Origin of the sequence: Paenibacillus thiaminolyticus (assembly GCF_007066085.1) — a bacterium.
GTDB classification, from domain to species: Bacteria; Bacillota; Bacilli; order Paenibacillales; family Paenibacillaceae; genus Paenibacillus_B; species Paenibacillus_B thiaminolyticus.
The window spans coordinates 5833529-5891199 of record NZ_CP041405.1; the positions used below are offsets into that span (position 1 = coordinate 5833529).

Sequence of the window (57671 nt, forward strand, 5' to 3'; positions counted from 1 at the left end):
ACGGAAGAGGAGCTGAAGCGGGCTGCGGCAATGGCTTATGCGGACGGCTTTATTGAAGAACTGGCCGACGGCTACGCTACGGAAGTGGGCGAGCGCGGCATGAAGCTGTCAGGCGGCCAGCGCCAACGGATTGCTATCGCGCGGGCGCTGCTTCGGAATCCGCGCATCCTGATGCTGGATGAGGCGACGTCGAGCTTGGACAGCAAGTCCGAGATTGTCGTTCAGAAGGCGCTGAACAATCTGATGAAGGGACGGACGACGCTGGTCATTGCCCATCGGCTGTCAACAGTAGTAGATGCCGATCAGATTCTGTTCATCGAGAAAGGGAAGTTGACGGGATGCGGAACGCATGAACAACTGCTGGAGAGCCATTCCATGTATCGGGAGTTCGCAGCCCAGCAACTCAAAATTCAGGAGCAGTACGGAGCTTGAAGGCTTAAAGGCTTAAAGCGGTAACGCGTCCAACAACGAGAAAGGCGGTATCATGCGAGATGGCAACCATTCTTGTCGTAGATGACGATCCTTATATTCGGGAATTTGTCACTGTATTATTGCAGAAGGAAGGCTTCCGGACAACGGAAGCCTCTGATGGCGTAGAGGCGCTCCGTCTTATGGAGACGGACAGAGCCGATCTTGTCGTACTTGATATTATGATGCCGAATATGGATGGATGGGAACTATGCCGCGAGCTTAAAGCGCTGCATGATATTCCGCTGTTGATGCTGACTGCCAAGGGAGACACGTCGCAGAAGGTGAAAGGCTTCAATCTGGGAACCGATGATTACTTAGTGAAGCCGTTCGAGCCTATGGAATTGGTCGTGCGGGTCAGGGCGTTGCTGAGAAGATATCAGATTGCCACATCCCAGATAGTTCAGATCGGCCGTGTGGTGGTGAACCGCCAGACATTCGAGGTGACTTCGGGGAGCGGGAAGATTGCCTTGCCGCTGAAGGAATTCGAGCTGCTTTTCAAGCTGGGTGGAGTTCCTGGCAGGACATGCTCCAGGGAGCAATTAATCGAGGATATATGGGGCTATGATTATGAGGGGAACGAACGGACGCTGGACGTACACATTAACCGCTTGCGCGAGCGATTCTCCGCAAGCGAGCACGGATTCCGGATCAAGACCATTCGCGGGCTCGGTTATCGGCTAGAGGTGCTCGTATGAAGCTGCTCGAACGAGTCAACAAGTTCAAGACAACGAAGATATGGAGAACGATCAAGTTCATAGGCAGCATTGGCGTAATTCTATTGTTCATGTACGCGTCATGGTCGATTGCCTATCTCATCAATCCGACACTGCTAAGGTGGTTCGGATGGGAATTGACGGACTACTGGGCGTTTGTTATGACAGGGACGGTAGGTTTCTTGCTTCTGTGTGCCGTAATCGGTATCTTTATGCCTTTTGCGCGCAATAAGCATCTTCTCTTCTATCATTCGATCGTCGACGCCGTCAATCGGATATCCAAGGGAGATTTCGATGTGACGATCACGATGAATGAAGATTTTGAACATGAATACGGCATGCTGATCGAGAGCATCAACAAGCTGGCCGGCGAGCTGGGGGTGATGGAGAAGATGCGGCAGGAATTTATTTCGAATGTGTCCCATGAGATTCAATCGCCGCTTACGTCGATCCGCGGATTTGCCCATGCTTTGCAAAGTAAAGAATTGAGCGAGGAGGAGCGGCAGCATTACTTGCAAATTATAGAGATGGAAACGGCAAGATTGTCCAAATTAAGCGACAATTTGCTGAAGCTGACGTCCTTGGAATCAGAACATCATCCGATCAAGCCTCAATCTTATCGCCTGGATCAGCAATTGCGCACACTTGTATTGGCAAGTGAACCGCAGTGGGCTGCCAAAGGCTTGGATATCGAGTTGAAACTGGATAAGGTTCACATTACGGCAGATGAGGATATGCTGGGCCAAGTATGGGTCAATCTGATTCATAATGCCATCAAGTTCACGCCGGAGAGCGGCTTCATTCACATTGGGCTGACGGCGCATGAGCCTTATGTGGAAGTGAGAATTGAAGACAGCGGCATTGGAATTGATGAGGACCATATCCCGCATCTGTTCGAGCGATTTTTCAAGGCCGATGCGTCCCGCAACCGGATGCAAGGAGGCAGCGGATTGGGGCTATCCATCGTGCAGAAGATTGTTCAGCTTCATCAGGGGACGATTGCCGTGAGCAGTGATAGAGGAAGCGGGACTGTGTTTTGCGTGAAGCTGCCGCTGCACATATTGGACCACGATCATCATGTTGAAAAAGAAGCGCCCATTACTCCATCAAGTAAGGAATAGCTTGGCATCGTATTCATATTGCGGGCGCCTGCCAAGACGCTAACCGTTGCGGCAACGGCGCATAACCGTACCGATGGTGAGGCGGTATAATGCATCGGCAGCGGCAATGCCGCATGCCAACCCGACAGCACCATAGCCGACATGAAGAAACACAACCCCAGAGGCAGTATATTGTCCTAAAACAAGGCTGCGGAACGCTTCGTAAAACGTAATGCCCGGAACGACAGGCACCAATCCTGGCACAAAATATACGGTAACCGGCATTTTGTATGTGCTGGCCGCAAGCTGACCTGCGAACGACAGCAGCAAAGAACAGGCCAGACTTGACATGAAGACGCCATAGCCGTGAGCAGTCAGCTCTATGTAGGCTATCCAGCCGATTATGCCGATGATCCCTCCCGCAACAATCGAACGCTTCGGTACGTTGCAGAGTGCTCCGAATGATACGGAGGAAATGAAGCTGAACAGCATATGACCTGCCAATTCTCTCATCATTGTATACCTCTCTCTCTCCTAGTTCGGGTTGCGGTCTCTTAGAGGATGAACATGCAGTAGACACCGGCAATGCCGCCCCCTAAGGCGCCAGCAATCAATAAAGCTTCGATTGCGCCGATCATGCCGGAAATATAATGCCGGGCCATCATGTCACGAATGGCATTGGTAATGGCAATTCCAGGCACAAGCGGAACCACGGCCCCCATCATGATGAGTTCGAGGTGGCGGCCTAGAACCGAAGCCGTACAGAGGCCCGCCCATCCGCCCAGGAAGGCCGCGCCGCACTCTGCCAGAAAAGGTATCGCTAATGCTTGGGTCAGCCATAAAAAACTGAGATAAGCAACGACTCCGGCAATCATGGCGGCGGGCAAATCCTCGAATGCCCCTCCAAAAATAAGCATAATGCTTCCGCTTAAGCTTGCGGTGCAGATCAGCCTGCGCCACAGCTTCTGACTCGTGTTCTCTTTATCGATGGCCTGCAAGGCAATAAGCATATCTTCTAGTCCGATCCGTCCTGCGGTCAAATCCCGGGACAGTTGGTTCACTTTTGTGATTTTGTTCAAGTCATATTGCCTTCTATCAATGCGGTGGAACTGCGTTCCCATCGAATCCAGCTTTGCAACTATGCCGTTGATGGTAACATAAGTGTACGCGCTGGCTGGGTTGCAATCACCCAAGGCATGCCGGATGATGCGTTCCATCGTATCCTCGACGCGGCTTGTCTCCGCGCCGTTTTCCAGCATCACTTTTCCGGCGAGAAGCGCCGTCTCCATAATAGAATGGGCAGTTCGTGATGACGGATTGTTCTGCATTGCGCTGCCTCCCTTTGCTTATTCCGGTTGCAACGACATGTTTATCAGGTCGTTGCAATTCTATTTATGGACAATTATAATCTATTATAGATAAAAAAAGTAGACAAATATATTATTTTTTTATCTTACATTGCGGAAAGGCGGTATGAACATGCTAGAACGAGAATTGAAAGCACGGATGAACAAGCTGCAAGCAGAGATGAGAGCAAGAGGATTTGATTCCTATGTCGTATCCTCGCAGGAGGATATTTGGTATTTCACGAATATCACCTACAGTCCCGAAGAAAGACCTTTCTTTATTGTAATTTCGCTGGGTGACAAGCCTGTGCTGGTGGTTCCGAAATTGGAAGAAGCGCATGTCAAAAAAGGAGTTTTAGAGACGAACGATATCGCTTATTGGGATTATCCTGCTCCGGCGGGCGATAATTGGTTCGAGGTGCTGAATAACGTACTGGAGAAGTTCAGCCGTACCGGCGTGGAAGGGAACATACCTGCCGAGCATTTTGTCCGCATACAAGGAGCCGGCATCGAGCTGTCTGAGCTGGTGGCTAACCAACGTCAGATCAAGAGCGCCTATGAAATTGAAAAAATCCGGTTCTGCGCCAAAAAAGCGGACGAGACGATGCGTGATATTTTCAAGAAAGCGTCGAGGGAGACCAGGGTGTTGGAAATGTCGGGTCTAGCCCAGAAGCCGTATATGGAGTTAATCAGCTCGATGCAGCTTGACCCGGTCAACAGCAATTTGTTAGCTGTCGTGTGGCCCGCTCCAGAAAGCGCGATGCCGCATGGCGTACCGGATATTTATAAAACGTATGGAGATGGGCCGAACGTGGCCATGACCTACTATCGAATCAACGGATATGCGTCGGAATGTGAACGCACCTTCTTTATTGGCGAACCATCCCCGTCCGAGAGGGACATGTTCGGTCATATGATGAATGCCCGCAATGCGGCGTTAGCCGTTCTCAAGGCGGGAGTCAAGGCAAGTGAGGTTGATATGGCGGCACGCAATTATTTGGAGGGACACGGACTGCTTGGCAAGCTGCTGCACCGCACGGGTCATGGCATCGGCTTGAGCAATCATGAGGCGCCGTTCGTGGCCGTGGGCAGCGATGACGTGCTATTGGAAAATATGGTCATCTCCATCGAGCCCGGGATATATGTGGATGGTGTCGGGGGCTTCCGGCATTCGGATACCGTCCTGATTACGAAGGATGGATACGAGCTGTTGACGCAGGCTCCGATCGAGTTAGAGGAACTTATTTTGTGAGTTGCTAATGAAGAAGGTGATACGCGAAGAGGCATGGGTACGGAACCGTATCCATGCTTTTTGTTTGTCTCCGGCTGGAAATTATCTATAATAGATATAGACAGTGGTAAAGGGAGAGTAGGATGCAGATTAAAAGTGGAGTTGAGCAGGCCATATGTATTTTGGTGATGCTGGCGACGCAGCATCATGGAGATGCGGTAACTAGCGATACGATTAGTGAGCGCCTGGATGTATCTCCTTCATTTTTGAAAAAAATTATGAGAATGCTGGTCGTAAAAAATATCATTACATCGACTTCCGGGAAAAATGGCGGATTTCAACTTGCCAAAGACGTGGACGATATCGACCTTCTCGAGGTGTTTGAAGCGATTGAGGGCGTCAACCCGTTTTTGAAAACGACGAATCTGGTACAGCACATCTTTTCGGATCAAGGGACTGCTGCAGTAGGCGAGACAATTATGAAGCAAGCGTTCGCTAATGCCGAGCGGAGCTATCGTGCGGAGTTAGCCAACTATTCTCTGGGCGTCCTGTTAAGGGAGACGTTTCGAGTGGACAACTTGCAGCAATTCGATTGGAATGGAGCCAGACGCACATAACCTGGCTGTGGTACGACACGCAGCATGACCATGCCCGATCGGCAGCCCGTATCGGGCATGGTCATGAGGACAGGTGCCGGCTGTTACCCCAGCTGATCCGGCACGTTGGAGAAGATGCCGTCGATGCCGGCTTGCCCCAGCATGGCTGCCCACTCCGGCCGGTCGACGGTGTAGGCGTATACTTTGCAGCCTGCCCCATGGCATTCCGCGATGAAGCCCGCGTCTGCGAACGAAAAATGAGGATGGACGCTATAGACCGGGAAGGGCAGCGACTGGATATATTGCCCCGGACGGTAGAGACGATCGGCCATCAGCACGCCGAGCTTCACCCCGGGTTCCAGCCGGGCTATCGTATCCAGCGCCTGATGGTCGAAGGAGGAGACGATAATCCGATCCAACAGGCCGCGCTTCTTGACCGCGTCGATAAGCTTTTGTTCGATTCCGTCGTAGAAGAATGGGATGTTCTTAATCTCGATGTTGGTGATAAGATCTTGGTCCTGCACCAGATCGAGATAATCATCCAGCAGCGGAATCCGTTCCGCCGTGAAGTCGGTGTGGAACCAGCTTCCCGCGTCAAGCGCGCCCAGCTCCTCCCAAGTCAGGTCCGCGATATAGCCTTGGCCCGACGTCGTACGGGCGACATTTTCGTCATGGATGATGACGAGCCGGCCGTCTTTCGTCTGTTGAATATCGAGTTCAATGCCGGCATAGCCGCGATCGAGCGCCGCCCGAAAGGCGGCCATCGTATTTTCCGGCGCATATCCCGATGCGCCCCGGTGGGCAAAAATGAACATGCTCGTCAACCCCCAGTCTCATGATAGCGGCGGACAGGGAAGCGGTTGTCATTTCCCCGCATGCCTGCCCGCCGCGTTCCTGCTTATTTCGGCGCGTTCACCTTGTTGTCCTCTTCGATGAGCTTATCGATTTTCGCAGTCAAGTCATCTACGGCCTTCTGCGGAGCGTCTCCCTGGTAGAGCTTCTCGATCGCCGTCGCGACTTCATTGCGTGTCTCCGGGAAGACGGAAATCAACGCACCGCGGGTAGCCGAACCGATCATCGTATTCTGGAGCTGCTTCACGGTTGTAAGGAACTGCGGAGCCAGCTCATATTTCTCCTTCAGGACCGGTTCCTCATGCGCGGCCTTCGTGATCGGGAAGTAGCCGGTGCCCGCTGCCCATTCGGCCTGAACGGCAGGGATGGTCACATATTTCATGAAGTCCCAGGCTGCTTCCTTCTCTTCTTCAGCGACGCTGTTCATCAGCCAGAGCGATGCGCCGCCCACGATGACGCCGTTCGCTTCCTTGCCGTCCGGCGTCGGCAGGAACCCCGTGCCGACTTCGAAGGGCGATGCCTGCATTACGCCGGCAATGCCCGCGGTCGAATCCATGTACATGGCGACCTTGCCGGCGCTGAAGGCTGCACGGATATCATCCCATTGCCGCCCGTAGTTGCCGAGCGTGCCGTCCTTGTTCATATCGTCGAGCCACTGGAAGATACCGAGGCTTTCCGGGGAATTGAGCAGCGACTTGGTGGCGAGACTGTCGCGTCCATTGCCGTTATCCACGAAATCGGCTCCTTGGTTGGCCAGCAATTGCTCGATGAACCATCCGTAGATGAGCAGCGCGAATCCTTTCTCATTTTTCGAATTGTCGGTCAGTTTCTTGGCCATTTCCCGGATTTCCCCGAACGTTTTCGGCGGCGACTCCGGATCGAGTCCGGCCGCTTTGAATTTGTCCTTGTTGTAGATTAAGATGGCGTTCGATGTGTTGAACGGCAGCGAGTAGAGCTTGCCGTCGATTTGGTAATAGCTGAGGATATTCTCCTCCCATTGGGACAGGTCGAATTTGTCTTGGTCAATCAGGTCCTGAACCGGCTGAATATAACCGCTGTTGACCATATACTTCGTTCCGATCTCCTGCACCTGCATTAGCGTCGGCGCCTCGGATGTGCCGCCCACCGCCTTGAGCTTCGTCAACGATTCCTCGTACGATCCTTGGAAAATCGCATCAACGAAGTATTTGTCCTGCGATGCATTGTAGTCGTTCGCCATCTTGGCGATCAGTTCCCCGGCACTGCCGCTCATGGCATGCCAGAAGGTCACCTTGATACGTCCGTCATCCGATTGTCTCGCCTCCGAGCCTGACGAATTCGTGCAGCCGATAGCGGACAGCGACAGCACCGCCAGCAGCAGTATAATCACGCCTGCTTTCTTCACTTGCATATCCCCCTTGTAAAATTTTATCGTTTGCGACAAGCCATGCTGATGAATCTATCCTTTTAATGCCCCGGACATCAAGCCGCGCTTGAGCTGCTTGAGGCTGAGGAACAAGAAAAGCAAGGTTGGCAAGAGCACGATGACGACGCCGGCCATGACGACGGGCCAATTCGTGTTCGTCTCCTGGGCCTGCATCATCTTCAACCCGATCTGCACGGTGCGGACGGAATTGTTGGTCGTCGTCAGCAGCGGCCATAAATACATGTTCCAGGTCGTCAAAAACCCGTAGACGCCGAGCGCGCTCAGCATCGGCAGGGAGAGCGGAACGACGAAGGACACCAGGTAGCGCAGCCGGCCGCAGCCTTCCAATTGGGCGGATTCATGCAGCTCCTGCGGCAGTGTCAGAAAATGCTGGCGGAGCAGAAACACGCCGAAAGCGAGCGCGAAGAATGGCATGGACAATCCTTGATATGTATTGACCCAGTTCAGGCCGACGATGGTCAAATAGTTCGGAATCATCGTCGCTTCCCACGGAATCATCATCGTCGAAATCAACAGGAAGAACACGAAGTTGCGTCCTTTGAATGGAATAAACACGATGGCGTAGGCCGCCAGACTGCATACGATGATCTGGCCGATCATGACGGTGAGCGAGACGATCAGGCTGTTCATCATGAACTTGAGCAGCGGCACGCTCTTGAGCGCCATCGTGAAGTTGTCGAATACGAAGCTTGCCGGGAACAGCTTGCCGGTCATAATCTCCTCGGTCGTCATCAGACTGGCGAGGAGCGCATAGACGATCGGGAAGAACATAAGACCTGCGGCCAACAGCAGCAGAATGTAGAACACCCATTTCTGGTAGAGCGCCATTCTCATTGATAATGCACCTTCTTTTCGCCGACTTTGAACTGAATCAGCGTCGCCAGCAGCACGATCAGGAACAGAATAATTGCTTGTGCGCTCGCAATGCCGAATTTGTAGTGAATAAAGGCGTTCTGATAAATGGAATACACAATGAGATTGGTTGATTCCGCAGGTCCGCCCTTGGTCAGGATGTCGATCTGGCCGAACGATTGAAACGAATGGATGACGGTCACGATGATGACAAAAAACAGGGTCGGCGAGACCATCGGCAGCGTAATGCGGAACAGGCGGGACCAATAGCCTGCGCCGTCAATGCGGGCGCTCTCGTAAATGTCCTCGGGTATGCTCTGCAGCCCGCCGAGCAGGATGATGTAATTGAAGCCGACGCCCATCCAGATGCTGGTCGCCGCGATAGAGATCAGCGCCCACTTCGGATCGGTTAGCCAATGGATCGGCGGCAGTCCTATCCAATCAAGCACATGGTTCAGGAACCCGATGCTGGGATGGAACAGGAACAGAAAGATCATCGAGCCTGCGGCTACCGACACGCCGACCGTAGAAGAGAAAATAACGCGGAAAAATTCGATTCCCCGCAGCTTCTCGCTTGAGATGACGGCCAGAAAGAAGGCGAAGGCGACGCCCAGCGGTACCGTATAAAGCACGAACAGGAACGTGCCGGTCATACTCTTCAAGAAGCTGTCTGACTGGAACAGGCCGGCGTAATTATCGAAGCCGACGAACATCACCGGAACGCCGCGCGCGTTCGTGGAGAAGAAGCTATAATAAAGCGTTTTCAACATAGGGTAAAACGTAAAGGCCGATAAAATGATGAGCATCGGACTTAAATAGAGCAGGCCCGCTGCCAGGAGGCGCAGCGGCGAATCTTTCGAATTTTTCTTGCGGAGGGTTGTGGCAGTTGGATCCATTTGACGATTCCCCTTTCTTAACCAGCGCGACGGTCAGAAAAAAAGAAGACCACAGAACGACCAAATGGCAGCAGCCAGTTGGAACAAGCGTGGTCTTCTCCGTTTCCCAAAACCGGAATATTAACTTGCATCCCAGTATAATTCACACAATATTAAAAATCAATACAAATTATGGCTATTTGCTGTGATATTTACGCTTGACGCGACAGCCGGGATGTTGACGGGCGGCGAGCTGGGCATTACGATAGCGGTAGAAGCAGCAAGATTACCGCATCAGAGAAAAAAAGAGCCAGAGACCGAAGGGAGAGCGAGCTATGCACTTCGCCAACCAGTCCATCTTGCCGGCCGTAAGGCAGATGAAGGATATGGAAAAGCTGCTGGTCAGTCCGTTCGAATACATTGTGCTGCTGGATGTCCATATCGCGCAGCTGAAGCCTATATTTCAGATGGTTCGTCCGCATAACAAGAAGCTGCTGCTGCATGTGGATCTGATTCAGGGGCTGCAGAACGACAGCTACGCGGCTGAATATCTGTGTCAAGAATTTACTCCGTACGGGCTTCTGTCGACGAAGGCGAGCGTCATCATCCGCGCGAAGCAGAAGGGCGTCGTCGCTATTCAGCGCATTTTCCTGATCGACAACAGCTCCTTTGAGAAGAGCGGCGCCTTGCTGGAAAAGACGAATCCCGACTATATCGAGGTGCTGCCGAGCCCGATGCTGCCTTATTTGAAGCAGTTGAAGAACGGACGCGACATTCCGCTTCTGGCCGGCGGCTTCATCCGGACCGAAGACGATGTGAACAGGGCGCTCCAGGCCGGTGCCGTGGCCGTCACCACCTCCAGTCAGACGCTCTGGAAGCAGTACGCCGCGGCGGGAGCGCATCGGTAATCATCGGCGAGGGCGGTCCGAGGCCATCGTATAAAGTCACCGCTTCCTACTCATGTTATAGATGACCGTCTATGACATGATGAGATAAAGGAGGAAGGGCCATGACCAACTATCGTGACAGCCGCCGGAAGAACCATCTCAACGCCTTCGAGGAACAGCCAGATCTCGTCGTCGGCAAGACCAATGCATCTGCCGGCAAGAACGAAGACGTGGAATTCTCGATCGAGCAGGCAGACGCCGACGATCTGGAGGCGCTGGAGCGCGCCAGACGAGCGGATGAACGGGCGGAACGTCCATGAGACATATCGAAGCGAAATTCCAGGACGAATCGAAGGCTGAATCTTGCGGGCGCAAGCTTAACGCGCTGCGGGCGCATGCCATTCAAGTCGTTCCCCGGGAAGACGGTTATATCGTGTCGGCCGATGTGAACCATGCCGTGCTCGATCAGGCGTATGCCGTCATGCGCGACTACGAGGGCACACTATTGTAAGGGAACAGAACTCCTGCGGCGAGCGGGTAAGACCGCTCGTTGTGTGGAGTTTTATTTTTGTGTACAATAAATAAAATGTGCGGACGGTTATCAGTCGTACGGGGGAACACCGTTCTACTTGTCGGCACCGATATTATTCATAGGGGGAGTACCATCGTGCGCTGGCATGAATTAACGATACATACAAGAGAAGAAGCAGTCGAGATGATCTCGAACTTCCTGCATGAGGCGGGAGCGGGAGGCGTCTCGATCGAGGAATCCGGAACACTGAACAAGGAGCGGGACACGACCTATGGCGAGCTGTATATCGCCCCGCTGAACGATATTCCCGAAGGCGAAGCGAAGATTCAAGGCTACTTCGCGGAAGGGACCGATCTGGCGGCGATCGAGGGCGAGGTGGCCGGCCGCATTCGCGAGCTGCGCACGTACGGAATCGATCCGGGCGAGGCCGCCATGTCCTGGCGCTCCGTTCATGAAGATGATTGGGCAGATGCCTGGAAGCAATATTTCAAGCCCGTGCGGATTACAAGCAAGCTGACGATCAAGCCGTCATGGGAGCCTTATACGCCGACGGCGGAGGAGCAGGTGATCGAGCTTGATCCCGGCATGGCCTTCGGCACCGGAACCCATCCGACGACATCGCTCTGTCTCCAGGCTCTGGAGAGCGTCATTCAGGGCGGGGAAGATATCATCGATGTTGGAACCGGCTCCGGCATCCTGGCGATCGGGGCATGCAAGCTCGGGGCCCGGCATGTGCTCGCCATCGACCTGGATCCGGTAGCGGTCAAGAGCGCCAGGGAAAATGTCGCGATGAACGGGCTCCATGACGACATTACGGTGCGGGAAGGGGATCTCCTGTACATGCTGAAGGCGAGCGGGACGGACGAAGCGCCGGCGCTTGGCGTCACGCTTCCTGTCCAGATTGTGGTCGCCAACATTTTGGCCGAGGTGATTCTGCTGTTCGTGGAGGATGTGTTCGCGGCGCTGCAGCCGGGCGGAATATACATTGCCTCGGGCATTTACAAGAACAAGGAAGAAGCGGTAGAGCGGGAGCTGATCCGCCATGGCTTCCTTATTGATGCGAAGCATCGCGAGGAGGACTGGGTTGCTTTCGTCGCCACAAAACCAAGTCCGCTTTTGATCACGAAGTGAAGCAGGAAGTAGCTCGGCATCGAATCTTGCATTCACTCTCGAAAAGCATATGCTTCCGAAGTATGTTTCCTGCGGAAACATTGTAGCTGCTCATGTAGTCTTGCCTACACTCCGCTGCTCCTTACAAGTTTTGCGCAGCAAAACTCGCATCGGAAGCATACGCTTCGAGTTCTTGCAACCTTCTCGGTGCTGAAAACCAGACTTTTTGAACATGTATCATTAAGCTGAGAACCAGCCAGTTGAACATGTATGAGAAGAAAGCGAGGGAAGATATGGATTTTTTCAGTAACTTTTTCGCCGTCAAGCTGGAGATGCTGCCGTTTCTCGTATCGGTGCTGCTCATTGCCTTTACGATCCATGAATTCGCGCATGCCTATTTTGCTTGGAAATTCGGGGATCCGACAGCGAAGATGCTTGGCCGCGTCAGCTTGAATCCGGCGAAGCATGTCGACTTCCTCGGCATGCTGTTCTTCGTCATCGCCGGCTTCGGCTGGGCGAGGCCGGTGCCAGTGAACCGGGATAACTTCAAGTATCCGCGGCTGATGGGAATCGTCGTATCGGCTGCCGGACCGATCAGCAACCTGCTGCTGGCCTTTATCGGGACGATCGTGATTCATCTCGGCCTCAAGTTTGGCTTTGTGCAGTTGGGTTCCACGGATCGCGTCCAACTGGCCATCTATTACTTTTTGAATTATTTCATTACTTATAACGTGCTGCTTTTCCTGTTCAACCTCATTCCGCTGCCGCCGCTGGACGGGTACCGCATCGTCGAGGACCTGGCGCCGCGCGGCCTGCGTCTGCGCCTGCAGCAGTTCGAGCAGTGGTCGATTTTTATTTTCTTGATGCTCGTATTCATTCCGCCGCTGCGGGATAAGACGATAACGCCGCTGTTCAAGCTAATCGAGCCGATCGTATTTAACTTTTCGCGCACCGCCGCTTATCTGGTCGGCATGTAACAATCCCGTCCCGGATGGCGGATGGGCAGCGTGGACTTTCTGGAAATATCACTGCAAATCTAGCGCATTGCGCGCAAAACGTGTATGATGAGGAATGTTGATTACGATGCAAAAATACTTTGTCAGCCCCGAAGCGTTCGGGGATCAGCACATACGGATTACCGGCGCGGATGCGCATCATATCGTCAATGTGATGCGGGCCAAGCCGGGCTTTACTTTTCTGGTGAGCGACGGCTCCGGCCGCGAGGCCGTGGCCGTGTTCGAGAGCGGCGACGGTGAGACGGCCATCGCCCGGCTGGAGGAACTGGTCGCTGCCGATCGGGAAGCCGCAGTCGAGGTGACCATCGCCCAGAGCCTGCCGAAGGGCGACAAGATGGAACTGATTATACAGAAATGCACGGAGCTGGGGGCGGCGGAATTCCTTCCGTTCCTGTCGGAACGCACAGTCGTGCAGTATGACGCGAAGAAGGAAGCGAAGCGGCTGGAGCGCTGGGCCAAGATTGCGAAGGAAGCGGCCGAGCAGTCGCACCGCAACCGCGTTCCCGATATTGCGGCATCGGCCGCGTGGGCGAAGCTGATCGGGCAGTTCGCGGCCTATGATCTCGTGCTGATCTGCTATGAGGACGAGCAGGGCACGCGGCTCCGCGACGTGCTGGAGCCTTTCTGCGAAGCGCAGCGCGGCCAGGAGGCAGCCCGCATTCTGGTCGTCATCGGACCGGAGGGCGGGTTTTCGCTGCGTGAGGTGGAAGCGGCCACGGCGGCGGGCGCGGTCTGTGTCAGTCTCGGACGCCGCATTTTGCGGACAGAGACGGCGGGCTTGGCGGCCTGCGCTTGTATCATGTATCAATTCGGAGAAATGGGAGGAAGTTGAACAATGCCATCAGTAGCGTTTTATACGTTGGGCTGCAAGGTGAACTTCTACGATACGGAAGCCATTTGGCAGCTGTTCAAGCAAGAAGGTTATGAGCAAGTCGACTTTGAAGCGACGGCTGACGTCTATTTGATTAATACATGCACCGTTACGAATACCGGCGACAAGAAGAGCCGCCAGATTATCCGGCGGGCTGTCCGCCGCAATCCGGACGCCATCATTGCGGTGACCGGCTGCTATGCGCAGACCTCCCCGGCGGAGATTCTGGATATCCCGGGCGTCGATCTCGTCATCGGCACGCAGGATCGGGACAAGCTGATGGATTACATCGCCCAGCTTCAAGCCGAGCGCCAGCCGATTAACGCTGTGCGCAATATTATGAAGACGCGCGCATTCGAGGAACTGGACGTGCCGGATTTCGCGGAGCGGACACGCGCCTTTTTGAAGATTCAGGAAGGCTGCAACAATTTCTGCACCTTCTGCATTATTCCATGGTCCCGCGGGCTGTCCCGCAGCCGCGAGTCGCAAAGCGTGCTCAATCAGGCCCGCCAGCTCGTGGCGGCAGGCTATAAGGAGATTGTGTTGACCGGAATCCATACCGGAGGCTATGGCGATGATCTCGAGAACTATGATCTGACCGATCTGCTCTGGGATCTGGACCGGATTGATGGATTGGAACGGGTGCGCATCAGCTCGATCGAAGCGAGCCAGATCGACGATCGCATGATCGACGTGCTGAACCGCTCGTCGAAGATGTGCCGTCATCTTCATATTCCGCTGCAGGCCGGCAACAATGAAGTGCTGAAGCGTATGCGGCGCAAATATACGGTCGAAGAGTTCGGCGACAAGATCGCCCGCATCCGCGAAGCAATGCCGAATGTGGCGATTACGACGGATGTGATCGTCGGCTTCCCGGGCGAGACGGATGAGCAGTTCCGGGAAGGTTACGAATTCATGAAGCGGGTCGGATTCTCCGAGATGCACGTCTTCCCATACTCCAAGCGTACCGGAACGCCAGCGGCGCGCATGGAGGATCAGGTGGACGAGGAAGTGAAGCATGCCCGCGTTCATGATCTGATCGATCTGTCGGAGCAGATGCAGCTCGCCTACGCCGAGACGTTCGTCGGGCAAGTGCTTGACGTCATTCCGGAACGCGATTATAAAGGGGCTCCGGGAAGCGGCCAAGTGATGGGCTATTCCGACAACTACCTGCAGATCGTGTTCGACGGCGACGAGTCGCTGATCGGCCAGCTGTGCCGGGTGAAAGTGACGAAGGCCGGCGTGAACGAATGCTTCGGCGTGCTGACCCGGGTGCTTGGGGAAGAAGCGGGTCCGCAGGCAGCTAATATGTAAATGGGGTAGAACACAGAGGATTCCACTGTTGCTTCTTGTGCAAGGAGCAGGTGAAATCCTCTTTCCTTTCGGTTACGATATACATATTCATCAGTTGCAAGAAGGCGGGCTGACAGAGCTGTGGCACGCCCCACACTTTATACGTTGGAGGATATCGCGCTATGAAAGAAATATCAGCGGGGGGCGTCGTGTATCGACGCCGCGGAGAGCAAATTGAGTTCCAGTTGATCCAGGATCGTTACGGCAAGACTTCCTTGGCCAAGGGAAAAATGGAGCCCGGGGAGACCATCGAGCAGACGGCTCTGCGCGAAATCCGGGAGGAGACCGGGATGGAAGGGAGCATCGTCGGCAAGCTGGATACGATCCGCTATCAATATACGTCGCCGGAAGCTGGCACGGTGGACAAAGAGGTTCATTATTTTCTGGTTGAGGCAACAGCCGGGCAGCTTACGCCTCAGGTAGAGGAGATACGCAGCGTCGAATGGTACGGGCCGCAAGCGGCATGGGCGAAGCAGACGGAATCCGGGTATGATAACAATAACGGCATTCTGAGCAAGGCTTTTGCGCAATTGGGGATTACATTGTAATCGGCCGTATTAGCGTTCCCGGGTCCGAGCGCAATAACCTTGGCTGCAGACGCCGGCAACAGGTACACGCAGGTGCAGTGATTGTACGCTTCAAGTCTAATCTGATTGCGAAGGGTGATTACAGATGAACGAACACATCCGATTGGCCAGCCTGATTGACCACACCTTCCTCAAGCCGGAAGCGGTGCGGAGCGATATTGAGAAATTGTGCGATGAGGCGCGGCAGCATGGCTTTTACAGCGTCTGTGTCAATGGAACCTGGGTTCCGCTCTGCCGCGAGCGGCTTGCCGGCTCCGACGTGCGTATCGCGGCCGTTTGCGGGTTCCCGCTCGGGGCCGGCGCCTCCTCCGCCAAAGCGTTCGAAGCCGCCAGAGCCGTGGAAGACGGAGCGTCGGAGATCGATATGGTGCTCCAGATCGGCCGCCTCCTTGACGGTGACGTGAAGGCGGTAGAAGCCGATATCGCCCAAGTGGTCCGCATGGTGGAAGGGAAGGCTATCGTCAAAGTCATTCTGGAGACGGGAATGCTGACGACCAGTCAAAAGATCGGGGCATGCAGAGCCTCGGAAGCTGCAGGAGCGCATTTCGTCAAGACGTCGACCGGATTCGGCCGCGGCGGGGCTACCGTCGAGGATATCCGGCTTATGCGGGCGAACGTGTCGCCGCATATTGGCGTGAAGGCTTCAGGCGGCGTACGGGACACGGCGACGGCGTTCGCTATGATCGAAGCCGGAGCGACCCGAATCGGAACGAGCTCGGGGATTGCGATCGTTACCGGAGCCGGTCCCACACCTTCAGATAACACAGCGGGAGCGCCAGGACAGAGCTCGCAATATTGAATACCGTCTGGGCCCGGGCGATCTGGGCGCCCGGATCGGCGGTGAACCAGGCGGACAGCGCATGGAGCTGGCCGATTAGCGGATAGAACAGGATCGCTCCGCCCACATTGAGCACGATATGGCTCCAAGCGACGAATTGGCCGTGGCGGCTTCCGCCGAGCGATGCGATGAGCGCCGTGAAGCAGGTGCCGACATTGGAGCCGATGACGATGGCGATGCCAATCTCGGCCGGCAGGGCGCCGGTAGCGGACAAGCCCATCGCCATGACGATGATAGCTGCGCTGCTGTGGACGACAGCCGTAATGATCATTCCGGCGGCGAGCGCCCAGAGCAGACTGTCGTTGGACCGCTCCAGGAACCAGGTGAACATGCCGCGATGCTGCAGCGGCCCCCCGATCTGCTTCATCCATTCGATGCCGAGCAGAATGAGGGCGAATCCGGCAGCGGCCAGCGATCCGAACTGCAGCGGATGCAGCAGGGAGGCGAGCCGCTTCGGCAGGGGCAGGCGGTATTCGCCGCCCAGAATCGCCGCGCTCCAGCAGGCGAGCGAGCCAATGAGGAGCGGCAGCGCGTAGCGGCTGATGTTGAGGCCGATCAGCTCTGTCGTCAGGCAGGTGCCGACATTGGTGCCAAGGATGATGCCGAGCGAGCGCGAGAAGCTCATCAGCCCGGCGTTCACCAGCCCGATGGTGATGACCGTGATGGCGGTGCTGCTCTGCAGCAGCGCCGTCATGCCGGAGCTGAACAGCATGCCGTGCAGCGGCGTCCGCGTGGAACGGTGCAGGAAGCGGTTCAAATAAGGTCCTGCCCATGCGTGAAGGGCGAGCTCCATCGTTTTCATGCCAAAAAGAAACACAGCCATTCCGCCTAGCAGCGGATACCAGATTTCTGCAAACATATGCCGGACTCCTTCGTCATTCCACACAAAATGCGGGTTCTATCATTCGAGCTGGAACAGCTGGAGAGAGAATAAGTGAACAGCCTATACTGTCACTGTATGCTTGCGGATGGACAACAATGACAAGCCCGGCTGAAGCCGAGAGGGGACATGCACAATTGAAGCAATCGACAACAGCAACAGTAATCTTGAGCCGGAATCGCAAAAAACGGACGGAGCACGGGCACCCATGGGTGTTCCAATCCGAAGTCGAGCGCGTGGAGGGCAATCCGCAGCCGGGGGCGCTGGTCGACGTCATGAATGCCCAAGGCCAATATGTGGCGACCGGATACTATAACCCCGCTTCCAAAATCATTGTGCGCGTCATTGGCTATCAGCCTGCCGACGCGATGGATGCCGGCTTTTTCAAGGAGCGGCTGCGTCAGTGCCTGGAGCATCGCAACCGGTTCCTGCCGGGAGCGACGGCATACCGGCTTGTCTATGGCGAGGCTGATTTTCTGCCGGGGCTGATCGTGGATCGGTTCGGCGATGTGCTCGTCGTGCAACTATTAACGCTCGGAATGGACCTGGCGCGCGATGCGATTGTGCAGGCCTTGGCCGAGGTGATGAAGCCGCGCGGCATTTACGAACGAAGCGATGTGCCGATTCGGGAAAAGGAAGGCCTCGAACAGAGAACGGGCGCCCTGTACGGGGAATGCCCGCGCCATGTGCTCATTACCGAGAACGGACTGCAGCTTGAAATCGATATTGTCGAAGGGCAGAAGACGGGCTATTTCTTCGACCAGCGTGAGAACCGGGCGGCCATAGCACCGCTGATGACCGGATGGGGAGCGCGCAGCGGGATTGCGCTGACCGATATGGAGACAGAGGCAGGCGTACGCACCATCCCGGTCAACGCGAACGGCAAGGAAGTAACCTTTCCATGGTGGGACGGAGCTACCGTGCTGGAATGCTTCTCTCACACGGGCAGCTTCACTTTGCATGCTTGCAAATATGGGGCCAAGAAGGTGACTTGTCTCGATATTTCTGAGCATGCGATCGAGAGCGCGCAGCGCAACGTGGAACTGAATGGATTTGCGGATCGGGTGGAATTCGTGGTGGCGGACGCGTTTGCGTATCTGCGGGAGCAAGTGCAGGGGAAAGAGGAACGCAAGGAGCGCGGAACGAGCCAGTCGAAGAAGGACACGTCGAAGCCGATGACCGCAGGCGGCGGCCGTACCTGGGATGTCGTCATTCTCGATCCGCCCGCGTTCGCCAAGACGAGACAGGCGGCGGAAGGAGCGTATCGCGGCTATAAGGACATCAACCTTCATGGGATGAAGCTCGTCAATGAGGGGGGGTATTTAGTGACGGCGAGCTGCTCCTATCATATGAAGCCCGAGCGCTTCCTGCAGGCGATCCATGACGCCGCCCATGACGCGGGCAAGGTGCTGCGCCTCATCGATTGGCGCACGGCGGGGAAGGATCACCCGCAGGTAGCCGGCGTCGAAGAAGGGCATTACTTGAAATTCGGTATTTTTGAAGTCCGCTCCAGACGATAGCATGATGAAGAAGCACCTCATGGCGAATGTGCCGGGAGGTGCTTCTTGCGGTTGCGGTATGATGTAGAAGGGACAAGCGGCGGTCTATGGAGCCGGATTGGTAACGAAGGCGCCGCCAAGCCAGCGCGCATATCCCCGTTCGCGGGCCCAATTGCTCTCCCCGCTGCGCACTCTCCGGCCCGCCTCGGTGAGCAGAACCCGTCCGGTGGACGGCCCGATCGGCCGCAGCGGCTCGGGCATCGGGTCGGATGCCGCGGACAGGGATAATAGCGGCGCTTCCCCGGAAGTCAACCGGCGCAAATATCCCCAGTACTGCATGTCGCCGAGTCCGTACTCCGGCACATGCGGCCGGATATGCTGATACAGCTCCAGGAAGGAGCTGGCACCATCGGCGACGGCATCCAGCGTAAGCCGCTCCACGACGCCTAACCCGTCTACGCGCGAAGGGAAGCGGCGGAGATGGAACCGCATCGCTTCCACGATCGCATCATAAGGAGCTTCGACGCTACCGGACTCCTCGAGCCAACGCACCAATTTGCGCGGATTCGGGCTTGTATAGGCAAGCCAGGTATGGTGCATCCATGTGATCGCTTCCACGTTCAGCCGAATGCCGTGCTCGCGGCAGCGCGCCAATTGCTCCGCATCGAGGGCGCCGAAGCCGTCATAGCGGTCATGCCCGGGCACGGCCGAAATGTCGATCCAATAGACGGCCGCTTCTGGATGCTCGCGGGACAGACGCTCAGTCAACCGCAGCAGCATCGTGATATCGAACAGATCATGCTCGAACCAGAGGGCGATTTCCCGGTGCTGCAGCACATCCGCTTTCCAGGACCGCTCCTGCTCGTTGCTCATTTGCAGGTAGAGGGATGCGGGCAGGCCGCACATTTTTTCCAATTGAAGCGCGCGATACGCCAAATAACGTTCAAAGATGGGATAGACGGGTCCTTCAGTCAGCAGCTCGCGATAGACCCATACTTCTTCGTTCCAGTGCTCCCGGGCGACCGGCCGAAGCCGTTCTGCCACAATATCTCCATTTACGATATGAATCACGCGGTGTGCCTCCTTTTCTCTCCGGCGGTATCGTCAGCCAGGGGCTAGAATTCCTTCCTGCACATTCCAAACGTGTGTTCCAGTCTGCTCGCGATAATATGCTATAATAAAGCAAGGTTTCCGTAAAAGAGACGATTTGCGCAGTCTCTGTCTAATGAGGAAATACCGGGAATCCGGTCTTTTTGGACTTATTCTTATTTTTAATCCTTTCTTGCGATTTGTAAATACACTTTTATACATGGCATTTGTGGAAACAGCCAGCATATGGCATGGCAGCGTACATATCCATTGGTCAGTTGTACGGGAAAGCGGGGGATACACATTGGCTTTGCATTTCGTAATCGGCCGCTCGGGGAGCGGCAAGTCGGCCCATCTGCTGAATGAGATTCGGCGGAGGCTGGAGACTCAGCCCGAAGGTCCGCCGATGATTCTGCTCGTGCCCGAGCAGGGGACGTTCCAGGCGGAGCACGCGCTCGTCACCTCGGAGCGGCTGTCGGGGATGCTGCGGACGCAAGTCCTGAGCTTCCGGCGCCTCGCGTACCGCGTTATGCAGGAGACCGGCGGCACGGCGCTCACGCCGATTGGAGAGGAAGGCAAGAAGATGCTGCTGTACAAAATTTTGCAGCGGCGCAAGTCCGACCTGCCCCTGTTCGCCGGTGCGGCGGAGCAATTCGGCTTCATCGAAAAATTGAATGATCTGTTCGACGAGATGAAGCGGTACCGGATCCAGGCATCCGAGGTGGATGAGAATGCCGCGTTCGTCCAGGAGCATGTGGACGGCCAGCCGCTCCTGTCGGCCAAGCTGCATGATTTGTCCGCCGTGCTGCATGAGTTCGAGACAGAGCTGGAGCAGCATTATTTGGACGGCGAGGATGTGCTTGTCCGGTTGGCGGAAGGCATTCCGCACTCGGACTATGTCCGGCAGGCAGAGTTATGGATTGACGGGTTCAACGGCTTCACCCCCCAGGAGTATGCCGTGCTGGCATCGCTGCTGCTGCATGCCCGCCATGTCACCGTAGCGCTCTGCCTGGATCGGCCCTACGCCTTGGGGGAGGAGCCGCATGAGCTGAACCTGTTCCATCCTACGGCGACGACTTTTCTCAAGCTGAGCAGCATCGCCGATACGCTCGGCGTCGATATGGGAGAAGTCATACAGCTGGGCGGGCAGGGCAGATTGCCAAGATTCGCTTCCTCGCCGATGCTCTCGCATCTGGAGCGCCATTTCGACCGGCGTTCGGCTTACCGCCCCGCCTCCCCCGCCGGGGAGCGGGCGGAGATTCGCGTTCAAGCCGCGGTCAACCGCCGCGCGGAAGTGGAAGGGGCGGCGCGCGACATTTTGCGCCGGGCGCAGAGCGAGGGCGTCCGCTGGCGGGAGATGGCCGTCATGGTCAGGAACTTGCCGGATTACGCGGAATTGATCGATACGGTCTTCGGCGACGCGGGCATTCCCTATTTCACGGATCAGAAGCAGGCGGTTCTCCATCATCCGTTCGTCGAGATGACGCGCGCCGCGCTGGACATCCTTATCGGCTACTGGCGCTATGATGCGGTATTCCGCTATGTGAAGACGGACTTCATCCTGCCGGAAGACGGGAGCGTGACGAGGGAATCCTTCGATCGGCTGGAGAACTATGTGCTGGCTTGCGGCATCGAGGGCTCGAAATGGACGAATGGACGCCCGTGGCCCGCCGAACCGCGGCAGTCGCTGGATCCTGACGATCCGAACGCCGCCGAGACGGCCGAGAGCGCGCCGGAGCAGGCCCCGGAATGGGCGGAGCAGTGCCGCCGCCGGATTGTCGAGCCGCTCTTCGCGCTGCAGCGATCGCTTGCGCGGAGCCGGAATGTGCAGGAGATGTGCGAGGCGCTGTATACGTTCTGGATCCGTCTCGGGGTGCCGGACAAGCTGGAGCGGATGAGCCAGGAGGCGCTGCTGGACGGCGACGTGCAGCGTTCCCGGGAGCATCGCCAGATCTGGGGCGAGATGCTCGATATTTTGGACCAGATGGTTGAGATGCTGGGCGGCGAGAAGATGCCGCTCGAGCTGTTCGCCGGGATGCTGGAGACCGGCTTCGAGAGCGTGAAGCTGGCGCTCGTGCCTCCCGCGCTCGATCAGGTGCTGATCGCGTCTATGGATCGGACCCGTTCGAGCCAGATCAAGCATCTGTACGTGCTCGGGGTCAACGACGGGGTGATGCCTGCCCGACCGATAGAGGATGGGCTGCTGACCGAATATGAGCGGGATCTGCTGCTCACGATCGGGATGGAGCTGGCGCCCGGCATTCGGCGCAAGCTGCTGGACGAACGCTTCGTCATCTATCATGCCTTCACTTCTCCGAGCGAGAGCTTGTGGCTCAGCTATGCGCTGGCCGACGAGGAAGGCCGCTCGCTGCTCCCTTCGGAGACGGTGCGGCAGATCCGGGGGCTGTTCCCGGGCATGCAGGAGGAGCTCCTGTTGGCGGAGCCGAATGAATTTGTCCCCGAAGCGGATCAGGCCGATTTCATCGCCTATCCGGAAGCGGCGCTTAGACAATTAGTCGCCCAACTGAGGGAGTGGCGGCAAGGCCGTCCGATCGCGGATCTGTGGTGGGATGTGTACCGGTGGTTCGCAGGGCAGCCGGCTTGGCGGGATCGGCTGAAGACGGTGCTCGGATCGCTCGCCTACCGCAACCAGGCGCAGGCGCTGACGGCCGACACGAGCCGGAAGCTGTACGGACAGCAATTGCGGACGAGCGTGTCCCGCATGGAACGGTTCGTCGCCTGCCCGTTCTCGCATTTCGCCTCCCATGGCTTGAAGCTGAAGGAACGAAGGCTGTATCGGCTGGAAGCGCCGGACATCGGCCAGCTGTTCCATGCGGCGCTAAGCAGCTTCGCCGGCGAGCTGCAGGCCCAGCACCGCTCCTGGGCGGAGCTAACGCCCCAGGAATGCGAGGCGGAAGCGGATCGCATCGTCGACCTGCTGGCGCCCCGGCTTCAAGGGGAGATTCTGCTCAGCTCCGAGCGGTTCGGCCATATATCGGGCAAGCTGAAGCGCATCGTCGGACGGGCCGCGGCTGTGATGGGCGAGCATGCCAAGCGGGGGCATTTCGAGCCGGCGGCGCTGGAGATGGATTTCGGTCCCGATAAGCCGCTGCCGCCCCTCCGCTTCACGCTGGACAACGGCTGCACGATGGAGATTATCGGCCGTATCGACCGCGTCGACAAGGCGGAGAGCGAACGGGGCGTTCTGCTGCGGGTGATCGATTACAAGTCGAGCCAGACGGATCTGGCTCTCCATGAAGTGTATTATGGGCTGTCGCTGCAGATGCTTACCTATTTGGACGTGCTCCTTACCTATGCGGAGGAGTGGCTCGGCACGGAGGCGATTCCCGCCGGAACGCTTTATTTCCACGTGCACAATCCGCTCCTCCAGGCGGCCAACGGCTTGAATGAGGAGCAGGCTTACGAGCAGCTGCTCAAGCGATTCAAAATGAAAGGGCTCATCCTGGCCGACCGCGAGACCGTCCGCCTCATGGACGGCTCGGTGGAGCAAGGGCATTCCCAGGTACTTCCGCTGGCGGTGAAGGCGGACGGATCGTTCTACAGCAATTCCTCCGTCGCTACGGAAGAGCAGTGGGAGCTGCTCCGGGGGACCGTCCGTTCGGTCATCCGGGATATCGGGACGCGCATCACGAACGGCGATGTGTTGATTGAACCGTACCGGAGCGGCACGGCGACGGCATGCGATTTTTGTTCCTACAAGCCGGTCTGCCAATTCGACGAATTGGTTGACGGCAATCAATATCATCTGTTGCCGCGGCTGGGCAAAGACGAAGTATGGGCGAAGCTGAAGGGAGGCGAAGCGGACGATGGACAAGAACCGCGATGAACGGAATAACCGCGAATACGAGAGCGGCAGCGAGGCTGGCGGGAGTTCCCGCTTGCCGTCAGACGCTGCCGCTGGCGGAACTGCGAGCTTGCCGGCAGCCGCCGCCCGGGAGGATGGCGAAGCGCGCGTCCTGACAGCCGAAGCGACGTCCGGGGGCGAAGCGCGCGTCCTGACAGCCGAAGCGACGTCCGGGGGCGAAGGGCGCGTCCTGACTGCCGAAGCGGCGTCCGGGGGCGAAGCGCCTGTGGAGCTGCCGCCGAGACCGGCTGAGAGTACGTGGACCGAGGAGCAGTGGCAGGCGATCGTCGACGGCGGCGAGAACATTTTGGTTGCGGCCGCAGCCGGCTCCGGGAAGACCGCGGTATTGGTCGAGCGCATCATCCGCCGCATCAGTGACGAGTCGGCGATGCTGCATGTCGATCAGCTGCTCGTCGCTACCTTCACGAAGGCGGCCGCAGCCGAGATGCGCGAGCGGATCCGCCTGGCGCTGGAGCGCAAGCTTGAGGCGAACCCGGATTCGGAGCATTTGCGCCGCCAGCTCGCGCTGCTGAACCGCGCCTCGATTACGACGCTGCACTCCTTCTGTCTGGAGGTTATCCAGCGTCATTTCCAGGCGGTCCAGTTGGATCCGGCCTTCCGGGTCGCGAACGAGACCGAGATCGAGCTGCTGCGCCAGGACGTGCTAGAGGAGCTTTTTGAAGAGCGTTATGCCAGCAAGGAGCCGGCCTTTGCGCGGATGGTCGATTGGTTCAGCGGAGAGCGCAATGACGAAGCCGCCTTTCGGCTCGTCCACCGGCTGTATGATTTCTCCCGCAGCCATCCGTGGCCGGAGGAATGGCTGGACAGCATGACGGCTTCGTTCAGCCCGGCGGACGTCGAAGAACTGGGCCGCTCCCCATGGGCGGACAGCATTATGGCCGCGGCGCGGCTGACGCTGAACGGCATCGTCGAGCTGCTGCGCCAGGCAATCGCGCTGACGACGGCTCCGGGGGGTCCGGAGCCGTACCGCGCCGCGCTGGAGCAGGAGCTGGCCGGAGCGGCCGCGTTGGCGGATGCGGCCTCGTCCGTCCCGTGGGAGCGGATGCATGAGTCGTTCGGGCTGCTGAGCTTCGGACGGCTGGCGGCCTGCCGCGGGGATCAATACGACAAAGAGCTGCAGGAGCAAGTGAAGCGTCTGCGCGATCAGGCGAAGAAGCGCCTGCAGCAGGTGCGCGACGAGCTGTTCCGCCGGACGCCGGAGCAGTTCCTGCAGGAGCTGCATGCGATCCGGCCGGTGCTCGAAGCGCTGACTTCGGTCGTCAGCGAATTCGGTGCCCGGTTCGAGGCGGCCAAGCGGGCGAAGGGATGGCTTGATTTTGCCGATTTGGAGCATTACTGCCTGCGCATTTTGCGCGATCCTTCCTCCACGCCGGAACGGCCGGTGCCGTCCGCAGCGGGGCTGCTGTATCAGGAGCAATTTGCCGAGATATTGCTCGATGAGTATCAAGATACGAATATGGTTCAGGAAGCGATCGTGGACTTGATTACCCGGCCCGGACAGGGCAACCGGTTCATGGTAGGGGACGTGAAGCAGAGCATCTACCGCTTCCGCCTGGCGGAGCCGGGATTGTTCCAGAGCAAGTATACCTCCTACGGGAAGAAAGGCCAGGGAAATGGCACCCGCATCGATCTGGCCCGCAATTTCCGCAGCCGCCAAGGTATCGTCGATACGGTCAACATGGTGTTCCGTCAGATTATGAACGCGGACGTGGCGGAGCTGACCTATGATTCCGCGGCAGAGCTCGTATGCGGGGCGTCCTACCCGTCCGCCGATGAGATCGCGGCAGAGAGCCGCCGCGATCGGGACGAGTTCGGTCTGCCGTATTTCGCAACCGAGCTGCTGCTGATTGACAAGGGCGTGCCCGCCCCGGCAGACGAGGCGGCGGAGGATGAGGACAGCGAGACGGAACGGGCGGCGGTGGATGCCGCAGAGCTGGAGACCGCGCGCCTGGAAGCGAGGGCGATCGCTTCGCGTATCCGACGCATGACGGGAGACGAAGGGGAGCCCCCTTATCTCGTGTACGACAAGGATCAGAAGCGGATGCGCCCGGTCACGTACCGGGATATGGTTATTCTGCTGCGGGCGACCCAAGCCTGGGCGCCGCTGATGATGGAGGAGCTGAGACGGGAAGGGATTCCGGCTTATGCCGAGTTCAGCACCGGTTATTTTACGGCTACGGAAGTGGAGATCGTCTTGTCTCTGCTGCGCGTCATCGACAATCCGCAGCAGGATATTCCGCTCGCCGCGGTCCTGCGTTCGCCTATCGTCGGCTTGCAGGAGGAAGAGCTGGCCCGGATTCGGCTGTACGGGAAGGGCAAGCCGTTCTATTACGCGGTTATGGAAGCGGCGCGGACGGAAGAGCACGACTGCTCTCCGGAGGCGATGCAGCTGGAGCTTCCTCTGTCAGCGGATGAGGGCGCGGCCTCTGCCTCGGCCTCTCAGCAAGGCTGGGAAGGCTGGCAAGCGAAGCTGAGGCGCTTCCTCGACCGGCTGGAGCAGTGGCGGAATGCCGCACGGCAAGGGCGGCTGTCCGAATTGATCTGGCAAGTGTACCGGGAGACCGGGTACTACGAGTGGGTCGGAGGGCTGGCTGGCGGCCTGCAGCGCCAGGCGAACCTGCGCGCCCTGTATGATCGCGCCCGGCAATATGAATCGTCTTCAATCCGGGGACTGTTCCGTTTCCTGCGGTTCATCGACCGGATGCGGGATAGCGGCGGGGACCTTGGGACGGCCCGCGCGCTCGGGGAGCGGGAGGACGTCGTCCGCATTATGACGATTCACAAGAGCAAAGGGCTCGAATTCCCGGTCGTCATCGTCGCGGGGCTGTCGAAGCGGTTCAATCAGCAGGATCTGAACGCGTCCTTCCTGATGCACAAGCATCTCGGCTTCGGCCCGAAATACGTCGATGAGGAGAAGCGGGTCGCTTACCCGACGCTGCCGAATCTGGCCATTCGCCGTCAGATGAGGCTGGAGCTGCTGGCCGAGGAGCAGCGCGTGCTCTACGTGGCGCTCACGCGGCCGAAGGAGAAGCTGATTCTGATCGGCACGGTGCAGGACGCGGAGAAGTCGATTCGCAAATGGGGAGAAGCGCTTGATGTCGAGCGGCTGTTGCTGCCGGATTATGTGGTGGCGGAAGCCCGATCGTATCTCGACTGGATCGGGCCGGCGATCATCCGGCACCCGGCCGCGGCCGAGTGGCGCCGGTATGCCGGCCTGCCGAACCGGAACGGGGAATCCCTGCTGGATGATCCGTCCCGGTGGCAGCTCGCGATGGTGCCGGCATCCGTCATTGCGGCGGACGAGCGTCTGGCGGAGATGCCGGTAGATGAAGAGCGGATGCGCCGATTGAAGGCGCTGCGCCGGCTGGAGACGGAGGAGGTGTTCCCCCGCTCCGTATGGGCGGAGCAGATCGGGGAGCGGCTGTCCTGGCGCGATCCGTACCGCATCGTGACGCTGCTGCCGTCGAAGACATCGGTGACGGAGATGAAGCGGCTGGCGGCTTCCGATGATTGGCCGCCGGAGGACTGGGTTGGCGCTCCGGCCGGACCGGAAGAAGAGGTTGAGACGGCGTCGGAGCCCGGTGGCCTGGAGGCCGCGGAGGCGGCAATAGGCGGCAATGAACCGGCCGCTGCGGCGGGAGCGGCTGCAGGCGGCGATCAGGCGGCGTCCGGACCTTATTCCGATCCGTCCCGCACCTTGTATCTGCGGCGTCCGAAGTTCATGGAACGGCGCGGCATCACGCCTGTCGAACGGGGGACGGCCTACCATTTGCTTATGCAGCATCTTCCGCTGAATCGCCCGCTGACGGCGGCCGAGGTGAAGCATACCCTTGACGATTTGGTGGCCAGGCTTATTATGACGCGGATGCAGGCGGATGCGCTGGATGCGGGGAGCGTCGCCGCTTTCTTCGACAGCGAGGTCGGCCGGCAGCTGGCCGAAGCATCGTGGGTGAAACGGGAGCTGCCGTTCAGCTATGGCCTGACGGCAACGGAAGCGTACACGATCGAGGGCCTTCGCCGGCGCGAATCGGTAACGGCCGCGGCCGAAGCGCTGGGAAGCGGGACTGCTTCTGCATCGGGGAATGAGCCGCGCTTCGTCGCGACCCCGGCCTTCGCCGCGATGGATTCATCCGGGCAGCTGGATCAAGAGACGGTGCTCGTGCAAGGGATTATTGATTGCCTGTTCGAATGGAACGGCGAGCTGGTTCTGCTCGATTATAAGACGGACAAAGTGTTGGCCCATCGGGGCGGTCTGCGCGGGCTGACGGAGCATTACCGCTTCCAACTGGAGCTGTATGCGCGGGCGATTGAAGAGATATGGAAGAGGCCGGTGAAGCGGAAGGTGCTGTACTTCTTTGACGCGAAGCAGGCTTGCGAGCTGTAAGCGGAGCTGCGGGCGGCTGGGGCCTCCCGCGGCCTCCTGTGGCCTTCCTGCTCTGCGGCCTTCTTTGCGGCCTCTGCGTCCTCCCCGTGGCCTCCCGTGGCCTCCCGTGGCCTCCTGTGGCCTCCTGAGGGCCTCCTGCGCGATGTCCCGCGCTCTGCGCTGCTCCGGCGAAAGTCCTAGCGGGGGTGCGGGGATAGCCTTCGTGTTCCGGGCGTCGTTCGACCCGGCGTAAGGCTGCGGGAGGCGGCAGAGCCCCTAAGGTTGGGCGGCGCTTCTATAGTTGGTTTGATTTCGTATGGCGAGGATGGTGATAGATTCATGCGTATTTTACATACCGCGGATTGGCATTTCGGGCGGACGCTGGAAGGGCGGAGCCGTCTGGAGGAGCAGGCGGCGTTCGTAGACGAACTGGTTACGATGACGGAGGAGGAGCGGGTCGATCTCGTTCTGATCGCGGGGGATGTCTATGATTCGGTCAATCCTCCGGCTGCCGCGGAGCAGTTGTTCTATGAGGGGGTGGCCCGCTTGTCGGACGGGGGCCGCCGCCCAATTGTCATTATTTCCGGCAATCACGATCATCCGGAACGGTTATCTGCCTCGGCGCCGCTAGTCGGGGAGCGGGGCGTTATCCTTATCGGGCAGCCGTCGCTGGATGCGGTCGTCGTGCCGTGCGCGCGGTCGGGGGAGGAAGCGGTCATCGCGGCTCTGCCGTACCCGTCGGAAGCGCGGCTGGGCGAGCTGTTGTCGGATGAGGCCGAGGAGCAGGCGGTGCGCCGGGCCTACAGCGCCCGCGTGTCGCAATTACTGGCGCGGCAGGCGCAGCGGTTCCGGCCCACGGCGGTCAATCTCGCCATGAGCCATCTGTATGTGCTGGGCGGGGCGGAGTCCGACTCGGAGCGCCCGATTCAGGTCGGGGGCGCATATACGGTCGATCCGTCCGCCTTCGCCTGCCAGGGCGCACCGGCTGTGCCCCAATATACGGCGCTGGGGCATTTGCACCGGCCCCAGTATGTCAAGGGACCGGGCGTCATCCGCTACAGCGGCTCCCCGCTCGCTTACAGCTTCTCGGAGGCCGGGCAGGCGAAGTCGGTGACGCTGCTCGATCTGGCGCCCGGTTCAGAAGCGATGCCCGAGGAGCGCTATCTGTCGTCCGGCCGTCCGCTTGCGGAATGGAATGCCCGCGGAGGCTATGAGGAAGTGATGCGCTGGATCGAGGAAGGGCGCGACAGCCGCGCCTGGCTGGATGTGAGCCTGACGCTGACCGAGGCGCTGACGATGGAGCAGATTCAGAAGCTGCGCCGCGCTCATGACGGCATCGTTCATATCCGGCCGGTATATGCGGAAGCGGAACGGGAGGCGGAGGACGAGGTGCGGCTGAGCGAGCTGCCGGTGCAGGAGATGTTCCGCCGCTTCTATGAGCGGCAGACCGGCGGCGCTCAGCCGGATGATGCGCTTGTCGCCTGCTTCCTCGAGCTGATTGAATCTGAAGCCGAAGAGAAGGAGGAGAGCGCATGAAGCCGATCGAATTGAGGCTGGCCGGACTGCAGAGTTATCGCGATGAGCAGCGGATCGATTTCGAGAAGCTGTGCGAGACCGGGCTGTTCGGTATTTTCGGTCCGACGGGAAGCGGCAAATCATCCATTCTCGACGCGGTGACGTTGGCGCTGTACGGCAAGGTCGAGCGTGCGGCCGGCGGAACGCAAGGAATTCTGAACCAGATGGAGAACACGCTGTCGGTCTCCCTCACCTTCGCTCTCCATGGCGCGGCCGGCAAGCGCACGTTCCGGGTCGAGCGGCGCTTCAAGCGCACCGGTGACGTGACGGTGGGCAGCACCTTGACTCGCTTCATCGAACTCCGCCCGGAAGGTGATATCGTGCTGGCGGACAAGCTGGCGGATGTGAACCGCTGCGTGGAAGAGCAAATCGGGCTGAAGATGGACGATTTCACACGGGCGGTTGTGCTGCCCCAGGGTAAATTCGCCGAGTTCCTCTCCTTGAAGGGAAGCGAGCGCCGTCAGATGCTGCAGCGGCTGTTCTCCCTTGAGAAATACGGCGATGAGCTGGCCGCCCGGTTGGCTCGCCGCGTGAAGGAAACGGATGTCCGCTTGAAGACGTGCCTGGCCGAGCAGCAAGGGCTGGGCGACGCCTCCGTAGAAGCTGTCCGCGAGGCGGAGACTGCGCTTGCCGCTGCGGTCCGCCACGCTGAGGAGGCTAGAGCCGCCCGTCTGGAAGCGGAACGGGTTCACCGTGAGCTGGCCGAGCTGCGGGAACGCCTTCAGGAGCAGGAGCGGCTGCTCGCCAGACGGGGCGAATTGGAGCAGGAGGCGCCGAAGCGCGCGGCGGAGCGGACGGAGCTGCAGCGGGCACGGGAAGCGGAGGAACTGCTCCCTTATGTAACCGAGCTGGAAGAGCTGGAAGCGCGGCTCCAGAAGGCGTCGGCCGGTCATGAGGCGGCTCGGGCCGCCGCGGCAGCAGCTGCGGAGCGGGCGGCGCAGGCGATTCGGGCGGCTGATGATGCGCTCCGGCGCAAGGAAGCTGATGAGCCGGAGCTGATGAGCCGCCATGCTCGCCTGCAGGAAGCGGTCCGCCTGTATCAGGACAGCGTCCGGCTGCGGGAAGAGGCGGAGCAGTGGACCGCGAAGCGGACCGAGGCCGCCGGCCGGGCAGAGCGGGCGGGAGCGGAAGCGGCCCGGGCCCGCGAGATGCTGCGGAAGGCGGCCGATCGGCAGGCGGAACTGCGCGAAGCGATGCAGGCGCGCGAGAAGCCGCCCGAGGAACGGGACCGGTTCCAGCAAGCGGTGAGCGAGCGGCAGCTCCTGACCGTGCAGCACGGCCGGTGCCGGGAGCTGGAGGACAGCTCCGGCAAGCTGGCCGCTCGGGCGGAGCAGGCCGGGCAGACGTGGCTCGAGCTGCTGCAGACGTTAACCGGCCATGTGCTGGCCGGACAGGCGGTGGCGCTGGAGGGCCTGCGGATCCAATCGGCGTGGCAGCGGCTGCATGCTCAGGCAAGCGATGCGCTGGAGGAAGCGGAACGCGAGCTGGCGGCCGCGAGGGAGCGGCAGTGGCAGCAGGCGGCCGAGGAGATGGCTGCCAAGCTGGCTTCCCGGCTGGAGAATGGCCAGCCCTGCCCGGTCTGCGGCTCGACGTGCCATGCTCATCCGGCGCAGATGCCTGCCGCTTCTGAAGCGGTCCGCGAAGGTTGGGCGGAATGGGAGGAAGCGAGAGAGAAGCGGCGGGAGGCCGTGAGACTGGCCGAGCAGGGCACAGAGCGCTGCGCCGGCGCGGTGCGCCAATGGAGCGAGCGTCTGGCGGAGCTGAACAGCCGGCTCCGGCCGATGCTGCTCCTTTGGGAAGAGGGCGCGGCCTCCCTGCCGTCAGCGGCGGCGCAGATGGCGGCCGCCTTGGAGGAAGGCGTTCCGGTTCCGGGGGAACCGGACGGGCCTGGCAGCCCTGGCGGGGAAGAAGCGGATGCCTCCTTGGAGGCGGCGATAGTAAGCCTCCAGAAGCAGGCCGCTGCCTGGGAACGCGGCATGGAGCAGAGTCTGCACCGGATTACGGATAGCCAGTGGGAGCTGCAGCAGACCTGGTCGGCATATGAATCGGCCGAGGCGGCCCGGCGGGAAGGCGAGACAGAATGGAAGCGGGCCGGGTCCGAATATGCCCGTTCGGCGGAGCGGTGGGCAGCCCGGTATGAGCTGGCCGGCTGGAGCTTCGGGGAGATGGATGCGATCGTCGAACGTTGGCGTGAGGATGAAGCGTTCGTGAATGATTGCCGGGCCCGGCTGGACAAAGGGGCCGTCTATGTCGAGGAGATGCAGCAGCGGTTGCGTCAGCTCGAAGCGGACAGCCAGCAGGCGGAGCTGCAGCGTGTTCAGGCAGAGTCCGAGCTCAATGGCGTCAACCGGCTGCTGTCCGAGTACGGGCAGCGGCTGGAGCCGTGGGCAGGCGGCCCGCCGATTGAGCGGCAGGCCGCAGAGGCGGAGGCGCAGCTGCACGCGCTGCGGGAACATGCCGCCCGTACCGCCAAAGAAGCGGAAGCGGCGCGCCAGGCCCAAGGAGAGGCGGAACGGATCGCGGCGCTGGCGGAGCAGCAGCGGGCCGATCTGGGCGAGCGCGCGGACGCTGCGCGAGGGCGTCTGGCGGTGAAGCTGGCGGCTTCCTCGTTCGAGGCTGCCGGTGAAGTGATGGCGGCGCGCCGCAGCCCGGAACACTGCCTGGAGTTGGAAGGCGGGCTGGCGGCATATGACGAGGAACAGCGCGATCTTCAGGCGCGGTTGGCCCGGCTGGAGGAGCAGCTAGGCGGCCGTACGGTCTCCGCCGTCGAGTGGCAGGAAGCGAAGGAGCGGTGGGAGCTGGCGGTCGAACGCGATGAAGCGGCGCTCGGAAGCCGTGCCCGAGCCGAACGCGACGCCGAGCATATCCGGAGCAAGCATGAGCGCTGGATGGTGCTCGAGGGCGAGCGGGTACGCGCGGAGGAGCAGTTGGGAAGACTCCAGCAGCTGCAGAGCATATTCCGGGGCAACGCCTTCGTCGAGTTCATCGCGGAGGAGCAGTTGATGCAGGTAAGCCGGGCAGCGTCGGAACGGCTGAAAAACTTGACCAAGCAGCGGTATGCGCTCGAAGTCGATTCGGGCGGCGGCTTCGTCATCCGGGACGACGGCAATGGAGGCGTCCGGCGGCCGGTCTCAACGTTGTCCGGGGGCGAGACCTTCCTGACCTCCTTGGCGCTGGCGCTGGCTTTGTCGGCCCAGATTCAATTGAGAGGAATGTATCCGCTCGAATTTTTCTTCTTGGATGAAGGGTTCGGTACGCTCGACCCTGAGCTGCTCGACACCGTCGTCACCGCGCTAGAGAAGCTTCATCACGATCGGCTGGCGGTCGGGGTTATCAGCCATGTGCCTGAGCTTCGGGCCCGCTTGGCGCGCAAGCTGACCGTCCTGCCTGCGGAGCTGACCGGTTCGGGCTCGCGCATTCGGATGGAAGAAGCGGATTGAAGCGTTGCAATCGAACGGGATGTGATGTTCGTCACAGTAACAGTTATGACCCGCTGTTATAATACAGATAGCCGACATCTTATCCAATGGCACCTCGATGACCGTACTGCTTCTGCAAGCCGTGCGTGCTCTCTGCAGCCGCATTTCGCTTGCAGGTGCACTACGTTCATAGCGTCCATGACGCTGCCCGCTTGCTAGCGGGGGACGAGGTGCTCTTTTTTTTGTTTTGCAAAGCGTATGCTTCGAGTTAAGTAAGCTTCCCGGTGCTGACAACCGGTTGTACATAAGCATATGCACCGGTATAAGGTTCACGCGCATTTCGGCAGCTGTTATTCAGAGGATTGTGGAGCATGCGGACGAGGAGCGAACTTTATCTTGCGGTTCCCGCGGGGCAATGGATGCATTACGGGGAACGGGAGCTTCGATGGATCGCGCCTATGTGCTGTACGGCTATTACGGGGGAGGTTATCCCGGATATTACCCGGGCAATTATGGTGGCGGCTATTATCCCGGGTATTACCCTATACGGCTACGACCGGCCGTTCAATCGGTTGATTCTGCCACTGATTGCGCTGATGGCCTTGGCGCGGCTGCCGTATTATTGATTAGGTGAAGGCCTGTCTGCTTCGAGCGAACCACTGCTCCAGACAGGCCTTCTTTACGTCCCAGATGCATTTAGCGCTGCGATCCAATCGACGAGCGTGCCGGCCGTTTCCTGAATTTGCTCATCGTCCGATATGGTCGCGCCCTTGTCCTTCTTTTGGATGCCGTAATCTCCGAACTGGGCATGATTGCCTCCCTCGATGACACGCTCCACGAAGGAATCCGGCATATAGGATTTGCTGTTCGTATACTGTTCCAGATCGAGCACCCCATCCTGGGAGCCGTAGATGGACAGAACCGGGATGTTCAGATGGCTGATGTCGCTCTTAGGGTATGAGGCCAGAAACACGATGCCCTGAACGTTGAACGTATTGTTCTTCGTATACTCAGCCGCCATCGTACCGCCGAGCGAATGACCGCCGATAATATTGATCCCGCGGGGATTCAACAGCGGAAGTGCGCGCTTGGCGCCCTGGATATCGAGCACAGCCAGGTTGAGCGGCATCTCGATAATATACGTATTGACCCCTTGGGCGGCTAAGGAGCGTGCAAGCACCGCGTAGCTTTCCGGCTGGACCAATCCTCCCGGATAGAAGATGAAGTTAGCCACCGGCTCGGCTGTCGTCTCGAACCGCAGCACGCCGTCTTCCTTCGTGACGGTGACATCTTCGCCGGGAGCCATGGCCTGCTCCGCCTTCGTGCCCGCAGGGTAAGGGCGCAAATAGATGGCGAGAGCGGCGGCAAGCACAAGCAGGACGGCGGCGGCCCCGATAAGGATGCGAATCCCTCTGCGGCGCCTCGGCTGGTCATGGGGTGAAGACATCGGGATATCCTCCTTTCAGTTGGCCGAGACAATAGTTTTTGATATGATAACAGTATCCGAGATTAACCGACTGATCCACTATCAGATGGTGAGAACATTGAAGGAGGCCGTTTAAATGGACTGTATTTTTTGCAAAATTATCGAAGGTTCGATCCCTTCCAAAAAGGTATTGGAAAATGATCATGTCGTCGCCTTTCACGACATTACGCCACAAGCGCCGGTACATATTCTTATTATCCCCAAAAAGCATATCCCAACTATGAACGATCTACAAGCAGAGGATGCTTCCCTGATGGGAGAAATCCACCTGGCTGCACAGCAGATTGCCCGGGATATGGGGATTGCCGATTCAGGCTACCGCCTGATCAATAACTGCGGGAAAGACAGCGGACAGGTTGTGTTCCATCTTCACTACCACCTGTTGGGAGGAGAGCCGCTGGGCGCTCTGACAGGGCCTAAAGCGTAACGGATTGGAAAGGGGTTCCAGCGCCCGGTTCGCTATTCCTGCTTTCCGATGCATAAATGTAGATTAGAATGCGCCGCCAAGGTTGACACTCACTTTTACAATCACATATAATGTAGTTTGATAACCGTGTTGTTGTTCTTGGACGGTCTGGTCGGAGGGAGGGAAAACTGGTGTCTGAAACGAAAGTTCGCAAAAACGAGACAATCGATGCTGCACTTCGTCGCTTTAAGCGCTCCATTGCAAAAGATGGCGTATTGGCTGAAGTTAAAAAGCGTAAGCACTATGAAAAGCCAAGCGTTAAGCGCAAGAAGAAGTCCGAGGCTGCCCGCAAGAGAAAGTTTTAGGAGGAATATGCACCAATGGATCTTAGCCAAAGATTGAACGAAGATATGAAGCAAGCGATGAAAAGTCAAGACAAGTTCAAACTCTCCACCATCCGGATGGTACGTTCAGCGATCAAGAATGTTGAGATAGATGCTAAGAGAACTTTGAATGACGATGAAGTGCTTGAGATTCTAGGTCGTGAAATCAAACAGCGGAAAGATGCCCTCCAACAATTTGAAAGCGCAGGTCGAGACGATTTAGCTGATTCATTGAAAGACGAGATCGAGATTTTGACGCAGTATCTTCCTGCCCAACTTTCCGAAGAAGAAATTAAAGAGATTGTACAGAAGGCTATCCAAGAGACCGGTGCTTCTTCGAAAGCCGACATGGGGAAATTGATGGGTGCCCTGATGCCGAAGGTAAAAGGGCGCGCCGACGGAAAGCTGGTCAATACGATAGTTCAACAATATCTGCAGTAAGCGTCTTTGACAGCCTTATGTAACGTGACAAAAACACTCCTTTTTCAAGAAAGGGAGTGTTTTTTTCTAGCAATTTCCTGGAACGGACGGGAGGATTGTCACGTATTACTACATAGACTGAACTGAATAGGGAAGGGGGTACACTAAAGAGATGAAACACCCGTTCAAGCATCGATTTGCAGCCATAGGCATTCTATGGCTGATAGCCGCAGCCGTTCTGCTCGGCATGCTGGGACCCGTCGTCTCGTCCGTTCAGGCCGAGGGAGACGCGGTCAAGGGCAGCGCGGTCGTTATTCCAATCAAGGGGACGGTCGATCCGGTCATGAAGTCTTTCCTGTTCCGTGCGCTTGAGGAGGCGGAGCAGCTTCAGCCGGACGCTGTCATTTTCGATATGGATACTCCTGGAGGCTACGTAGATGTATCGATGGAGCTTAGCCAGCGGATCATTGGGAGCCCGGCGCGTACGGTCGTGCTCGTTCACGGCAAGGCGGCTTCGGCGGGCAGCTTCCTGGCCCTCAGCGCGAACGAAATCGCGATGACCCCGGGAAGCGCTATCGGATCTGCGGCAATGGTCGATTCGTCTCACAAGTATGTGGATGATCCGAAGGCCGTCGCGCTGTGGGTCAGCCAGATGGTATCGGCCGCAGAGAAGAATGGCCGGGATACCGGCGTCGCTACGGCGATGGCGGATCTGCAGGCCAAGGTGGAGCTTCCGCAGTTGAACCGCACGAAGCAGCCGGGCGAGGTTCTCTCCCTGAGCGTCAACGAGGCGAAGCGGGCTGGATATTTGGAATATGAAGCCTCTTCCGTAGAGGACTTGCTGTCCAAAATGAATCTCGGCGGGGCCCAAGTCATCCGCATCGAGCCTTCGGGCGCGGAACGGCTCGCGACCTATCTCGTAACGCCGGCGATCGCTACGCTGCTCTTGTTCCTTGGCATCGCCGGCGTCGCGATTGAGCTCATCGTGCCAGGCTTCGGGGTTCCGGGCATTCTCGGCATCCTCGGATTCGGTTTATACTTTTTTGGCCATTTTATTGCCGGACTAGCGGGGGTGGAGACTATCGTATTGCTGCTGATTGGGTTAGTGCTGCTGGCGCTGGAGATGTTCATTCCAAGTTTCGGGATTCTGGGCATCCTAGGTGCGATCAGCTTGATTTCCGGGGTCGTCCGCGCGGCCTACGATACGGGGAACGCGCTCATGTCCTTGGGCATCGCCTTCGTCGCAGCTGTTGTTGTCGTCGTCATTATTGCCCGCGTCTTCAAGCATCGCGGCATCTGGAACCGGTTCATCCTCAAGGATGCGCTTACGTCGGAGCAAGGCTATGTGTCAAGCACCGATCATATGGAGCTGATTGGCAAGGTCGGGAAGGCGCTTACGCCGCTTCGTCCCGCAGGGACCATCCTGCTCGATGGCCATAAATATGATGTGGTGACGGACGGCTCTTTTATCGCGAAGGATGAACAGGTCGTCGTCGTGACGACGGAGGGGGCGCGTATTGTCGTGAGCCCGCATGTAGGTTCTTGAGAGAGGAAGTTTCAGTGTCCCCAGTTTGATTCATTGACCCTGGAACGCTTTCATTGTATCGTTGAAAAGAATTGACTGCCGCTAGACGGCAGTCCCGTATTTACATATTACAATTGGAGGTATGACTGCGTATGGATCCAGCGATTGTCAGCACCCTGTTAATCGGGGCGCTCATTGTTATTGTTCTGAGTGTGTTTTTCAGCTTTTTCCCGGTTATGCTCTGGATATCCGCCATTGCATCCGGAGTCCGCATCGGCATCATCACGCTCGTGGCGATGCGTCTGCGCCGGGTTACGCCAAGCCGGATCGTCAACCCGATGATCAAGGCGACGAAGGCGGGACTTGGACTGTCTATCAACCAACTGGAGAGCCATTATCTTGCCGGAGGTAATGTTGACCGCGTTGTCAACGCCCTTATTGCGGCGCAGCGGGCCAACATCAGCCTCGAATTCGAGCGTGCGGCCGCGATTGACTTGGCAGGCCGGGATGTTCTGCAGGCCGTGCAAATGAGCGTTAACCCGCGTGTTATCGAGACGCCGATCGTCGCCGCCGTGGCGAAGGACGGCATCGAGGTCAAGGTTCGTGCCCGCGTTACAGTTCGGGCCAACATCGACCGTCTCGTCGGGGGCGCCGGGGAAGAGACGATCATCGCCCGCGTCGGCGAAGGTATCGTTACAACGGTCGGCTCAAGTTCCACGCACAAGGATGTCCTGGAGAATCCGGATCTGATTTCCCGCACCGTGCTCGGCAAAGGTCTTGACGCCGGTACCGCATTTGAAATTTTGTCCATCGATATCGCTGATGTCGACGTAGGCAAGAACATCGGTGCGCATTTGCAGACCGAGCAGGCGGAAGCAGACAAGCGCATCGCTCAGGCGAAGGCGGAGGAACGCCGTGCGATGGCGGTCGCGGAAGAGCAGGAGATGAAGGCACGCGTCGTCGAGATGCGCGCTCGAGTCGTTCAGTCCGAATCTGAGGTTCCGATCGCGATGGCGGATGCTCTTCGTACAGGCAAGCTCGGGGTCATGGATTACATGAACTTGAAAAATATCGAAGCCGATACCCAAATGCGCGGCACGCTCGGCAAAATGGGCGAGAACGGCAGCGACAACAAATCGGAAAGCTAGGCGATGAGCCATGGATATCTTTGAAAAGCTCTTGCGTATTCTGTTGAACAATCCATTTCTGGCGGTAATTCTTATTGGCTTCGTGTTCTCCCTCTTGCGGAAGGGCAACAAGCCGCCGGCCAATCGGATGCCGAGCTTCGGCGGCGATAAGGCGGGAGGACGGCCGGGTTCCGAACCGGATGATCATGATGACGAGCCGGTGATGGAAGAGAAGCGGTCTTATCCGGTCTATACGGAGGAGCGCTCCCAAGCCGGTCTCTCGCAAGGATATGCTTCCCACGAGACGGACACCATTACGCTAGAAGAGAGAATTGCCGCCATGAAGCCTTCGGTGGGTCCGGCCAGCGCCCCGCGGCATGCGGAGTCAAGCAATAAGAAATCCGCCGCTGCAGCTTCTGCAGTGATTCGCCCGGAGGAGGCGCTGAAGGGCGTGCTCTGGTCCGAAATTCTGGGACCGCCGCGGGCCAAGCGGCCTTATGGCCGCCGCTCTTCCTAAGCTGGTGCTCTCTACTCGGTAAGAAGCGGCTTCTCCCATTGTCGGGATGTCGTCTGTTCGTCGGTTACTATGTTTTTGTTAGCCGGCTCTAAGAGCCACAAGCCAGGCCCACGCGGGGATGATGTGACGGGACACCGTACAAATCTTCGCGGGCCTGGCTTTTTTAGATGTGTCAACACGGGGAAGAGCGGGCGTTCGCGGCTCTGATTGCCGGTCTAATAAACCAATCCTGCTCAAATGCAGTATTTTTATCTTGCTGAAGCGATTTATGTAAGAATTGCTGCAAATCTGCAGCTTTTTGATCCGATTTTGGCTGAACTAGGTCATACCGGGTGATATTCCTGCCGATTTGCAGGATTTCTTTTGGGCTGACTTGGTGTCGATGAAAAAGCTGTAAGTTTGCAGTATTTTGGCGTTCATGCGCACGAACAAGTATGCTCTTCAATCGAAGCCTTGCAGGGACTTACCCATTATCGGTTCTCCTCCTTACTTAGCCCGTTGGTCACCCCCACTCCGAAGGCTAGCTTGCCCGAGGTCCGCTGCAACCGCAATTCGGGCGCTGCGCCAAGCCCCGAGGGGCCAGCAGCCTAGTGCCTAGCCGGGCTGGCGCCCAAGCCGCCGCAGCGCGCTCCCCAATGGAGCAACGCGTCCAAGCCGCGCTCCCCAATGGAGCAACGCGTCCAAGCCGCCGCGGACATGCCCGCCGCAGCGCGTTCACGCGTGACGCGGGAGCTTCCGCCGTACATCCCTTCCACCCGCTTCCTCATATTTCATAATCCGGCCTTGTTCCGCATAGGTTGTAAAGTACAGGAAGGGGGCCTTTGCCAAAATGAGCCGCATTGCCCGCAAATTGCGCCAGTGGTCCGTAAATTGGTTCGATCTGCCGCAAGATATGATCACGGATATGCCCCGTCTGGTCATGACCGGCAATCGTAAGCTGGTTGTAGAGAATCATCAGGGCATTCTTCACTTCTCCGATCAGCATATGCGTCTCGCCTTGGCAGCGGGCCAACTGGAAGTGTACGGAACCAACTTGACGATTCGCGCCATCTATACCGAGGAAATCTGTATCGAGGGCGTTATCAATGATATCAAGTATCACGGAACGGGGGGAACGTTGTGAAAGCTCCTGCATTTGCCGGCCTGCGAGGCTATGTCCGTGCCAGTCTGCGCGGCGGCCAAATCGAAACCTTTATCAATGCCACCGCGCTGGAACAAATCAGAATTTGGGATGTCCGGCGTCTCCGCGACGGCCGGGCGGAATGTTATTTGACGGCCAGCGATTACTTGCGCCTTCGTCCGCTGTTGAAGAAGACAGGCTGCCGTATTCATGTGGAGCAGCGCTTTGGGCTTCCGTTCTCTATCGTACGCATCCGCCGGCGGAAGTTTTTTGCCATGGGCGGTATTCTTTTTTTGCTCGGATTGTACATGCTGTCTTCCCTCGTCTGGAGCATCGAAGTAACGGGCAACATCCGCATTTCGACGGAGGAAGTGCTGAAGCAGGCGAGACAGCAGGGCATTTACCCGTTCCAATGGACTTTCCGGCTGCGCGATCCGGACGCTGTCTCCAAAGCGATGAATATGCAGCTCAAGGGCGTCTCGTGGATTGGCATTGAGCGGAACGGGACAAGAATCCGGATTCATGTCGTGGAATCGACCCTGCCGGAAAATAAGGGGCTTGTTAACCCGCGTCATCTTGTGGCCAAGACCGACGGGATTATTACGCATATCATCGCGGAGCGGGGCCGTCCGGCCGTGAGACAGCATTCTCGGGTGAAGAAGGGCGATATTCTCATCTCGGGACAAATCGGAACCGAGGAGCTGCCGAGCACGGTAGCGGCCAAGGGAGAGGTGCGGGGGCTCGTATGGCATGAATATGACGTTGCCGCCCCCCTCGTCACCAAGCGCAAAGTATATACCGGCGAGCAGAAAGAACTTCGTTATGTGACGGCAGGAGACAGACGGCTGCAGATCGCCGGCTACGGCGGCATTCCGTTCGACAGCTATGAGACGATCGTGGTAGCGAAGCGGCTGCAATGGAGGCAGTGGGTGCTGCCGTTCGGCTGGCAGACAGAGGTGCTGAAGGAAGCCCATATTATCTCGGAGGAACGAAGCGAGCAAGAGGCAGCTGCCGCGGGGCTGCAGGAGGCCCGCGCCGATGTGCTGGCCAAGAACGGTCCGGATGCGCGCATTCATGAGGAAAAAATTTTGCATCAGAAGGCGGACAATGGTAAAGTGGTCATGAAGGTGCTTTTTGAAGTGGAGCAATCGATTGCGGAAGAATTAACGATTGTGCCGCAGGCACAGCCGGATCCGGGTGCGCAGGATGAAAAAGCGGCGCCTCCACAAGCGAGAGGATAATGAACGTTTAAGGAGACTGAGAGTTTTTGACGCAACCAACAATTGTCAAGCTTACACTGGAGAACGTTGCCGAGGGACTGGCTCTCTTCGGCCCGCAGGACAAGTACCTGCGCATGATTCAGAGCGGCACGGACGCGAACGTGATGTCGCGGGATGCGGAGATTTCCATTTCGGGAGAGGCGATGGAGGTTGAGAAGCTGCAGCAGCTATTTGAAGTCCTGCTGGAGCTTGTGCGGAACAACATCGCTTTGTCCGAACGTGACATTCAGTACGCCATCGATTTGGCGCAGGATTGGAAAGTCCATGAACTGCTCGATCTGTTCAGAGGCGAGATTGCCCATACGTACCGGGGCAAGCCGATACGGGTGAAGACGATCGGGCAACGGCATTATGTATCTACCATTAAGAAGAAGGACATCGTGTTCGGCATTGGCCCCGCAGGGACAGGCAAGACGTATTTGGCCGTCGTCTTGGCGGTGATGGCGCTGAAGGAAGGAGCGGTCAAGCGGATTGTGTTGACCCGCCCTGCCGTAGAGGCCGGGGAGAATCTGGGCTTCCTTCCGGGGGATCTGCAGGAGAAGGTAGATCCGTATTTGCGGCCGCTTTATGATGCGCTGTATGACGTCATGGGCCTTGATCAAGTCGGAAAAGCGTTGGAACGGGGACTGATCGAGATCGCGCCGCTTGCTTACATGCGCGGCCGCACGCTTGATGACGCGTTCATTATTTTGGACGAAGCCCAGAATACGACGCCCGAGCAGATGAAGATGTTCTTGACACGGCTCGGCTTCGGCTCGAAGATGGTCATCACCGGAGACATCACCCAGATCGATCTGCCGCGCGGCAAGCGCTCGGGTCTGGTGGAGGCTTCTCATATTTTGCATGAGATTGAAGAAATCGGCTTTGTGCACTTTGCCGAGCAGGATGTCGTTCGTCATTCCTTAGTGCAGAAAATTATTACAGCTTATCAGAAGGATAGCGAAAACCAAGGATAGAGAGGGTTGTTCTCTATGCTAAAGACAAATCGTACCGGCGACAAAAGCAAGCCGGCCCGGCAAGTGAATATGTCCGGTTGGAAATACAGCGTCGGCGTGCGCTTTCTTTTGTTTTTTCTCATCACGCTGCTGTTCTATCTCAGTCTGGCTCCGAGCGTGCTGCCGGAGAAATTCGATATCGAGGTCAACGTCCGGAGCGAAAAGGACATCATCGCGCCGATTCAGATACCGGACAAGAAGGCGACGCTCAAAGCCCAGGATCAGGCGGCCGAACGGGTGCAGCCGATTTACGATATCATTTCCTTGCGCAACGAGCGCCTGTCCGACAGCATATTTGATCGGATCGAGCAATTGAACTCGGACGAGACGATCTCTTATTCCCAGAAGGTGGATGTGTTCCGACGGGAAATTCCGGAGATGGTAAAGGATCATATTCGTCAGTTCCTGACGACGGGACGGAATACCAACACCTATTCCAACGTAATGTTGGAGGAAATAAGCAAGCGTCTCGAAGAGCAGACCTACCGTATTCCCGAGGAAACGTATATCAAGATCGCAAGATTGACCAGGGAAGATATTACGGAAATGAAATCGGTCGCCCGGGAGCTCGTATCGAAGCTGATGAGCGATGCGGTGCCCGAAGCGGCGATCGCTAGGGCGAAGGTCCCCGAATACGTGAATGCCAGCTCCCTGAACAAGCGCTCGGCGCGTGAAGTCGTGCAGGAACTGGTACGGCTCGTCATTACGCCGAACAAGTTCTACGACGATGAAGCGACGAAGGAAGCGAAGGTTCAGGCGCGCGAGAATACGCCGCCGGTATTTATTAAGCAGGGCGATATTTTCGTCAAAAAGGGCCAGCTGATTACGCAAGAAATGTATGATTTGCTACGTGAGAACGATCTGCTGAAGACCGAAGTCAACTATTGGCCGCAATTCGGCTTGCTGCTTCTGTCGGCGTTGTTCTCGCTCGTCTTGTTTATGTTCATGCGCCAGGCGAGCCATACGCATTTCAAATTCAACAATGTTCAGCTGCTGATGCTGCTGCTCATATTCACCATCAATATCATTGCCGTTCATATTATCGCGTACTCACAGACGGAAGACGCGGTATTTATCGGCTACGTGGCGCCTGTCGCCATGGGGGTCATGCTGATTACGCTCCTGATCGATCTGCCGCTCGCCTATATTAGCGCGGTCGTGTTGAGCGTCGTCGCCAGCATCATTTTGAATACGCATCAGGGCGCGCTGTTCGATTTCCATTTCGGATTTTTCGCCCTCGTTACATCCTACGCGGCGATATTCGCGATTCACCGGGCAAGCCAGCGCTCGACGATTCTGAAGGCGGGCATTATGGTGTGCATCTTCGGCAGCTTGACGGTGTTGACGCTGTCCATGCTGAGCGGGGATGCGCTCAATCAGCGCGACACGATGCTCGCCGCAGCGTTCGCCTTTGCGAGCGGACTGCTGAATGCGGTGCTGGTGATGGGACTGATGCCGTTTTTCGAAGTGACCTTCGGCATTTTATCCGCGCTGAAGCTGGTCGAGCTGTCCAACCCGAACCATCCGCTCTTGCGGAAGCTCCTTACCGAGACGCCGGGCACGTATCATCACAGCGTCATGGTCGGCAATTTGGCCGAGCAGGCGGCCGAAGCGATCGGCGCCAACGGGCTGCTCTGCCGGGTGGGGGCGTTCTATCACGATATCGGCAAGACGAAGCGTCCGAGCTATTTCATCGAGAATCAGACGAATATGGACAATCCGCATGATTTCATCGATCCGAAGCTAAGTACTTCGATTATCGTAGCGCATGCCCGCGACGGGGCCGAGATGCTGAAGGACTACAAGCTGCCGAAGCCGATTCGGGATATTGCCGAACAGCATCATGGCACGACATTTTTGAAGTACTTCTATTACAAGGCGTTGAAGCTGGCCAAGGAGCAGGGCAAGGAGCCCGATTTCACGGAAGATGACTTCCGTTATCCGGGGCCGAAGGCGCAATCGAAGGAAGCGGCAGTCGTCGGCATTGCCGACTGTGTGGAAGCGGCGGTCCGTTCGCTCCGCCACCCGACGGTGGAACAGATTGAATCGATGATTCAAAAAATCATTAAAGACCGTCTGGATGACAACCAATTCAACGAATGCGATCTGACCTTGCGCGAGCTGGACATTATCGGTCATTCGCTGAAGCAGACCGTAATGGGGATTTTCCATTCCCGCATCGAATATCCGGACGATCCGAAGGCGAAGCAGGGCGATGCCAAGCCGGAATCGGCTTCGGATGCTGCGGCTGGCGAGAAGAAGGAGCTGCAGGCGGATGAGGCGGTTGTCGAGGCGGAGTCCGACCAAGCGGCAAGGCCTGAAGCCGTGCCGAAGCCGGACGCGCCAAGCAGCGATCCGGATCCGGAACGGGACGACAAATCGTAGAGCGTGATGAAGGAGATTACGGAACATGCACACTGTGAAGCTGGAATGGAACAATGAACAGGAGCGGCTTCCGATTGAACCGCCGCTCATCGAACTGCTGGAGCGAATCCTGCAGGAAGCGGCCCGGTCAGAGGGAGTAGAGGAAGGAGAAGTGGCTCTTACCTTCGTCGACGACGCGGCCATCCACCAATTGAACCGGGAGTATCGGGGCATCGATCGTCCGACGGACGTGCTGTCCTTCGCGATGCAGGAATCGACCGATGAAGAGATGGACATCTTATACGAAGTGGAAGAGGATGCCGAACTGCCCGGCTTGGAAGATGACTTGCTGGGCGATATCATCATTTCAACCGAACGCGCACAGGCACAGGCCGAGGAATATGGGCATTCGCTCGAACGTGAGATCGGATTTTTGTTCGTGCACGGCTTCCTCCATCTGCTCGGCTATGATCATCAGGACGAGAAGGGCGAGCGCGAGATGATGGACAAGCAGGAGGCGGTTCTTGGCCGGGTTGGACTGATTCGCTAATGAGACGGCCGTGGGCGGATACATTCCGGGTAGCGTGGGAAGGCATCCTCTATGCCTTCCGCACCCAGCGGAATATGCGCGTTCATGCTGCAGCCGCCGTGGCGGCCTGTCTGTTGGGAGCAGGCTTCGGGATATCGGCAGGCGAATGGCTGTGGCTGGCCCTCGCCATCACGCTGGTGATGTCAGCCGAATTGATGAATACGGCGGTAGAATCAGCGGTCGATCTCACGATGCCCGACCCGCATCCTCTGGCCAAAATCGCGAAGGATACCGCCGCAGGAGCAGTGCTCGTGACCGCGGTATTTGCCGTAATTGTCGGCGTGGTCTTGTTCGCGGGGCGTCTGCTGCAGCTGCTGCGGACCTTCTTATAAGGGTGGAACGCATCGCAAGCGGTGATTGCCGGAATTGCATTTATTTTGCAGCGGCGGTCACCGCTTGCGTACATTTATGATAAAATAAACAGGAGGCAACTTGCGTTGAATACATTTCAAGACGAACCGAGATCGAACCGAACCTCATTCAAATCCGGCTTTGTAGCCATCGTCGGCCGGCCGAATGTCGGCAAATCGACGTTAATGAATCATGTCATCGGTCAGAAAATCGCCATTATGTCCGACAAGCCCCAGACTACGCGGAACAAGATCCACGGAGTCTATACGACGGAGGATACGCAAATCGTATTTCTGGATACGCCGGGCATTCATAAGCGCAAATCGAAGCTGGGCGACTATATGAACCAGGTGGCCTACAACACCTTGAACGAGGTTGAGGTCATTTTATTTCTTGTCGATGTTTCTGCAGGCCTCGGCAGCGGCGATAAATTTGTTATGGAGCAACTGGTGAAGGTGAAGACACCGGTCATTCTCGTGATGAACAAAATTGATCAGGTGCATCCCGATGAGCTGCCTCCGATGATTAAAACGTACAATGAACTGTTCGAATTCGCGGAGATCGTGCCTATCTCTGCGCTTAACGGCAATAATGTCAACCGCCTGTTGGACGTGCTGGGCTCCTATATGCCGGAAGGGCCGAAATATTATCCGGACGATCAGATTACCGATCATCCGGAGCAGTTCGTCGTGGCGGAGCTGATCCGGGAGAAGATTTTGCACTTGACCCGGGAAGAGATCCCGCACTCGATTGCGGTCGCGATCGAGGATATGAGAGTTCAGGACAACGGCGTCGTCTATATCTCCGCCGTTATTTATGTGGAGCGGGATTCGCAGAAGGGCATCGTCATCGGCAAGCAAGGAGCGCTCCTGAAGGAGATTGGCAAGCTTGCCCGCAAGGATATTGAGCATTTGCTCGGATCGAAAACGTTCATGGAGCTATGGGTCAAAGTGAAGAAGGACTGGCGCAATCAAGAGCGGATTCTTCGTGATCTCGGCTTCCGCCACGATGCGTAAGATGGCGGAAGGCGGATTCTTTCGCGCTTAAGTCCGGGCCGATCGTGACCAAATATTGCATGGGATAATCTTGATACCGCAGCGCAACCTAAGGATGGAACGCATAGTCATTTCCAACGAAAGGGGATATACGGATGCATGATTTCTCGTGGAACGTATTTGCCATGACGGGAGATGTTGATGCTTATTTGTTGTATAAGCAGTCCAGACAGCTGTCGGAAACGGAAGAATCTTCGCTAGACGTACCGCCGTTGGATAATTCAGCGGAATCATAGATTTATAGAGGTACCGTACCATTACCATTCAAGCATTGAAATGCGCATGGGAGGACGAGCGTGCTATATCGGGTGGAAGGAATCGTCATCCGCAGTATGGATTATGGGGAAGGGAACAAGATCATCACGCTGTGCACCAAATCGCACGGCAAAGTCGGCGTCCTGGTGCGTGGAGCGAAGAAGGTGCGCAGCCGTCATGCGGCTGCCACTCAGCTCTTTACATACGGGGAATATGTCTTTTTCCGCGGAATGGGGCATATCGGCACCTTGAATTCATGCGAGATTCTGGAGGGGCATCATACGCTGCGCGAGCAGCTTCATCTGGCCGCCTACGCCTCTTACGCAGCCGAACTGGTCGACCGGGCCCTGCAGGACGAGGAAGCGGGCGGCGCCATGTTCGATCAACTGCATGCGTACTTGGAGGCGTTGGAGGCCGGCAAGGATGCGCAGGTGACGACGCATCTGCTGGAGATGAAGCTATGGCAGCGCACCGGGGTCGGGCCCCAACTGTATGCCTGCGTCAGCTGCGGCAGGGAGGACGAGCTGAGCGGAGTCGGCTGGCGCCTCGGCGGCGCGCTCTGCCGTGCCTGCCTCATGCGGGAGCATGAGCAATATAAGGCGGGACCGGCGATGCTGACCCTGCTCCGCCAGTTCGAGAAGACGGATCTCCGCCGGCTGGGGAATGTGACACTGAAGCCGGAGACGAAGCTGCGGCTGCGCGCATTCATGCGCGGCTATATGGACACGCATGTCGGCGTCCGCTTGAAATCGCAGCAGTTCCTTGATCAGATGGAGAAGTATGATTTGGCCAATCTTGACGAGTAGAATGCCATTCGTTATAATGAATCCAAGCTGTAGATAGATTGGCTTGCGTTGAAGAAGGAAGTAGTTCGTCCAAGCTTCGAGATATAGCGATCCGGGGATGGTGGAAGCCCGGACGAACGGGCGAATGAACAGGCACTTTGGAGCAAGGAACGGAGAAAGTGGAATGATTGCGGCTTGAGCGTATGGCAACATGCGCAAGGGCTGAGGCAATCGTTCAAGTAGGGTGGAACCGCGGGAAGATAACTCTCGTCCCTACGTCTGGCAGCAGACGTAGGGCGGGAGTTTTTTTGCGCGCTCGTCGGGCATGCCGCGAATGTAAAGGCAAAGGAGAGAAAGCCATGAACTTTCAGCAAATGATCTTGACGCTTCAACAGTTCTGGTCCGAGCAGAACTGCATCCTCGTGCAGCCTTATGATGTGGAAAAGGGCGCCGGCACGATGAATCCGATGACGTTTTTGCGTTCCATCGGACCGGAGCCGTGGAATGTCGCTTATGTGGAACCATCCCGCCGCCCGGCGGACGGCCGTTATGGCGAGAACCCGAACCGGTTGTATCAGCATCATCAATTCCAGGTGATTCTGAAGCCTTCGCCGGACAATATCCAGGAGCTCTATCTCGAGAGCTTGCGCCGTCTTGGCATCGATCCGCTCCAGCACGACATCCGGTTCGTCGAAGATAACTGGGAAGCTCCGACGCTGGGCGCATGGGGGCTCGGCTGGGAAGTATGGCTCGATGGAATGGAGATTACACAATTTACTTATTTCCAGCAGGTCGGCGGCATTGACGCGCATCCGGTATCGGTCGAGATTACGTACGGGCTTGAGCGCCTGGCATCTTATATTCAAGAGAAAGAGAATGTGTTCGATCTGGAATGGGTCGATGGGGTCACCTACGGTGATGTCTTCCACCAGCCGGAATACGAGCATTCGAAATATACGTTTGAAGTGAGCGACACGGCGATGCTGTTCTCGTTATTCACGATGTATGAGCAGGAAGCGAATCGGGCGATGGAGCAGCATCTCGTCTTCCCGGCCTACGATTATGTGCTCAAATGCTCGCACACGTTCAATTTGCTGGATGCGCGCGGAGCCATCAGCGTAACCGAACGTACCGGCTACATTGTCCGGGTGCGGAATCTTGCCCGCCAAGTTGCGGCCACGTATTTGGAGGAACGGGAGAAGCTCGGCTTCCCGCTGTTGAAGAAGGGAGAGGAACGCCATGCCTAAAGATATATTGTTGGAGCTTGGACTGGAAGAAGTGCCGGCACGCTTCATGCGCCCTGCGATGGAGCAGTTGCAGAGCCGGATGGAACGCTGGCTGACGGAATCACGGATCGGATTCGCCAGCATTCAAGTATATGGGACGCCTCGCCGCTTGGCTGTCCTCGTTCGCGAGGCAGCCGATAAGCAGACGGATATTCACGAGGAAGTGAAGGGGCCGGCACGCAAGATCGCGCTTGACGAGAAGGGCGGTTGGACGAAGGCCGCGCTTGGGTTCGCCCGCAGCCAGGGCATTGCGCCGGAGCAGCTGTTTTTCCAGGAGCTGAACGGCGTTGAATACGTGTACGCCAACAAGAGCAGTATCGGAACGGAGACGTCCGCTGTGCTGAGCGACGGCCTCGCCTCGCTTATCCAGGCGATGACGTTCCCGAAAAACATGCGCTGGGGAGAGAAGGAAATGCGCTATGTTCGTCCGATCCGCTGGATTGTGGCGCTGCATGGGACAGATATTATTCCATTGGAAATCGCGGGTGTGCAGGCAGGGAATATTTCGCGCGGCCACCGCTTCCTCGGCGGAGAGGCGGCGATCGATGAGCCGGCTCACTATGTGGAACGCTTGCGCGAGCAATATGTGATCGCGGACGCTGATGAGCGGGTGGCGGAGATTACACGCCAGATTGACGCGCTGGCGGCAGAAAAGGGCTGGCATATCGCCGTCAAGGACGATCTGCTGGAAGAGGTGCTGTTCCTGGTCGAGTACCCGACCGTGCTGTACGGCACATTCGACGAGGCGTTCCTGCATATTCCGCAAGATGTGCTGATTACGTCGATGCGCGAGCATCAGCGTTACTTCCCGGTACTGAATGCGGAGCGGCAGCTGCAGCCGTTCTTCGTCACCGTCCGGAATGGCGATGCGGCCGGACTGGATCAAGTCGTCAAGGGCAACGAGAAGGTGCTTCGCGCCCGCTTGTCCGATGCCAAGTTCTTCTACGAGGAAGATCAGAAGCTTCGCATTATCGATTGCGTGCATAAGCTCGATTCGATCGTGTTCCACGAGGAGCTCGGCACAATCGGCGACAAAATCCGCCGGTTGCATGCGATTGCCGACGCGCTCGCCCTGGCGGTGGAGGCCGATCGGGAGACCGCGCTGTGGGTGAGCCGGGCCGCAGATATTTGCAAGTTCGACCTCGTGACGCAAATGGTTTATGAATTTCCGGAGCTCCAGGGCATGATGGGAGAAGATTATGCCCGCAAGGCCGGGGAGCCGGAGGCGGTCGCCCGCGCCATCAATGAGCATTACAAGCCGCGGTATTCCGGTGATCCGGCGCCGGACACGCTGGTCGGCTGCATTATCAGCCTCGCGGATAAGCTGGATACGCTGGTCGGCTGCTTCGCCATAGGCATCATTCCGACAGGGTCGCAGGATCCGTACGGCTTGCGCCGTCAAGCGACGGGGATTGTCCAGGTGCTGCTGGAGCGCGGTCTGCCGTTGACGCTCCATATGATGCTCGATATTGCGCTGGACGTACACGAGAAGGCGCAATTGCTGAAGCGGAGCAGCGAGGAGATCCGGCGGGATCTCGTGGAATTTTTCGGCTTGCGCGTGAAAAATGTGCTGGCCGATTCCGTTCGCTACGATGTGGCCGATGCCATCATGGCATCGGGCTATGACGATGTGAAGCAGACGGTGGCACGTGCGGACGCGCTGATGCAGGCCGTCGCCGGTGAGGAGTTCAAGCTGACGGCCGAATCGTTCAACCGCGTATGCAATCTCGCGGCCAAGGCGGTATCGGAAGCCATCGATGCCGATCGGTTCGAGCATGATGCGGAACGAGAGCTGTTCGATCGCTGGACCGAAGTGCATGAGGCTTATGATGCGGCGTTCGCGGATGCCGCCCAGGCGCTTGCCGTGCTGGGACGGCTTCAGGATCCGGTCAACCGCTTTTTCGACCAGGTGATGGTCATGGCCGAGGATGAAGCGGTCCGGGCGAACCGGCTGGCCCTTCTCGCCAACATCGCGGCCGATATTCGCCGGTATGCCGATTTCTCCAAGCTCGTCTGGGCATCCTGAACCTACAATGTGGCCGACGCAGCGACATGCGCCGGCGTGGCTGGAACATGAAGAAGATTTTCTTCGACATGTTCCTTCATTTTTGTCCGGACTTCGACAAAAAACGCCGAAAACCATTCGGAAATTCACGTTTGCGAAGCAGGATTTTTACGGCTTACAGCGTATATAATAGTAACGGTGAAAATACAACTTTCATTTTGACGCCGTCTTTATGAAATGGGTGAGTCGCATGTCTGATAAGCTTCGTATCTTGGTGGATGCGGATGCCTGCCCGGTCAAGAATGAGATCATCGCCGCTGCGCTGGAGCAGGAGGCCGCGGTGTTATTTGTCGCTTCCTATGCGGCGTTTGCTCCGGACTGGCAGTTGGCGAATTACGACATTCATACCGTATTTGTCGATCAGGCGTTCCAGGCGGCGGATATCTATATCGCGAATGCAGCGCGGTCAGGAGACATAGTCGTGACAAGCGATTATGGGTTGGCCGCGCTCTGTCTGCCGCGCGGAGCTTCCGTATTGATGCCGCGGGGCGGCGAATTGACCGCCGATAATGTGGATGAATATTTGTCGAGGCGGCATTTCTCGGCCAAAGCCCGCAGGGCGGGACTTCGCACGAAGGGGCCCCGGGCGATGAGTGAACAGGATCGGATCAACTTCCAACATAAGTTGACAAAACTTTTGCAACGGGAGCAGGAGAAATTGAGCCCGTAGCGAAATAGTAATACGTGTTTAGATGAAGGTGGTTGGACGAACAGTGAGCAATTACGGACTGATTCCCGACGAAGTGCTGGACGAAGTGCTGCAGCGCAATGATATTGTGGATGTCGTCGGCCAATATGTCCATTTGTCGAAGCACGGTAAGTATTTGAAGGGATTGTGTCCGTTCCACTCGGAGAAGACGCCGTCCTTCACCGTCACGCCGGAGAAGCAGATTTTCCATTGCTACGGCTGCGGCAAGAGCGGCAATGTCATTCACTTCATGATGGGGATTGAAGGGTATTCTTTTCCGGAGGCGGTTCGGCGTCTCGCCGAAGCGGCGAACATGCCGGTGACGTGGGGGACGGGGAACGCGAAGGCGGAACGGGATCCTTACCATGAGGCGAAGGAACGGCTGATCGAGGCCCATGAGCTTGCAGCGAAGCTGTATCATTATATTTTAATGAATACGACGCATGGCCAGGCTGCCCTCCAATATTTGCGGAACCGGGGAATCCATGACAAGCTGATCGAGCAGTTTCAGATAGGGTATGCCCCTCCGCAGTGGGATACGCTTGTACAACTGCTCGGCAAGCGGGAATTCGACCTGGAAGGCATGGAGAAGGGCGGTCTCGTCTCGAAGCGGAAGAATGGCAGCGGTTATGTCGATCGTTTCCGGGACCGGATTATGTTCCCGATCTGGAACCGGAATGGCCAAGCGATCGCTTTGGCCGGGCGAATATTGGGAGAAGGACAACCCAAATATTTGAACTCGCCCGAGACGATGCTGTTCAACAAATCGAAAGTGCTGTACAACTTGCATCATGCGCGGCCTTATATTAAGCGAACCGGCCATATCATTCTGTTCGAAGGGTTCTCGGATGTCATCCAAGCCTGGGACGCCGAAGTGTATCATACGGTGGCGACCATGGGAACGGCGCTGACGCCCGACCATATTACCGTGATGAAGAGGATGGCGGACAGCGTTACCTTGTGCTACGACGGGGATGAAGCCGGACAAGCCGCGGCGATGAAGGCGATCCCGATGCTGGAGGAAGCAGGGCTTCACGTGGCGGTAGCTATGATCCCGGACCGTATGGATCCGGATGACTTCATTAAGGCGCACGGCGCGGAACGGTTCCGTCATACCGTAACGGCAGCGGCGGTAACTCCTACGAAATTCAGGCTTATTTCTTTGCGGAGGAATCATATACTGCTAGAGGATGATGGGAAGCGGCGCTTCAAGGATGAAGCGATGCGCGTCATTGCGGCGGTTGAATCGCCGGTAGAACGCGAGCTTCATTTGAAGGAGTTGGCGCAGCAGCTTGATCTGCAGGGCGAGTCGGCGTTCGACGCGCTCAAGCAAGAGTGCGCCACGATAAGACAGCGGCAAAAAATGAACGGGCACGGGGATAATCAAGACAATTGGTGGAATAATGGTAGAAATGATAAGCGTACCATAGCCCAGCCTGCGCTGCGCCCGGCCTATGTCTATGCGGAGCGGAGCCTGCTGGCTCTGATGTTCCAGGATATCGAGGTTGCCGATTATGTGGAGCGGCATCTTGGTGAACGGTTTAATGTAGATGATCATGCGGCACTTGCCGCTTATCTATATGCTTATTACGCGCAAGGCAAGGAGCCGGATTTCAGCCGGTTCCTGGCAACATTGCATGACGAACGCTTGGAGAAAGTCGCTGCCTCCATATCGCTCTCCGAAGTATCTCTTCGTTATGATACCGAGCTGCTGGATGATTATATTATGCAGATTCTTAAAGTGCCCAGACAGCGCGAGATCGAACGCAAAAGAGAAGAAATGGTGCAAGCGGAACGTTCCGGCGAAGTATTGCGCGCGGCGCAAATCGCACAAGAAATTATAGCCCTAGAGCAAGAACTGAAGCGGTAGCAGACGGAGGATTCTAGGGAGGAGGGAGTCGGAAAATGGCGAATGATCAACATACTGGACTTGAAACGGAAACGGCGCTGGAACATGCGAAGGACCAGTTGATTGAACTCGGCAAAAAGCGAGGATCGCTCAGCTACAAAGAGATAGCCGAGAAAATGGCGACGTTCGACCAAGACCCGGAACAAATGGATGAGTTCTATGAGCAGCTCTCCGATCTGGGTATTGAAGTAAGTGAAGCCGATGATGAGATAGGCGCTCGTGCCAACGACCGCGATAACGATGATTCGGACGATTTTCATTTTGATGATGATCTGTCACTGCCGCCGGGCATCAAAATCAATGACCCGGTGCGGATGTACCTTAAAGAGATCGGCCGTGTTCCGCTCTTGTCGGCTGAAGAGGAAATTGAACTTGCGAAGCGGATTGAGCAGGGCGATTCGGAAGCGAAGAAGCGCTTGACCGAGGCCAATCTGCGGTTGGTCGTCAGTATTGCCAAGCGTTATGTCGGGCGGGGCATGCTGTTCCTTGATCTGATCCAAGAAGGAAATATGGGGCTTATCAAAGCGGTGGAGAAATTCGACCACAGCAAAGGATATAAATTCAGCACTTATGCGACCTGGTGGATTCGCCAAGCGATTACGCGGGCTATCGCCGATCAGGCGCGCACGATCCGGATTCCGGTCCATATGGTCGAGACGATCAACAAGCTCGTTCGCGTATCTCGTCAACTGCTTCAGGAGCTGGGACGCGAACCGACGCCGGAAGAGATTGCGGCCGAGATGGAACTGAGCGTAGAGAAGGTACGCGAGATAATGAAGATTGCACAGGAGCCCGTCTCCTTGGAGACGCCAATCGGCGAAGAGGACGACTCGCATCTGGGCGATTTCATCGAGGATCAGGAGGCGCTGGCTCCGGCGGACGCCGCCGCGTACGAGCTGCTGAAGGAGCAGTTGGAGGATGTGCTTGACACGCTGACCGAGCGTGAGGAGAACGTGCTGCGCCTGCGCTTCGGCCTGGACGACGGCCGGACGAGAACGCTGGAAGAAGTGGGCAAAGTATTTGGCGTTACGCGCGAGCGCATTCGTCAAATCGAGGCGAAGGCTCTCCGTAAGCTGCGTCACCCAAGCCGCAGCAAGCGGTTAAAAGATTTCTTAGAATAATGGTGTGCAAGAGACCTTCTGATGCCCTTGCCGGCGTGATGAGGGTCTTTTGCATAGAGGAAGCAGCGCAAGAGCCGCTGTCCTCGGCCACTCGGCCCACAAGGCAGGGCGGCGGCATGACGTTCCTGGAGGTGTACAGGCAATGGATCGTCAGCAACGCCAATGGATGGCCCAGGAAATCGCCCGCTGGCGGAAAAACCGGCTGCTGCCTGCAGCCTATTGCAATTTCCTGGCGCAGCTGTATGATGTGCCCCTGGATGCGCCGGAGGAAGGTTCGAATCAGCCCGCCCGTTCCTGGGCGGATCGTATCGCTTCCTTCCGGCCAATGTCCTGGATGGTTGTTTTTTTCATTTTTGTATTGTTTTGTATTGTCGGATTTCATTTTACCGCTTTTGCGGCCCCAATGCAAATTGGCGTCATTGCGGTCCCTGCGCTTGTGCTGATCGCCTTGGCTTGGCGGGGCCGGAAGACGAACCTGCGGAGGACTCGGTGGCGGGCGCAGCTCGCTTGCCTGACCTTGTCCGGCGGTGGCTGGCTTGTGCTGCAGGCTCAGGGATGGCCGGCATGGTGGCCGAGCGTGGTCTGGCTCGTTGTCTCCGCCCTTGTCTGGCTGTTGTGCGGGATGCTGGCTTGTTCCGGATGGATGCAGGGAGCGGGCTGGCTTCATGCCGCTGCCGCTTATGGCTGCATCCTGCAGATCGCGATGACGGATTTGACTCTCGGCGAGAGCCAATGGCTGTGGCTCCCGGAGAGCGCCTTGTTCGTCTGGATGGCATGGGCGGTTCACCGCCTGTCTCCGAGGGCCTCGGCAGGCCTTCTCATCGCCTCCGCCGGACTCTGGTTCATGCCGGAGGCGGTCTGGATTGCCGCTCGCGCATGGAGTCAGCTGGAAGCGGATCAAGAACTGCTTTCCTTCCTGTTAGGGAAATGGATCATTTTATGGTGTAGTGCTTTTTATTTCAGAAAACAGTGGGTGAAATGGATACGTGAACATCAAACTGTCCAAGCGGCTGCAGCAGATCGCTGATTGGGTGCCGGCAGGCAGCCGTCTGGCCGATATCGGCTCGGATCATGCATTGCTGCCGGCCTATCTGGCGGAACAACAACGAATTGAGATGGCGGTGGCCGGCGAGGTGAATCAAGGACCTTATGAGGCAGCTTGCCGCCAGATTGAAGGCGCCCGGCTGGCTCATCGCGTAAGCGTGCGCCGGGGAGACGGCCTGGCCGTCATCTCGCCCGGCGAGGTCGATGTCATATCGATCGCAGGCATGGGCGGTGGTCTTATCGTCCAGATTTTATCTGCCGATCCGGGCAAGTTGGCGGGAGTGACCCGCTTGGTCTTGCAGCCGAATGTGGGAGAGGCTCATGTCAGGGTCTGGCTGCGCCGAGAAGGCTGGAATCTGCTGGAGGAAGCCTTGCTCGAGGAAGACGGCAAGCTGTATGAGGTGCTGCTGGCCGAACGGGCAGGCAGCGAGGAAGAGGCCGTACAGCATGATCGCCGCTTGTATGCTCCTCGCGAGTTGAATGCACAGGTGACGTTGACCGAGGAATGGCTGGTGCAGCTCGGCCCGATGCTGTCGGCTGCGCCAACGCCGGAATTCATGAAGAAGTGGCAGCTGGAAGTTCGCAAGAGAGCGCGCATTCTGCGCACGATGGAGCAGGCTGCGACGGAAGAAGCCAGACAGCGCCGCGCGATGTTCGCGGACAGCCTGGCACAATTGGAGGCGATATTGGCATGTATGCACACGCGCAAACCGTAATTCAGTGGATGGAGCAGCTCGCTCCCAAATCGATGGCGGTACCCGATGACCGCATCGGCCTGCAATTGGGCACGTTGAACAAAAAGGTGTCCCGAGTGCTTGTCGCCTTGGACGTGACCGAAGAGGTCGTCGATGAAGCGATTCGGCTGGAGGCGGAGCTCATTATTGCCCATCACGCCATTATTTATCGGCCGCTGCCTCATTTGCAGACCGACACACCGGCCGGCAAGGTGATGGAGAAGCTGATCAAGCATGATATCGCGGTCTACATTTCTCATACGAACTATGATGTTGCACCGGGCGGGATGAACGATCTGATGGCAGAACGGCTCCAACTGACCGGGGTGGAGGTGCTGGAGAAGCTGCACCACGAGCCGCTGCAGAAGCTGGTCGTCTTCGTGCCGGTAAGCCATGCGGATTCGGTGCGGATGGCGATCCTGGATGCCGGGGCCGGTCATATCGGGGCATACAGCTATTGCAGCTTCTCGCAGCCGGGGACTGGAACGTTCCAGCCTCAGGAGGGAACCAATCCGTTCATTGGCGAATCCGGGAAGCTGGAGTCCGTCGAGGAAGTGCGCATCGAGACGATCGTACCGAAGTCGCGGCGCAGCCGGGTGCTGCAAGCGATGTTCAAGGCCCATCCTTATGAGGAAGCGGCCTACGATCTGTATCCGGTCGATCTGGAAGGGACGGCATATGGCCTTGGCCGGGTTGGCAAGCTGCCGGGTCCTATGACGCTGGAAGCCTTTGCCGAGCAGGTGAAAAAGGCTTTCGGCGTACCGCATGTGCGCGTCGTAGGAAGCCCGGAACGCGAAGT

The 57671-nt window shown here is 57.6% G+C and carries 53 protein-coding genes (2 of these 53 running past the window's edge); 43 read left to right on the top strand and 10 right to left on the bottom strand.

The genetic code is table 11. From position 1 onward, the window contains the following. The 3 genes in view from FLT43_RS25700 to FLT43_RS25710 are tightly spaced (at most 59 nt apart) and all read left to right on the top strand, a layout consistent with a single transcriptional unit that may run on beyond the window. Window positions 1-432 carry the 3' portion of an ABC transporter ATP-binding protein gene (locus FLT43_RS25700; protein ID WP_087442078.1) on the top strand. Its footprint begins 1338 nt before the window's first position, so 432 of the gene's 1770 nt are visible here — the last part of the coding sequence; its start codon lies off the left edge, out of view; it ends in the stop codon at window positions 430-432. A gap of 59 nt (window positions 433-491) precedes the next feature. Further along, the gene (locus tag FLT43_RS25705; protein WP_087442079.1) at window positions 492-1166 is read left to right on the top strand and encodes a response regulator transcription factor; all 675 of its coding nucleotides are present in this window, start codon (window positions 492-494) and stop codon (window positions 1164-1166) included. Beyond that, window positions 1163-2305 (top strand): sensor histidine kinase, encoded by a 1143-nt coding sequence (locus FLT43_RS25710; protein ID WP_087442080.1) that lies wholly within the window; start codon window positions 1163-1165, stop codon window positions 2303-2305. Before FLT43_RS25705 ends, FLT43_RS25710 begins: the two co-directional genes overlap by 4 nt. A gap of 39 nt (window positions 2306-2344) precedes the next feature. Here the strand turns inward: FLT43_RS25710 and FLT43_RS25715 are convergent, their stop codons facing one another. After that, window positions 2345-2800, bottom strand: a complete 456-nt coding sequence (locus tag FLT43_RS25715) for a threonine/serine exporter family protein (RefSeq protein ID WP_244194154.1) — start codon at window positions 2798-2800, stop codon at window positions 2345-2347. A gap of 38 nt (window positions 2801-2838) precedes the next feature. Further along, window positions 2839-3612, bottom strand: a complete 774-nt coding sequence (locus FLT43_RS25720; RefSeq protein ID WP_087442081.1) for a threonine/serine exporter family protein — start codon at window positions 3610-3612, stop codon at window positions 2839-2841. Between the two features lie 151 nt (window positions 3613-3763). On the opposite strand from FLT43_RS25720, the gene FLT43_RS25725 reads away from it, so the two are divergent. Both FLT43_RS25725 and FLT43_RS25730 read left to right on the top strand, forming a co-directional pair. Then, complete coding sequence (locus tag FLT43_RS25725) at window positions 3764-4882, top strand: M24 family metallopeptidase (protein WP_164776207.1); 1119 nt, start codon at window positions 3764-3766, stop codon at window positions 4880-4882. A gap of 122 nt (window positions 4883-5004) precedes the next feature. Next, window positions 5005-5478: an Rrf2 family transcriptional regulator gene (locus tag FLT43_RS25730; RefSeq protein WP_087442083.1), complete on the top strand. Its 474-nt coding sequence runs from the start codon at window positions 5005-5007 to the stop codon at window positions 5476-5478. An 83-nt stretch (window positions 5479-5561) separates the two neighbouring features. Here the strand turns inward: FLT43_RS25730 and FLT43_RS25735 are convergent, their stop codons facing one another. The 4 genes from FLT43_RS25735 to FLT43_RS25750 form a co-directional block, all read right to left on the bottom strand. Next, window positions 5562-6272 (bottom strand): glycerophosphodiester phosphodiesterase, encoded by a 711-nt coding sequence (locus FLT43_RS25735; protein ID WP_087442084.1) that lies wholly within the window; start codon window positions 6270-6272, stop codon window positions 5562-5564. A gap of 83 nt (window positions 6273-6355) precedes the next feature. Continuing rightward, window positions 6356-7693: an ABC transporter substrate-binding protein gene (locus tag FLT43_RS25740; RefSeq protein ID WP_087442085.1), complete on the bottom strand. Its 1338-nt coding sequence runs from the start codon at window positions 7691-7693 to the stop codon at window positions 6356-6358. Window positions 7694-7747: 54 nt separating this feature from the next. Further along, window positions 7748-8569: a carbohydrate ABC transporter permease gene (locus tag FLT43_RS25745; RefSeq protein ID WP_087442086.1), complete on the bottom strand. Its 822-nt coding sequence runs from the start codon at window positions 8567-8569 to the stop codon at window positions 7748-7750. Beyond that, the gene (locus FLT43_RS25750; protein WP_087442087.1) at window positions 8566-9483 is read right to left on the bottom strand and encodes a carbohydrate ABC transporter permease; all 918 of its coding nucleotides are present in this window, start codon (window positions 9481-9483) and stop codon (window positions 8566-8568) included. Before FLT43_RS25750 ends, FLT43_RS25745 begins: the two co-directional genes overlap by 4 nt. A 314-nt stretch (window positions 9484-9797) precedes the next feature. Between FLT43_RS25750 and FLT43_RS25755 the strand changes: the two genes are divergently transcribed. From FLT43_RS25755 to deoC, 9 genes are all read left to right on the top strand, one after another. After that, window positions 9798-10370 carry a glycerol-3-phosphate responsive antiterminator gene (locus tag FLT43_RS25755; protein WP_087442088.1) on the top strand — a complete coding sequence of 191 codons (573 nt, stop codon included), beginning with the start codon at window positions 9798-9800 and terminating at the stop codon, window positions 10368-10370. A gap of 101 nt (window positions 10371-10471) precedes the next feature. Then, a complete protein-coding gene (locus FLT43_RS29500; RefSeq protein ID WP_087442089.1) occupies window positions 10472-10669 on the top strand; it encodes a YfhD family protein in 198 nt (65 codons plus the stop codon). Continuing rightward, a complete protein-coding gene (locus tag FLT43_RS25765; protein ID WP_087442090.1) occupies window positions 10666-10860 on the top strand; it encodes a hypothetical protein in 195 nt (64 codons plus the stop codon). The genes FLT43_RS29500 and FLT43_RS25765 overlap by 4 nt, the downstream gene beginning before the upstream one ends. A 156-nt stretch (window positions 10861-11016) precedes the next feature. Further along, window positions 11017-12012 carry a 50S ribosomal protein L11 methyltransferase gene (gene prmA / locus FLT43_RS25770; RefSeq protein ID WP_087442091.1) on the top strand — a complete coding sequence of 332 codons (996 nt, stop codon included), beginning with the start codon at window positions 11017-11019 and terminating at the stop codon, window positions 12010-12012. 272 nt (window positions 12013-12284) lie between these two features. After that, window positions 12285-12968, top strand: coding sequence for a site-2 protease family protein (locus tag FLT43_RS25775; RefSeq protein ID WP_087442216.1), 684 nt, complete (start codon window positions 12285-12287; stop codon window positions 12966-12968). Between the two features lie 106 nt (window positions 12969-13074). Next, a complete protein-coding gene (locus FLT43_RS25780; RefSeq protein ID WP_087442092.1) occupies window positions 13075-13839 on the top strand; it encodes a 16S rRNA (uracil(1498)-N(3))-methyltransferase in 765 nt (254 codons plus the stop codon). A gap of 3 nt (window positions 13840-13842) precedes the next feature. Continuing rightward, a complete protein-coding gene (gene mtaB / locus FLT43_RS25785) occupies window positions 13843-15192 on the top strand; it encodes a tRNA (N(6)-L-threonylcarbamoyladenosine(37)-C(2))-methylthiotransferase MtaB (protein ID WP_087442093.1) in 1350 nt (449 codons plus the stop codon). A 161-nt stretch (window positions 15193-15353) separates the two neighbouring features. Then, window positions 15354-15779 carry an NUDIX hydrolase gene (locus FLT43_RS25790; RefSeq protein WP_087442094.1) on the top strand — a complete coding sequence of 142 codons (426 nt, stop codon included), beginning with the start codon at window positions 15354-15356 and terminating at the stop codon, window positions 15777-15779. A 124-nt stretch (window positions 15780-15903) separates the two neighbouring features. Further along, window positions 15904-16617, top strand: coding sequence for a deoxyribose-phosphate aldolase (gene deoC / locus FLT43_RS25795; protein ID WP_087442095.1), 714 nt, complete (start codon window positions 15904-15906; stop codon window positions 16615-16617). On the opposite strand, the gene FLT43_RS25800 is transcribed toward deoC, so the two are convergent. Then, window positions 16550-17515 carry a Na/Pi cotransporter family protein gene (locus FLT43_RS25800; protein WP_087442096.1) on the bottom strand — a complete coding sequence of 322 codons (966 nt, stop codon included), beginning with the start codon at window positions 17513-17515 and terminating at the stop codon, window positions 16550-16552. The genes deoC and FLT43_RS25800 overlap by 68 nt on opposite strands. Window positions 17516-17634: 119 nt before the next feature. Between FLT43_RS25800 and FLT43_RS25805 the strand changes: the two genes are divergently transcribed. Next, window positions 17635-19056, top strand: coding sequence for a class I SAM-dependent rRNA methyltransferase (locus tag FLT43_RS25805; RefSeq protein WP_087442097.1), 1422 nt, complete (start codon window positions 17635-17637; stop codon window positions 19054-19056). Window positions 19057-19140: 84 nt separating this feature from the next. Here FLT43_RS25805 and FLT43_RS25810 read toward each other — a convergent pair whose 3' ends face one another. Beyond that, window positions 19141-20106, bottom strand: coding sequence for a DUF1835 domain-containing protein (locus FLT43_RS25810; RefSeq protein WP_087442098.1), 966 nt, complete (start codon window positions 20104-20106; stop codon window positions 19141-19143). Window positions 20107-20428: 322 nt separating this feature from the next. On the opposite strand from FLT43_RS25810, the gene addB reads away from it, so the two are divergent. The 5 genes from addB (at window position 20429) to FLT43_RS25835 (ending at window position 33993) form a co-directional block, all read left to right on the top strand. Continuing rightward, entirely contained in the window at window positions 20429-23971 is a 3543-nt protein-coding gene (gene addB, locus FLT43_RS25815) for a helicase-exonuclease AddAB subunit AddB (RefSeq protein ID WP_087442099.1), read from the top strand. Continuing rightward, window positions 23952-28394, top strand: coding sequence for a helicase-exonuclease AddAB subunit AddA (gene addA / locus FLT43_RS25820; RefSeq protein WP_087442100.1), 4443 nt, complete (start codon window positions 23952-23954; stop codon window positions 28392-28394). The genes addB and addA overlap by 20 nt, the downstream gene beginning before the upstream one ends. A gap of 318 nt (window positions 28395-28712) precedes the next feature. Further along, window positions 28713-29909, top strand: coding sequence for an exonuclease SbcCD subunit D (locus tag FLT43_RS25825; RefSeq protein ID WP_087442101.1), 1197 nt, complete (start codon window positions 28713-28715; stop codon window positions 29907-29909). Further along, window positions 29906-33388, top strand: coding sequence for an AAA family ATPase (locus FLT43_RS25830; RefSeq protein WP_087442102.1), 3483 nt, complete (start codon window positions 29906-29908; stop codon window positions 33386-33388). Before FLT43_RS25825 ends, FLT43_RS25830 begins: the two co-directional genes overlap by 4 nt. 350 nt (window positions 33389-33738) lie before the next feature. Next, window positions 33739-33993, top strand: a complete 255-nt coding sequence (locus FLT43_RS25835) for a hypothetical protein (RefSeq protein WP_087442103.1) — start codon at window positions 33739-33741, stop codon at window positions 33991-33993. A 53-nt stretch (window positions 33994-34046) separates the two neighbouring features. On the opposite strand, the gene FLT43_RS25840 is transcribed toward FLT43_RS25835, so the two are convergent. Continuing rightward, on the bottom strand, window positions 34047-34814 hold the full coding sequence (locus FLT43_RS25840; RefSeq protein WP_087442104.1) for an alpha/beta hydrolase: 768 nt from the start codon (window positions 34812-34814) through the stop codon (window positions 34047-34049). A gap of 115 nt (window positions 34815-34929) precedes the next feature. Here FLT43_RS25840 and FLT43_RS25845 point away from each other — a divergent pair, with 115 nt between their 5' ends. The 6 genes from FLT43_RS25845 to FLT43_RS25870 all read left to right on the top strand — a co-directional run bounded on the left by FLT43_RS25845 (window position 34930) and on the right by FLT43_RS25870 (window position 39231). After that, window positions 34930-35280, top strand: coding sequence for a histidine triad nucleotide-binding protein (locus FLT43_RS25845; RefSeq protein WP_087442105.1), 351 nt, complete (start codon window positions 34930-34932; stop codon window positions 35278-35280). Window positions 35281-35450: 170 nt separating this feature from the next. Further along, window positions 35451-35624 (top strand): 30S ribosomal protein S21, encoded by a 174-nt coding sequence (rpsU, locus tag FLT43_RS25850; protein ID WP_005547957.1) that lies wholly within the window; start codon window positions 35451-35453, stop codon window positions 35622-35624. Between the two features lie 15 nt (window positions 35625-35639). Further along, entirely contained in the window at window positions 35640-36083 is a 444-nt protein-coding gene (locus FLT43_RS25855) for a GatB/YqeY domain-containing protein (protein WP_087442106.1), read from the top strand. Window positions 36084-36234: 151 nt separating this feature from the next. After that, entirely contained in the window at window positions 36235-37608 is a 1374-nt protein-coding gene (locus FLT43_RS25860; protein ID WP_087442107.1) for an NfeD family protein, read from the top strand. Window positions 37609-37739: 131 nt separating this feature from the next. Then, window positions 37740-38735: a flotillin-like protein FloA gene (floA, locus tag FLT43_RS25865; protein ID WP_087442108.1), complete on the top strand. Its 996-nt coding sequence runs from the start codon at window positions 37740-37742 to the stop codon at window positions 38733-38735. A 10-nt stretch (window positions 38736-38745) separates the two neighbouring features. Then, a complete protein-coding gene (locus FLT43_RS25870) occupies window positions 38746-39231 on the top strand; it encodes a hypothetical protein (RefSeq protein WP_087442109.1) in 486 nt (161 codons plus the stop codon). A gap of 587 nt (window positions 39232-39818) precedes the next feature. Here FLT43_RS25870 and FLT43_RS25875 read toward each other — a convergent pair. Next, on the bottom strand, window positions 39819-39998 hold the full coding sequence (locus tag FLT43_RS25875; protein ID WP_127510895.1) for a hypothetical protein: 180 nt from the start codon (window positions 39996-39998) through the stop codon (window positions 39819-39821). Window positions 39999-40060: 62 nt separating this feature from the next. Between FLT43_RS25875 and yqfC the strand changes: the two genes are divergently transcribed. The 17 genes from yqfC to FLT43_RS25960 form a co-directional block, all read left to right on the top strand. Then, a complete protein-coding gene (gene yqfC / locus FLT43_RS25880; protein ID WP_087442111.1) occupies window positions 40061-40354 on the top strand; it encodes a sporulation protein YqfC in 294 nt (97 codons plus the stop codon). Then, window positions 40351-41592: a sporulation protein YqfD gene (gene yqfD / locus FLT43_RS25885; protein WP_087442112.1), complete on the top strand. Its 1242-nt coding sequence runs from the start codon at window positions 40351-40353 to the stop codon at window positions 41590-41592. The genes yqfC and yqfD overlap by 4 nt, the downstream gene beginning before the upstream one ends. 26 nt (window positions 41593-41618) lie before the next feature. Next, window positions 41619-42587 carry a PhoH family protein gene (locus tag FLT43_RS25890; RefSeq protein ID WP_087442113.1) on the top strand — a complete coding sequence of 323 codons (969 nt, stop codon included), beginning with the start codon at window positions 41619-41621 and terminating at the stop codon, window positions 42585-42587. 15 nt (window positions 42588-42602) lie between these two features. Next, the gene (locus tag FLT43_RS25895; RefSeq protein WP_087442217.1) at window positions 42603-45011 is read left to right on the top strand and encodes an HD family phosphohydrolase; all 2409 of its coding nucleotides are present in this window, start codon (window positions 42603-42605) and stop codon (window positions 45009-45011) included. A gap of 25 nt (window positions 45012-45036) precedes the next feature. Beyond that, window positions 45037-45540, top strand: a complete 504-nt coding sequence (ybeY, locus tag FLT43_RS25900; protein ID WP_087442114.1) for an rRNA maturation RNase YbeY — start codon at window positions 45037-45039, stop codon at window positions 45538-45540. Further along, on the top strand, window positions 45540-45911 hold the full coding sequence (locus FLT43_RS25905; protein ID WP_087442115.1) for a diacylglycerol kinase family protein: 372 nt from the start codon (window positions 45540-45542) through the stop codon (window positions 45909-45911). Before ybeY ends, FLT43_RS25905 begins: the two co-directional genes overlap by 1 nt. A 105-nt stretch (window positions 45912-46016) precedes the next feature. Continuing rightward, window positions 46017-46946 carry a GTPase Era gene (gene era, locus FLT43_RS25910; RefSeq protein ID WP_087442116.1) on the top strand — a complete coding sequence of 310 codons (930 nt, stop codon included), beginning with the start codon at window positions 46017-46019 and terminating at the stop codon, window positions 46944-46946. Window positions 46947-47110: 164 nt separating this feature from the next. After that, the gene (locus tag FLT43_RS25915) at window positions 47111-47221 is read left to right on the top strand and encodes a YqzL family protein (protein WP_373994925.1); all 111 of its coding nucleotides are present in this window, start codon (window positions 47111-47113) and stop codon (window positions 47219-47221) included. 60 nt (window positions 47222-47281) lie between these two features. Beyond that, the gene (recO, locus tag FLT43_RS25920) at window positions 47282-48046 is read left to right on the top strand and encodes a DNA repair protein RecO (RefSeq protein WP_087442118.1); all 765 of its coding nucleotides are present in this window, start codon (window positions 47282-47284) and stop codon (window positions 48044-48046) included. 338 nt (window positions 48047-48384) lie between these two features. Further along, entirely contained in the window at window positions 48385-49272 is an 888-nt protein-coding gene (gene glyQ, locus FLT43_RS25925) for a glycine--tRNA ligase subunit alpha (protein ID WP_087442119.1), read from the top strand. Beyond that, on the top strand, window positions 49265-51337 hold the full coding sequence (gene glyS / locus FLT43_RS25930) for a glycine--tRNA ligase subunit beta (RefSeq protein ID WP_087442120.1): 2073 nt from the start codon (window positions 49265-49267) through the stop codon (window positions 51335-51337). The genes glyQ and glyS overlap by 8 nt, the downstream gene beginning before the upstream one ends. 229 nt (window positions 51338-51566) lie before the next feature. After that, on the top strand, window positions 51567-52046 hold the full coding sequence (locus FLT43_RS25935) for a YaiI/YqxD family protein (protein ID WP_240764831.1): 480 nt from the start codon (window positions 51567-51569) through the stop codon (window positions 52044-52046). A gap of 22 nt (window positions 52047-52068) precedes the next feature. Then, window positions 52069-53934, top strand: a complete 1866-nt coding sequence (gene dnaG / locus FLT43_RS25940; RefSeq protein WP_174818142.1) for a DNA primase — start codon at window positions 52069-52071, stop codon at window positions 53932-53934. A gap of 35 nt (window positions 53935-53969) precedes the next feature. Next, window positions 53970-55094, top strand: a complete 1125-nt coding sequence (gene rpoD / locus FLT43_RS25945) for an RNA polymerase sigma factor RpoD (protein ID WP_087442123.1) — start codon at window positions 53970-53972, stop codon at window positions 55092-55094. Window positions 55095-55236: 142 nt separating this feature from the next. Further along, window positions 55237-56121 (top strand): hypothetical protein, encoded by an 885-nt coding sequence (locus FLT43_RS25950; RefSeq protein WP_087442124.1) that lies wholly within the window; start codon window positions 55237-55239, stop codon window positions 56119-56121. Continuing rightward, window positions 56081-56854 carry a tRNA (adenine(22)-N(1))-methyltransferase gene (locus tag FLT43_RS25955; protein WP_087442125.1) on the top strand — a complete coding sequence of 258 codons (774 nt, stop codon included), beginning with the start codon at window positions 56081-56083 and terminating at the stop codon, window positions 56852-56854. Before FLT43_RS25950 ends, FLT43_RS25955 begins: the two co-directional genes overlap by 41 nt. After that, on the top strand, window positions 56830-57671 hold the 5' portion of the coding sequence (locus FLT43_RS25960) for a Nif3-like dinuclear metal center hexameric protein (RefSeq protein ID WP_087442126.1). 274 nt of this gene lie beyond the right edge of the window; 842 of the gene's 1116 nt are visible here — the first part of the coding sequence; it begins with the start codon at window positions 56830-56832; its stop codon lies off the right edge, out of view. Before FLT43_RS25955 ends, FLT43_RS25960 begins: the two co-directional genes overlap by 25 nt.

Bases quoted from the DNA above. Each gene is read 5' to 3' on its own strand.
- FLT43_RS25705 (WP_087442079.1), top strand. From the start codon at position 492: ATGGCAACCATTCTTGTCGTAGATGACGATCCTTATATTCGGGAATTT.
- FLT43_RS25710 (WP_087442080.1), top strand. From the start codon at position 1,163: ATGAAGCTGCTCGAACGAGTCAACAAGTTCAAGACAACGAAGATATGG.
- FLT43_RS25715 (WP_244194154.1), bottom strand. From the start codon at position 2,800: ATGATGAGAGAATTGGCAGGTCATATGCTGTTCAGCTTCATTTCCTCC.
- FLT43_RS25720 (WP_087442081.1), bottom strand. From the start codon at position 3,612: ATGCAGAACAATCCGTCATCACGAACTGCCCATTCTATTATGGAGACG.
- FLT43_RS25725 (WP_164776207.1), top strand. From the start codon at position 3,764: ATGCTAGAACGAGAATTGAAAGCACGGATGAACAAGCTGCAAGCAGAG.
- FLT43_RS25730 (WP_087442083.1), top strand. From the start codon at position 5,005: ATGCAGATTAAAAGTGGAGTTGAGCAGGCCATATGTATTTTGGTGATG.
- FLT43_RS25735 (WP_087442084.1), bottom strand. From the start codon at position 6,272: ATGTTCATTTTTGCCCACCGGGGCGCATCGGGATATGCGCCGGAAAAT.
- FLT43_RS25745 (WP_087442086.1), bottom strand. From the start codon at position 8,569: ATGAGAATGGCGCTCTACCAGAAATGGGTGTTCTACATTCTGCTGCTG.
- FLT43_RS25750 (WP_087442087.1), bottom strand. From the start codon at position 9,483: ATGGATCCAACTGCCACAACCCTCCGCAAGAAAAATTCGAAAGATTCG.
- FLT43_RS25755 (WP_087442088.1), top strand. From the start codon at position 9,798: ATGCACTTCGCCAACCAGTCCATCTTGCCGGCCGTAAGGCAGATGAAG.
- FLT43_RS29500 (WP_087442089.1), top strand. From the start codon at position 10,472: ATGACCAACTATCGTGACAGCCGCCGGAAGAACCATCTCAACGCCTTC.
- FLT43_RS25765 (WP_087442090.1), top strand. From the start codon at position 10,666: ATGAGACATATCGAAGCGAAATTCCAGGACGAATCGAAGGCTGAATCT.
- FLT43_RS25775 (WP_087442216.1), top strand. From the start codon at position 12,285: ATGGATTTTTTCAGTAACTTTTTCGCCGTCAAGCTGGAGATGCTGCCG.
- FLT43_RS25780 (WP_087442092.1), top strand. From the start codon at position 13,075: ATGCAAAAATACTTTGTCAGCCCCGAAGCGTTCGGGGATCAGCACATA.
- mtaB (WP_087442093.1), top strand. From the start codon at position 13,843: ATGCCATCAGTAGCGTTTTATACGTTGGGCTGCAAGGTGAACTTCTAC.
- FLT43_RS25790 (WP_087442094.1), top strand. From the start codon at position 15,354: ATGAAAGAAATATCAGCGGGGGGCGTCGTGTATCGACGCCGCGGAGAG.
- deoC (WP_087442095.1), top strand. From the start codon at position 15,904: ATGAACGAACACATCCGATTGGCCAGCCTGATTGACCACACCTTCCTC.
- FLT43_RS25800 (WP_087442096.1), bottom strand. From the start codon at position 17,515: ATGTTTGCAGAAATCTGGTATCCGCTGCTAGGCGGAATGGCTGTGTTT.
- FLT43_RS25805 (WP_087442097.1), top strand. From the start codon at position 17,635: ATGACAAGCCCGGCTGAAGCCGAGAGGGGACATGCACAATTGAAGCAA.
- addA (WP_087442100.1), top strand. From the start codon at position 23,952: ATGGACAAGAACCGCGATGAACGGAATAACCGCGAATACGAGAGCGGC.
- FLT43_RS25825 (WP_087442101.1), top strand. From the start codon at position 28,713: ATGCGTATTTTACATACCGCGGATTGGCATTTCGGGCGGACGCTGGAA.
- FLT43_RS25830 (WP_087442102.1), top strand. From the start codon at position 29,906: ATGAAGCCGATCGAATTGAGGCTGGCCGGACTGCAGAGTTATCGCGAT.
- FLT43_RS25835 (WP_087442103.1), top strand. From the start codon at position 33,739: ATGCGGACGAGGAGCGAACTTTATCTTGCGGTTCCCGCGGGGCAATGG.
- FLT43_RS25840 (WP_087442104.1), bottom strand. From the start codon at position 34,814: ATGTCTTCACCCCATGACCAGCCGAGGCGCCGCAGAGGGATTCGCATC.
- FLT43_RS25845 (WP_087442105.1), top strand. From the start codon at position 34,930: ATGGACTGTATTTTTTGCAAAATTATCGAAGGTTCGATCCCTTCCAAA.
- FLT43_RS25855 (WP_087442106.1), top strand. From the start codon at position 35,640: ATGGATCTTAGCCAAAGATTGAACGAAGATATGAAGCAAGCGATGAAA.
- FLT43_RS25860 (WP_087442107.1), top strand. From the start codon at position 36,235: ATGAAACACCCGTTCAAGCATCGATTTGCAGCCATAGGCATTCTATGG.
- floA (WP_087442108.1), top strand. From the start codon at position 37,740: ATGGATCCAGCGATTGTCAGCACCCTGTTAATCGGGGCGCTCATTGTT.
- FLT43_RS25870 (WP_087442109.1), top strand. From the start codon at position 38,746: ATGGATATCTTTGAAAAGCTCTTGCGTATTCTGTTGAACAATCCATTT.
- FLT43_RS25875 (WP_127510895.1), bottom strand. From the start codon at position 39,998: ATGAGGAAGCGGGTGGAAGGGATGTACGGCGGAAGCTCCCGCGTCACG.
- yqfC (WP_087442111.1), top strand. From the start codon at position 40,061: ATGAGCCGCATTGCCCGCAAATTGCGCCAGTGGTCCGTAAATTGGTTC.
- FLT43_RS25895 (WP_087442217.1), top strand. From the start codon at position 42,603: ATGCTAAAGACAAATCGTACCGGCGACAAAAGCAAGCCGGCCCGGCAA.
- ybeY (WP_087442114.1), top strand. From the start codon at position 45,037: ATGCACACTGTGAAGCTGGAATGGAACAATGAACAGGAGCGGCTTCCG.
- FLT43_RS25905 (WP_087442115.1), top strand. From the start codon at position 45,540: ATGAGACGGCCGTGGGCGGATACATTCCGGGTAGCGTGGGAAGGCATC.
- FLT43_RS25915 (WP_373994925.1), top strand. From the start codon at position 47,111: ATGACGGGAGATGTTGATGCTTATTTGTTGTATAAGCAGTCCAGACAG.
- glyQ (WP_087442119.1), top strand. From the start codon at position 48,385: ATGAACTTTCAGCAAATGATCTTGACGCTTCAACAGTTCTGGTCCGAG.
- glyS (WP_087442120.1), top strand. From the start codon at position 49,265: ATGCCTAAAGATATATTGTTGGAGCTTGGACTGGAAGAAGTGCCGGCA.
- FLT43_RS25935 (WP_240764831.1), top strand. From the start codon at position 51,567: ATGTCTGATAAGCTTCGTATCTTGGTGGATGCGGATGCCTGCCCGGTC.
- dnaG (WP_174818142.1), top strand. From the start codon at position 52,069: ATGAAGGTGGTTGGACGAACAGTGAGCAATTACGGACTGATTCCCGAC.
- rpoD (WP_087442123.1), top strand. From the start codon at position 53,970: ATGGCGAATGATCAACATACTGGACTTGAAACGGAAACGGCGCTGGAA.
- FLT43_RS25950 (WP_087442124.1), top strand. From the start codon at position 55,237: ATGGATCGTCAGCAACGCCAATGGATGGCCCAGGAAATCGCCCGCTGG.